This window comes from Streptomyces sp. NPDC001787, assembly GCF_040297465.1.
Taxonomy (GTDB): Bacteria; Actinomycetota; Actinomycetes; order Streptomycetales; family Streptomycetaceae; genus Streptomyces.
In genome coordinates this window covers 1-55,416 of record NZ_JBEOZE010000046.1, presented here as the reverse complement: position 1 = coordinate 55,416, position 55,416 = coordinate 1, and the positions used below count along the sequence as shown (strand labels likewise).

Annotated in this window: 57 protein-coding genes (1 of these 57 only partly in view); 23 read left to right on the top strand and 34 right to left on the bottom strand. The window is 71.6% G+C overall.

Annotated elements, in window-relative coordinates; all coding sequences use genetic code 11:
* On the bottom strand, positions 1–434 hold the 5' portion of the coding sequence (locus ABT170_RS37830; RefSeq protein WP_003948568.1) for a response regulator transcription factor. It extends 178 nt beyond the left edge of the window; 434 of the gene's 612 nt are visible here — the first part of the coding sequence; the start codon lies at positions 432–434; its stop codon lies beyond the left edge, outside the window.
* A 422-nt stretch (positions 435–856) separates the two neighbouring features.
* Here ABT170_RS37830 and ABT170_RS37825 point away from each other — a divergent pair, with 422 nt between their 5' ends.
* Positions 857–1,189 carry a WhiB family transcriptional regulator gene (locus ABT170_RS37825; RefSeq protein WP_329946503.1) on the top strand — a complete coding sequence of 111 codons (333 nt, stop codon included), beginning with the start codon at positions 857–859 and terminating at the stop codon, positions 1,187–1,189.
* 192 nt (positions 1,190–1,381) lie between these two features.
* Here ABT170_RS37825 and ABT170_RS37820 read toward each other — a convergent pair whose 3' ends face one another.
* A complete protein-coding gene (locus ABT170_RS37820; RefSeq protein ID WP_329946504.1) occupies positions 1,382–2,272 on the bottom strand; it encodes a LysR family transcriptional regulator in 891 nt (296 codons plus the stop codon).
* An 81-nt stretch (positions 2,273–2,353) separates the two neighbouring features.
* On the opposite strand from ABT170_RS37820, the gene ABT170_RS37815 reads away from it, so the two are divergent.
* Together ABT170_RS37815 and ABT170_RS37810 are read left to right on the top strand one after the other, a co-directional pair.
* A complete protein-coding gene (locus ABT170_RS37815; RefSeq protein WP_351875252.1) occupies positions 2,354–3,031 on the top strand; it encodes an MOSC domain-containing protein in 678 nt (225 codons plus the stop codon).
* 60 nt (positions 3,032–3,091) lie between these two features.
* Positions 3,092–3,865: an SDR family NAD(P)-dependent oxidoreductase gene (locus ABT170_RS37810; RefSeq protein WP_329946506.1), complete on the top strand. Its 774-nt coding sequence runs from the start codon at positions 3,092–3,094 to the stop codon at positions 3,863–3,865.
* A gap of 55 nt (positions 3,866–3,920) precedes the next feature.
* Here the strand turns inward: ABT170_RS37810 and ABT170_RS37805 are convergent, their stop codons facing one another.
* On the bottom strand, positions 3,921–5,459 hold the full coding sequence (locus tag ABT170_RS37805) for a right-handed parallel beta-helix repeat-containing protein (RefSeq protein ID WP_329946507.1): 1,539 nt from the start codon (positions 5,457–5,459) through the stop codon (positions 3,921–3,923).
* Between the two features lie 262 nt (positions 5,460–5,721).
* Between ABT170_RS37805 and ABT170_RS37800 the strand changes: the two genes are divergently transcribed.
* The 5 genes from ABT170_RS37800 to ABT170_RS37780 all read left to right on the top strand — a co-directional run bounded on the left by ABT170_RS37800 (position 5,722) and on the right by ABT170_RS37780 (position 11,130).
* Positions 5,722–6,837, top strand: a complete 1,116-nt coding sequence (locus ABT170_RS37800; protein WP_329946508.1) for a substrate-binding domain-containing protein — start codon at positions 5,722–5,724, stop codon at positions 6,835–6,837.
* Between the two features lie 147 nt (positions 6,838–6,984).
* Positions 6,985–8,313: an ABC transporter substrate-binding protein gene (locus tag ABT170_RS37795; protein WP_266922994.1), complete on the top strand. Its 1,329-nt coding sequence runs from the start codon at positions 6,985–6,987 to the stop codon at positions 8,311–8,313.
* Positions 8,313–9,206: a carbohydrate ABC transporter permease gene (locus ABT170_RS37790; protein ID WP_329946510.1), complete on the top strand. Its 894-nt coding sequence runs from the start codon at positions 8,313–8,315 to the stop codon at positions 9,204–9,206. The genes ABT170_RS37795 and ABT170_RS37790 overlap by 1 nt, the downstream gene beginning before the upstream one ends.
* The gene (locus tag ABT170_RS37785) at positions 9,203–10,057 is read left to right on the top strand and encodes a carbohydrate ABC transporter permease (RefSeq protein ID WP_329946511.1); all 855 of its coding nucleotides are present in this window, start codon (positions 9,203–9,205) and stop codon (positions 10,055–10,057) included. Before ABT170_RS37790 ends, ABT170_RS37785 begins: the two co-directional genes overlap by 4 nt.
* A 44-nt stretch (positions 10,058–10,101) precedes the next feature.
* Positions 10,102–11,130, top strand: a complete 1,029-nt coding sequence (locus tag ABT170_RS37780; RefSeq protein WP_351875246.1) for a hydroxyacid dehydrogenase — start codon at positions 10,102–10,104, stop codon at positions 11,128–11,130.
* Between the two features lie 114 nt (positions 11,131–11,244).
* Here the strand turns inward: ABT170_RS37780 and groL are convergent, their stop codons facing one another.
* The 4 genes from groL to ABT170_RS37760 all read right to left on the bottom strand — a co-directional run bounded on the left by groL (position 11,245) and on the right by ABT170_RS37760 (position 14,634).
* A complete protein-coding gene (gene groL, locus ABT170_RS37775; RefSeq protein WP_266922990.1) occupies positions 11,245–12,867 on the bottom strand; it encodes a chaperonin GroEL in 1,623 nt (540 codons plus the stop codon).
* 99 nt (positions 12,868–12,966) lie between these two features.
* Positions 12,967–13,275 (bottom strand): co-chaperone GroES, encoded by a 309-nt coding sequence (gene groES / locus ABT170_RS37770; RefSeq protein ID WP_185299054.1) that lies wholly within the window; start codon positions 13,273–13,275, stop codon positions 12,967–12,969.
* Between the two features lie 154 nt (positions 13,276–13,429).
* Positions 13,430–13,714: a hypothetical protein gene (locus ABT170_RS40745; protein ID WP_502970629.1), complete on the bottom strand. Its 285-nt coding sequence runs from the start codon at positions 13,712–13,714 to the stop codon at positions 13,430–13,432.
* Positions 13,711–14,634, bottom strand: a complete 924-nt coding sequence (locus tag ABT170_RS37760; RefSeq protein WP_351875241.1) for a polysaccharide deacetylase family protein — start codon at positions 14,632–14,634, stop codon at positions 13,711–13,713. The genes ABT170_RS40745 and ABT170_RS37760 overlap by 4 nt, the downstream gene beginning before the upstream one ends.
* 131 nt (positions 14,635–14,765) lie before the next feature.
* Here ABT170_RS37760 and ABT170_RS37755 point away from each other — a divergent pair, with 131 nt between their 5' ends.
* Positions 14,766–15,995 carry a THUMP-like domain-containing protein gene (locus tag ABT170_RS37755; RefSeq protein WP_351875238.1) on the top strand — a complete coding sequence of 410 codons (1,230 nt, stop codon included), beginning with the start codon at positions 14,766–14,768 and terminating at the stop codon, positions 15,993–15,995.
* A 12-nt stretch (positions 15,996–16,007) separates the two neighbouring features.
* Here ABT170_RS37755 and ABT170_RS37750 read toward each other — a convergent pair whose 3' ends face one another.
* The 3 genes from ABT170_RS37750 to ABT170_RS37740 form a co-directional block, all read right to left on the bottom strand.
* Positions 16,008–16,667, bottom strand: a complete 660-nt coding sequence (locus ABT170_RS37750) for a hypothetical protein (protein ID WP_351875235.1) — start codon at positions 16,665–16,667, stop codon at positions 16,008–16,010.
* Between the two features lie 208 nt (positions 16,668–16,875).
* Positions 16,876–17,340, bottom strand: a complete 465-nt coding sequence (locus ABT170_RS37745; RefSeq protein WP_329946517.1) for a VOC family protein — start codon at positions 17,338–17,340, stop codon at positions 16,876–16,878.
* 73 nt (positions 17,341–17,413) lie between these two features.
* Entirely contained in the window at positions 17,414–18,847 is a 1,434-nt protein-coding gene (locus ABT170_RS37740; protein ID WP_329946518.1) for an MFS transporter, read from the bottom strand.
* A 139-nt stretch (positions 18,848–18,986) separates the two neighbouring features.
* Between ABT170_RS37740 and ABT170_RS37735 the strand changes: the two genes are divergently transcribed.
* Positions 18,987–19,694: a TetR/AcrR family transcriptional regulator gene (locus ABT170_RS37735; RefSeq protein WP_329946519.1), complete on the top strand. Its 708-nt coding sequence runs from the start codon at positions 18,987–18,989 to the stop codon at positions 19,692–19,694.
* Here the strand turns inward: ABT170_RS37735 and ABT170_RS37730 are convergent.
* The 4 genes from ABT170_RS37730 to tsaB are packed head-to-tail and all read right to left on the bottom strand — an operon-like array spanning position 19,651 to position 22,224.
* Entirely contained in the window at positions 19,651–19,917 is a 267-nt protein-coding gene (locus ABT170_RS37730; RefSeq protein ID WP_329946520.1) for a hypothetical protein, read from the bottom strand. The two genes, ABT170_RS37735 and ABT170_RS37730, sit on opposite strands and share 44 nt — an antisense overlap.
* Complete coding sequence (gene tsaD, locus ABT170_RS37725) at positions 19,914–21,074, bottom strand: tRNA (adenosine(37)-N6)-threonylcarbamoyltransferase complex transferase subunit TsaD (protein ID WP_351875229.1); 1,161 nt, start codon at positions 21,072–21,074, stop codon at positions 19,914–19,916. The genes ABT170_RS37730 and tsaD overlap by 4 nt, the downstream gene beginning before the upstream one ends.
* The gene (gene rimI / locus ABT170_RS37720; protein ID WP_329946522.1) at positions 21,074–21,565 is read right to left on the bottom strand and encodes a ribosomal protein S18-alanine N-acetyltransferase; all 492 of its coding nucleotides are present in this window, start codon (positions 21,563–21,565) and stop codon (positions 21,074–21,076) included. The genes tsaD and rimI overlap by 1 nt, the downstream gene beginning before the upstream one ends.
* Positions 21,562–22,224, bottom strand: a complete 663-nt coding sequence (gene tsaB, locus ABT170_RS37715; RefSeq protein WP_266922979.1) for a tRNA (adenosine(37)-N6)-threonylcarbamoyltransferase complex dimerization subunit type 1 TsaB — start codon at positions 22,222–22,224, stop codon at positions 21,562–21,564. The genes rimI and tsaB overlap by 4 nt, the downstream gene beginning before the upstream one ends.
* A 177-nt stretch (positions 22,225–22,401) precedes the next feature.
* Here tsaB and ABT170_RS37710 point away from each other — a divergent pair, with 177 nt between their 5' ends.
* On the top strand, positions 22,402–22,944 hold the full coding sequence (locus ABT170_RS37710) for a hypothetical protein (RefSeq protein WP_351875225.1): 543 nt from the start codon (positions 22,402–22,404) through the stop codon (positions 22,942–22,944).
* A gap of 127 nt (positions 22,945–23,071) precedes the next feature.
* Here the strand turns inward: ABT170_RS37710 and ABT170_RS37705 are convergent, their stop codons facing one another.
* From ABT170_RS37705 to ABT170_RS37640, 14 genes are all read right to left on the bottom strand, one after another.
* The gene (locus ABT170_RS37705) at positions 23,072–23,266 is read right to left on the bottom strand and encodes a hypothetical protein (RefSeq protein WP_329946524.1); all 195 of its coding nucleotides are present in this window, start codon (positions 23,264–23,266) and stop codon (positions 23,072–23,074) included.
* 124 nt (positions 23,267–23,390) lie between these two features.
* Complete coding sequence (locus tag ABT170_RS37700) at positions 23,391–25,499, bottom strand: protein kinase domain-containing protein (RefSeq protein WP_351875222.1); 2,109 nt, start codon at positions 25,497–25,499, stop codon at positions 23,391–23,393.
* 102 nt (positions 25,500–25,601) lie between these two features.
* Entirely contained in the window at positions 25,602–27,815 is a 2,214-nt protein-coding gene (locus ABT170_RS37695) for a serine/threonine-protein kinase (protein ID WP_351875219.1), read from the bottom strand.
* Positions 27,816–27,821: 6 nt separating this feature from the next.
* Complete coding sequence (locus ABT170_RS37690) at positions 27,822–28,763, bottom strand: protein kinase family protein (RefSeq protein ID WP_329946527.1); 942 nt, start codon at positions 28,761–28,763, stop codon at positions 27,822–27,824.
* Positions 28,764–28,911: 148 nt separating this feature from the next.
* A complete protein-coding gene (tsaE, locus tag ABT170_RS37685) occupies positions 28,912–29,445 on the bottom strand; it encodes a tRNA (adenosine(37)-N6)-threonylcarbamoyltransferase complex ATPase subunit type 1 TsaE (protein ID WP_351875216.1) in 534 nt (177 codons plus the stop codon).
* Entirely contained in the window at positions 29,414–30,652 is a 1,239-nt protein-coding gene (locus tag ABT170_RS37680) for an alpha/beta fold hydrolase (RefSeq protein WP_329946529.1), read from the bottom strand. The genes tsaE and ABT170_RS37680 overlap by 32 nt, the downstream gene beginning before the upstream one ends.
* A gap of 12 nt (positions 30,653–30,664) precedes the next feature.
* On the bottom strand, positions 30,665–31,840 hold the full coding sequence (gene alr / locus ABT170_RS37675; RefSeq protein WP_351875212.1) for an alanine racemase: 1,176 nt from the start codon (positions 31,838–31,840) through the stop codon (positions 30,665–30,667).
* Between the two features lie 143 nt (positions 31,841–31,983).
* Positions 31,984–32,439: a DUF488 domain-containing protein gene (locus ABT170_RS37670; RefSeq protein ID WP_351875209.1), complete on the bottom strand. Its 456-nt coding sequence runs from the start codon at positions 32,437–32,439 to the stop codon at positions 31,984–31,986.
* A 79-nt stretch (positions 32,440–32,518) separates the two neighbouring features.
* Positions 32,519–33,967, bottom strand: coding sequence for an NAD(P)H-hydrate dehydratase (locus ABT170_RS37665; RefSeq protein WP_329946532.1), 1,449 nt, complete (start codon positions 33,965–33,967; stop codon positions 32,519–32,521).
* Between the two features lie 4 nt (positions 33,968–33,971).
* The gene (locus tag ABT170_RS37660; RefSeq protein WP_266922968.1) at positions 33,972–34,340 is read right to left on the bottom strand and encodes a holo-ACP synthase; all 369 of its coding nucleotides are present in this window, start codon (positions 34,338–34,340) and stop codon (positions 33,972–33,974) included.
* A 57-nt stretch (positions 34,341–34,397) separates the two neighbouring features.
* The gene (gene glmS, locus ABT170_RS37655; RefSeq protein WP_329946533.1) at positions 34,398–36,245 is read right to left on the bottom strand and encodes a glutamine--fructose-6-phosphate transaminase (isomerizing); all 1,848 of its coding nucleotides are present in this window, start codon (positions 36,243–36,245) and stop codon (positions 34,398–34,400) included.
* 135 nt (positions 36,246–36,380) lie between these two features.
* Positions 36,381–37,736, bottom strand: coding sequence for a M14 family metallopeptidase (locus tag ABT170_RS37650; RefSeq protein ID WP_329946534.1), 1,356 nt, complete (start codon positions 37,734–37,736; stop codon positions 36,381–36,383).
* A 199-nt stretch (positions 37,737–37,935) separates the two neighbouring features.
* Positions 37,936–39,249 (bottom strand): RNA polymerase sigma factor, encoded by a 1,314-nt coding sequence (locus ABT170_RS37645; protein WP_351875204.1) that lies wholly within the window; start codon positions 39,247–39,249, stop codon positions 37,936–37,938.
* A 2-nt stretch (positions 39,250–39,251) separates the two neighbouring features.
* Positions 39,252–39,602: a YciI family protein gene (locus ABT170_RS37640; protein WP_329946536.1), complete on the bottom strand. Its 351-nt coding sequence runs from the start codon at positions 39,600–39,602 to the stop codon at positions 39,252–39,254.
* A 275-nt stretch (positions 39,603–39,877) separates the two neighbouring features.
* Here ABT170_RS37640 and ABT170_RS37635 point away from each other — a divergent pair, with 275 nt between their 5' ends.
* The 3 genes from ABT170_RS37635 to ABT170_RS37625 all read left to right on the top strand — a co-directional run bounded on the left by ABT170_RS37635 (position 39,878) and on the right by ABT170_RS37625 (position 42,539).
* The gene (locus ABT170_RS37635; protein ID WP_329946537.1) at positions 39,878–41,107 is read left to right on the top strand and encodes a cytochrome P450 family protein; all 1,230 of its coding nucleotides are present in this window, start codon (positions 39,878–39,880) and stop codon (positions 41,105–41,107) included.
* Positions 41,108–41,319: 212 nt separating this feature from the next.
* On the top strand, positions 41,320–41,673 hold the full coding sequence (locus ABT170_RS37630) for a hypothetical protein (RefSeq protein ID WP_329946538.1): 354 nt from the start codon (positions 41,320–41,322) through the stop codon (positions 41,671–41,673).
* An 80-nt stretch (positions 41,674–41,753) separates the two neighbouring features.
* Positions 41,754–42,539, top strand: coding sequence for an inositol monophosphatase family protein (locus ABT170_RS37625; protein WP_502970631.1), 786 nt, complete (start codon positions 41,754–41,756; stop codon positions 42,537–42,539).
* A 93-nt stretch (positions 42,540–42,632) separates the two neighbouring features.
* Here ABT170_RS37625 and ABT170_RS37620 read toward each other — a convergent pair whose 3' ends face one another.
* Positions 42,633–43,169 carry a GNAT family N-acetyltransferase gene (locus tag ABT170_RS37620; RefSeq protein WP_329946540.1) on the bottom strand — a complete coding sequence of 179 codons (537 nt, stop codon included), beginning with the start codon at positions 43,167–43,169 and terminating at the stop codon, positions 42,633–42,635.
* Positions 43,170–43,401: 232 nt separating this feature from the next.
* On the opposite strand from ABT170_RS37620, the gene ABT170_RS37615 reads away from it, so the two are divergent.
* A complete protein-coding gene (locus tag ABT170_RS37615; protein ID WP_351875197.1) occupies positions 43,402–44,160 on the top strand; it encodes a DUF6585 family protein in 759 nt (252 codons plus the stop codon).
* 23 nt (positions 44,161–44,183) lie between these two features.
* On the opposite strand, the gene sigJ is transcribed toward ABT170_RS37615, so the two are convergent.
* Positions 44,184–45,152, bottom strand: coding sequence for an RNA polymerase sigma factor SigJ (gene sigJ / locus ABT170_RS37610; RefSeq protein WP_351875194.1), 969 nt, complete (start codon positions 45,150–45,152; stop codon positions 44,184–44,186).
* A 104-nt stretch (positions 45,153–45,256) separates the two neighbouring features.
* On the opposite strand from sigJ, the gene ABT170_RS37605 reads away from it, so the two are divergent.
* A complete protein-coding gene (locus tag ABT170_RS37605) occupies positions 45,257–45,619 on the top strand; it encodes a hypothetical protein (RefSeq protein WP_329946542.1) in 363 nt (120 codons plus the stop codon).
* 13 nt (positions 45,620–45,632) lie between these two features.
* On the opposite strand, the gene ABT170_RS37600 is transcribed toward ABT170_RS37605, so the two are convergent.
* Positions 45,633–45,977: a winged helix-turn-helix transcriptional regulator gene (locus ABT170_RS37600; RefSeq protein ID WP_351875191.1), complete on the bottom strand. Its 345-nt coding sequence runs from the start codon at positions 45,975–45,977 to the stop codon at positions 45,633–45,635.
* A 141-nt stretch (positions 45,978–46,118) separates the two neighbouring features.
* On the opposite strand from ABT170_RS37600, the gene ABT170_RS37595 reads away from it, so the two are divergent.
* The 7 genes from ABT170_RS37595 to ABT170_RS37565 all read left to right on the top strand — a co-directional run bounded on the left by ABT170_RS37595 (position 46,119) and on the right by ABT170_RS37565 (position 52,227).
* Positions 46,119–46,814, top strand: coding sequence for an SDR family NAD(P)-dependent oxidoreductase (locus ABT170_RS37595; RefSeq protein WP_351875188.1), 696 nt, complete (start codon positions 46,119–46,121; stop codon positions 46,812–46,814).
* Positions 46,815–46,955: 141 nt separating this feature from the next.
* On the top strand, positions 46,956–47,684 hold the full coding sequence (locus ABT170_RS37590; protein WP_329946545.1) for an alpha/beta fold hydrolase: 729 nt from the start codon (positions 46,956–46,958) through the stop codon (positions 47,682–47,684).
* A gap of 186 nt (positions 47,685–47,870) precedes the next feature.
* Entirely contained in the window at positions 47,871–48,449 is a 579-nt protein-coding gene (locus ABT170_RS37585) for a hypothetical protein (protein WP_351875184.1), read from the top strand.
* Between the two features lie 283 nt (positions 48,450–48,732).
* A complete protein-coding gene (locus ABT170_RS37580; RefSeq protein ID WP_351875181.1) occupies positions 48,733–49,578 on the top strand; it encodes a hypothetical protein in 846 nt (281 codons plus the stop codon).
* 24 nt (positions 49,579–49,602) lie between these two features.
* Positions 49,603–50,637, top strand: coding sequence for a hypothetical protein (locus ABT170_RS37575; RefSeq protein WP_351875178.1), 1,035 nt, complete (start codon positions 49,603–49,605; stop codon positions 50,635–50,637).
* Positions 50,634–51,698, top strand: coding sequence for a hypothetical protein (locus ABT170_RS37570; RefSeq protein WP_329946549.1), 1,065 nt, complete (start codon positions 50,634–50,636; stop codon positions 51,696–51,698). Before ABT170_RS37575 ends, ABT170_RS37570 begins: the two co-directional genes overlap by 4 nt.
* A 148-nt stretch (positions 51,699–51,846) precedes the next feature.
* Positions 51,847–52,227: an immunity protein Imm33 domain-containing protein gene (locus ABT170_RS37565; RefSeq protein WP_329946550.1), complete on the top strand. Its 381-nt coding sequence runs from the start codon at positions 51,847–51,849 to the stop codon at positions 52,225–52,227.
* Between the two features lie 56 nt (positions 52,228–52,283).
* Here the strand turns inward: ABT170_RS37565 and ABT170_RS37560 are convergent, their stop codons facing one another.
* The 3 genes from ABT170_RS37560 to ABT170_RS37550 form a co-directional block, all read right to left on the bottom strand.
* Complete coding sequence (locus ABT170_RS37560; RefSeq protein ID WP_351875173.1) at positions 52,284–53,978, bottom strand: CocE/NonD family hydrolase; 1,695 nt, start codon at positions 53,976–53,978, stop codon at positions 52,284–52,286.
* Between the two features lie 265 nt (positions 53,979–54,243).
* Positions 54,244–54,453 (bottom strand): DUF397 domain-containing protein, encoded by a 210-nt coding sequence (locus tag ABT170_RS37555; RefSeq protein ID WP_329946552.1) that lies wholly within the window; start codon positions 54,451–54,453, stop codon positions 54,244–54,246.
* Positions 54,450–55,286 (bottom strand): helix-turn-helix domain-containing protein, encoded by an 837-nt coding sequence (locus tag ABT170_RS37550; RefSeq protein WP_329946553.1) that lies wholly within the window; start codon positions 55,284–55,286, stop codon positions 54,450–54,452. The genes ABT170_RS37555 and ABT170_RS37550 overlap by 4 nt, the downstream gene beginning before the upstream one ends.
* Between the last annotated feature and the right edge of the window lie 130 nt (positions 55,287–55,416).

Below are 55,416 nucleotides of genomic sequence, written 5' to 3'. Positions count from 1 at the left end.
CGCGCGGTGAGCGTGGGGGCCGCGCCCATCTCGGCGGACCGCAGCCGGCGCGGGGCGAGCCGCCACGTCGGATCGGCCAGCGCCTGGGTCACGGTGGCCCGCAGCTCGGCGCGCGAGGCGTCCTTGTGCAGATACCCGCGGGCCCCGGCGGCGACCGCGAGCGCGACCCCGTCCAGGTCCTCGGCGACGGTCAGCATGATGATCCGGGCCCCGGGGTCCGCGGAGAGCAGCCGCCGGACCGTCTCCACACCCCCCAGACCGGGCATGCGTACGTCCATCAGAATCAGATCCGAACGATCGGCACCCCAGCGGCGGAGGACTTCCTCGCCGTTGGCCGCCGTCGTCACGCGCTCGACGCCGGGCACAGTGGCCACCGCGCGACGGAGCGCTTCTCGGGCAAGCGGGGAGTCGTCGCAGACGAGGACGGATGTCATGACCGTCCTCCGCAGCTGATGCGCGTCACCTTGAGCCTCCAGGCTGATACAAGTCGTCACCTGTGCGGTTGACCCCCTCGGACATGTGCCCGAGCTCGTTCTCCGTCAACCGCCTCCGCACTCTCAACGATGGTCACTCGAAAGAGTTACGGGTCGGACCGTCGGGTTCGGCACTCTACGTGAAGGGCCGCACACGGAGGAGAACGGCGCGGGCGATCCACCTCTCGCCCGAATCTTCACCTGAAGGTATGCCCTATTTGGCGGGTTTTCTTCCCTTTTGCTGGTGTCTGTGGCTAGATTCGCAATCAGTCATATTTACATCTACTAACACCGTAGATGTACGGTCGGAACTCCGGCCGCCGAAGATCGACGACGGTCGAGGATGCCGTTTCCGACTCAGCACGGTTTCGAGGGGACAAGCAATGGCAGATTTCTCCCGCCTTCCCGGACCCAATGCAGATCTGTGGGACTGGCAGCTCCTGGCCGCCTGCCGAGGGGTCGACAGCTCACTGTTCTTCCACCCGGAAGGTGAGCGCGGGGCGGCTCGGAGCGCACGCGAGACCTCGGCGAAGGAGGTGTGCATGCGCTGCCCGGTACGCGCCGAGTGCGCGGCACACGCGCTGGCGGTACGGGAGCCCTACGGAGTGTGGGGCGGCCTGACCGAGGACGAGCGCGAAGAGCTCATGGGCCGCGCACGCAACCGGCTGATCGCGGCGACCCCGTCGGGCGCCGCCCACGGATCCGGACGCGCCTGACACCCGAGCCCGCCCACCTGACGAAGAAACGTTTCTCCCGAACGGCGGACATGGCGCCCACCGGCAACGGACGATGCCGTACGCCGGCGCTGGAGCGCGCCGTGAGCCGGCCGCGTAGCGCGCCGTGAGCCGCGCGTACGCCCGCGGCGCCCTCCGGTGGCCGCCCGGCCGCCCGCCCGTGCGGGCTTCCGCTCAGCGGGCGGCGGCCAGGGACAGCTGGTCCAGGGTGGCCGCCACCGCCGGGACCCGTGCCAGGTCCGGCAGGGTCAGCGCCACGATCTCGCGCTCGATGGCCGGTTCCACCGTGATGGTGCGGGCCCCCTTGGGGCGTACCGACTCGATCGCCAGCGCCGGGAGCACCGCCACCCCCAGCCCCGCGCCGACCAGGCCGATCACCGCCGGGTAGTCGTCCGTGGCGAAGTCGATCCGGGGGGTGAAGCCGGACTCCTCGCAGACCTCCACGAGCTGGCGGCGGCAGCGCGGGCATCCGGCGATCCACGGCTCGTCGGCCAGTTCGCCGATGCCCACGCTCTCCGCCCCGGCCAGCCGGTGCCCGTCCGGAACCAGGCCGATCAGCCGGTCGGTGAGCAGGGGGCGTGCGACCAGGTCGTCCCATTCGCCGCCGGAGGTCCCGTACCGGAAGGCCAGCGCGATGTCGCAGTCGCCGTCGCGCAGCATCTCCACCGATCTCGGCGGCTCGGCCTCGACGAGGGAGACCCGGGTGCCGGGGTGCTCCGCGCGCAGCGCGGCGAGGGCGCCGGGGACCAGGGTGGAGCTGCCGCTGGGGAACGAGACGAGCCGCACCCGGCCCGCCCGCAGCCCGGCGATCGCGGCGACCTCCTCCTCGGCGGCGGTCAGCCCGGCCAGGATGCCGGAGGCGTGCCGCACCAGCGCCTCGCCCGCCTGGGTGAGGCGCATCTCGCGGCCCGTACGGATCAGCAGTGCGGTGCCCGCGGAGGACTCCAGCGCCTTCATCTGCTGACTGACGGCGGGCTGGGTGCAGCCCAGTTCGCGCGCGGCGGCGGAGAAGGAACCGGTGGTGGCCACGGCGCGCAGGACACGGAGATGACGGGCTTCGATCACCCCACCACCATAAGCGAATCTTGTACGAGTGGCGAATAATTGCCTAGTTACTTTGAGACATGATTCGTTAGCGTATGCGGCATGAAGCTGCTGACCGTCAATGTGGGGATCCCCCGCCCCTCCGCGCATTCCGACGCCCCCACCGGGATCGACAAACGGCCCGTCGAGGGGCCGGTACGGATCGCCGACCCGGGCGCGAAGGGGATCGGCGGCAGCGGGGTCGGCGGGGACGCGGTGTGCGATCTGCGCCACCACGGCGGCAGCGACCAGGCCGTGTACGCCTTCGCCCGCGAGGAACTGGACGGCTGGGAGCGGCTGCTGGGCGGCCGGGCGCTTCCCAACGGGGCGTTCGGCGAGAATCTGACGACCCTGGGCATCGACGTGAGCGGCGCGCGGATCGGCGAGCGCTGGCGGATCGGCTCCGGCCCGGTACTGGAGGTGACCTCGGGCCGCATTCCCTGCCGGACCTTCGCGGGCCATGTCGGCGAGAAGGGGTGGGTCAGGCGGTTCACCGAGGCAGCCGCCCCGGGCGCGTACCTCCGGGTGATCGAGCCGGGCACGGTCCACGCCGGGGACCCGGTGGAGATCGTGCACCGCCCGGACCACGACATCACGGTGGCCCTGCAGTTCCGCGCCGTGACGACCGAACGGGATCTGCTGCCCCGCCTGTTGGCCGCCGGGGACGCGCTGCACCCGGAGACGCTGCGCAAGGCGCGGGCGTACGTCGAGGAGCACGGCCGGGGGCCGTCCGGCGCATAGCGCCGTCCGCCCGGCGGGCAGGGGGTCCGGCGGGGCGCGCGGGGCACTAACGTGCCGCGTATGACGACTGCACTGATTACGGGCGCGACGGCGGGGATCGGGGCCGCCTTCGCGCGGCGGCTCGCGGGCGACGGGCACAACCTGGTGCTGGTGGCCCGTGACACCGAGCGGCTGCGGGTCCAGGCCACCGAACTGCACGACCGGCACGGCATCGAGGCCGAGGTGCTGAGCGCCGATCTGTCCCAGGACTCCGGGATCGAGGCCGTCGAGGCGCGGCTGGAGGACTCCCGGCACCCGGTCGACCTGCTGGTCAACAACGCCGGTTTCGGCAACAAGGGGCGCTATCTGGATGTGCCCGTCGCCGATGAGCTGAGGATGCTGAAGGTGCACTGCGAGGCCGTGCTGCGGCTGACCTCGGCGGCAGCAGCCGGAATGCGGGAGCGGGGCCGGGGCGGGGTCATCAACGTGGCCTCCGTCGCGGCGTTCCTGCCGCGCGGGACGTACGGGGCGTCGAAGGCGTGGGTGGTGCAGTTCACCCAGGGCACGGCGAAGGACCTGGCGGGGTCGGGGGTCAGGCTGATGGCGCTGTGCCCCGGTTTCGTCCGTACGGAGTTCCATGACCGCGCCGGGATGGGGACGGGCAACATCCCGGGCTGGATGTGGCTGGATGCCGACAAGCTGGTGGCGGCGGCGCTCTCGGATCTGGCGCGCGGCAGGTCGGTGTCGATCCCGGACCCGCGCTACAAGGCGCTGATGGGGCTGGTCAAGGTCACGCCTCGCGGCCTGCTCGGAGGGGTCTCCTCCAGGACAGGCCGCAAGTACGGACCTCAGTGACCGTGCGGGTGAGCGGTGCGCGGCGCCTGGCGCCCGGCCCGGACGCGCGGCGGGGTCATCGGACGCCGCGGCCCGCGTAGGCGCCGATGTTGGGGGCGCCGGGCTTCAGCCTGTTGCCGAAGTAGTCCTTGCCGCCGTTGTCCTCGATCTCGGCACCGGCGGCGAGGGCGGGCGAGCCCTTACCCAGCCGGAAGTCGGGGCGCAGCTTCGGGTCGGCCGTGATGCCGCCGGGGTCGGGGCGGGTCATGTCGATGCCGTGGAAGGCGTTGTGGTCGAAGGAGAGTCCGGCGGTCGGGTTCTTGAAGGCGTAGCCGCCGGTGCCCTCGCTCACGAAGAGATTGTTGCGGATGGACAGTTCGTGCTGTGTGGTGGCGGGGCTGCCGGCGTCGTCCTGGACGAGGTAACCGGGCACCGTCTCCGCGCTGTTGACGAAGGTGTTGTTGTGGATCCGGGTGTCGAGGATCGGGCCCCAGCAGTTCTGGATGAGGCGCGCGCCGTCGTTGCGGCTGACGTTGTAGCGGGCGACCGTGCCGATGGTCCTGGCTCCGCTGTACGGGCAGACCAGCAGGAAGCCGCCCTTGTTGTCGTGGCTGTAGTTGTACTGGAAGACCGTGTTGCGGGAGGCGCCGTCGGCGTCGAAGGACATGCCGTCGTGGGTGTTGCCGCCGCCGGAGACCTCGTTGTACTCGATGGTCGTGTCGTCCGTGTTGAAGGTCCAGATGCCCGCGTTGGCGGAGGGCGAGCGGAGCTGGAAGCCGTCGATCCGGTTGTGGTCGACGCGGGCGCCGCTGGTGGTGTCCAGCTTCATGCCGTCGCCCGCCAGGGACTTGAGGGTGTTGTGGTGGATGCGGACGCCGGTGCTGGGCGTCCACTCCCCCGGGTAGACGTTCGGGTCCTGCTGCTGGCCGACCAGATCGCGCTTGGAGAAGGTGGACTTGAAGTAGATGCCCTCGCGGTCGACGTTCTCGATCCGGTTGTGGCCGATGTCGAGACCGTCGTACCGGCTGGCCTTCGCCGTGCCCTCGACCGCGATGTGGATCGCGCTGGAGCCGGTCAGCGTCTTGAAGTCCCCGCCGCGCACATCGTGGATGTAGAGGCCCGAGATGCTGAAGCCGCGGGCGGTGCCGTAGTCGGTGAGCCGGAGGCGGACGCCGTTGCGCTCGCTGCCGGGGCTGCCGGCGTTGGTGATCTCCAGGTCGCGGAGGTGGACGTACCGCGTGTTGGAGAGGAGGACGACATCGTGGGCGCCCGCGCCGTCGAGCCGGGCGCGGGCAGCGCCGTGGCCGTAGTCGGCGATGGTGAACGGAGCGCGGGCGGAGCCGCCGCCCCGCGGGGCGAGGGTGCCGGTGCAGGTGGCGCCGCGCCGGAAGAGCAGCCGGTCGCCGGGGCCGTAGGTCCACGCGTTCGCCTCGGCGAGGCCGGTCCAGGGCCGTGCCCTGCTGCCGTCTGCCGCCGCCGTGCCGGGGGAGGCCGAGCAGTCGACGTAGTGGGTACGGCCGGTGGGCGCGGCCTGCGCGCTGCCGGTACCCGCGGCGGTCAGACCGGCGGCGGCGGTCAGGGCGGCGAGCGCGGCCGCGGTGACGCGATGTCTCACAATTCCTCCGTACGAACAGTCAGGGTCGGTCGGGCAGTTGGGTCGGGCAGGAGCGGTGCGGTCGGGTCGATTCACCGGCCGGCGGATCGGTCGGACCGGTCGGCGTCGCCGGAATCCTGAACGCCGATTGATCGAACGTCAATGGATTGCGTTTGAATGATCGAAACTGCCATCGTTCGATCACGCTGGACTAGGGTCGGGACAGGGCTCCGGGAACGGCCGGACCGGGGACCGCGCCACACATTGCGAGGGGACTGCTGCCGTGCGCGAAAGTGCTGCTGAACGTCATGACCGACTGCTGGACCTGGTCCGTGAACGGGGCTCGGCCCGCGTCTCGGATCTCGCCTCCCTGCTGGGGGTCTCCCCCGTCACGGCCCGCCGGGACGTGGAGGATCTGGCGGTACGGGGCCTGCTCGACCGGGTGCACGGCTCCGTGTCCTGGCCGCGGGACGCCACGCCCGCGTCCGCCGCGGCCCCCGGCCCGGGTGCCGCCGGTCCGGGGGGCGGGATGGTCCTCGGCATGCTCGCGCCCTCCGCGACGTACTACTTCGCCGAGGTGATCCGCGGAGCGCACGAGGCGGCGGCGCGGGCCGGCGCCCGGCTGATCCTGCGGATCTCCGACTACCGCCCGGAGGAGGACCACGCCCGCACCGAGGGCCTGCTCGCGGCGGGTGCCGAGGGCATGCTGGTCGCGCCCGGCTGGCGGCACCCCGGCGACCCGGCGGCGTTCGGCGACTGGATCACCTCGCTGCCCGTGCCCAGCGTGCTGCTGGAGCGGCAGCCCGCCGCCGGCTCCCCGCTCGACGCCCTGGACCGGGTCTGCTCGGACCACCGGCACGGGGTCCTGCTGGCCGTGCGCCACCTGGTGGGACTGGGCCACGGCGCGCCGCTGCTGATGGCCCGCGCGGACTCCCCGACGGCGGTCGCCGTGCGGTCCGGGTACGCGGAGGCGCTGAGCGTGCTGAAGCTGCGCGCCCCGCAGGACGTGATCGATTCCGTACCGGCCGAGCTGGCCCCGGACGGCTTCGAGGCCGCGGTGCTGGCCCTGCGCGACGCGGTCACCTCCGGGGTGGCCACGGCGGCGCTGATCCACAACGACGTGGACGCGATCCAGGTGGTGCAGCGCCTGGCCGAGCTCGGTGTACGGGTGCCGGAGGACCTGGCCCTGATCGCGTACGACGACGAGGTGGCCGCCCTCGCCGACACCCCGCTCACCGCGGTGGCGCCGCCGAAGCGCGAGGTGGGGCGGCACGCCACGGAACTGCTGGTGGAGCGGCTGGCGCGGGCCCGCGGCACGGGCGGCGCCGCACCCCGCCGCCATCTGTCGCTGCTTCCCGAACTGCGGGTCAGGTCCTCCTGCGGGGCCGCCCTGGGGTAGGCCTCGCGGGCGGTCTCCCCGACCACTTCCGTTCGTAACTTATTTGATCTTTTTTCGATCAATCAATCTTTCGCTCTTGACTTCGGTCACGGCTGGTTCAAGGATCACGGCCAACGCCAATGTCGTCGCCTGTTCAGGAGCCACGCTGTGAGCCGCAGTCGGAGCAGAACGTCCCATGTCATAGTCGGCGCCGCCACCGCCCTCGCCGTTCTCACGGCCTGCGGCGGCAGCGGTGACGACTCCGCAGCCCCCGGAAGCGACGGGAAGCCCGTCAGCATCACCTTCTGGGGCTGGGCCAAGGGATCCAAGGAGGTCGTTGACGCGTTCAACGCCTCGCACAAGAACATCAAGGTCGTCTACGAGGAGATCCCCTCCGGCAACGCGGGCGGCTACGCCAAGATCTCCAACGCGGTGAAGGCGGGCAACGCCCCCGACCTGGTCAGCATCGAGTACCCGCAGCTGCCCGAGTTCGTCAGCCAGGGCGCCCTCCAGGACATCAGCCAGTACGTCACCGACGACGTCAAGAAGAAGCTGCTGCCGCAGGCGGTGGAGCTGACCACACTGGGCGGCAAGAACTGGGCCGTCCCCTTCGACGCCTCGCCGCAGGCGTTCTACTACCGCCAGGACCTGTTCAAGAAGTACGGCGTAGAGGTCCCCACCACCTGGGACGGCTTCCGCAAGGCCGCCGAAGAGGTCAAGAAGGCCGACAAGAAGGCCCGTATCGGCACCTTCTTCCCCGACGACCCGACCACCTTCCAGGCGATGGCCTGGCAGGCCGGGGCCCAGTGGTACAAGGCCGAGGGCGACACCTGGAAGGTCTCCACCACGGACGCGGCCACCACCAAGGTCGCCGACTACTGGCAGGGACTCCTCGACGACGACCTGATCCGCGCCAACGCCTCCTTCAGCCCGGAGTGGACCAACTCCCTCAAGAACGGCGGCACCGTCGGCTACCTCGGCGCCGCCTGGGGCGCGGGCGTCCTGAAGGGCACACTGCCCGAGCAGAGCGGCAAGTGGGCGGTCGCCCCGATGCCCAGCTGGGACGGCAAGCCGGCCAGCGGCATGCTCGGCGGCTCCACGTTCGCGGTGTCGAAGAACAGCAAGAAGGCCGAGGCCGCCGTCGAGTTCGCGACCTGGATGTCCACCACCGAGGACGGCATCAAGGCCCGGATCGAGTCCGGTACGTCGAGCGCCTTCCCGGCCGCGGCGGAACTGCGCCCCGTGGCGAAGAAGGCCTTCGACGCGAGCTTCTACGGCGGCACGGACATCTACCAGGTGTTCGAGGGCGCCGCGACGTCCATCGGCCAGAACTGGGCCTGGGGCCCGACGACCGGCACCTCCAACACCGTGATCAAGGACCAGTTCGGCAAGGTCGCCAGCGGCGGTTCGACGATCTCCGAAGCGGTGAAGGCGGGCCATGACGCCACGGTCGCCGAGCTCAAGAAGCGCGGCCTGAAGGTCGAGGACGCCGGCTGATGAAGCGCGCCCGGACATCCAGAGCCGCCGCCGTCCTGCTGGGGCCCTTCTTCGTACTGTTCACCTTGGCCATGCTCGTGCCGATCGGATACGCGGTCTGGCTCAGCCTGTTCACCGAGAAGCAGTCCGGACTGGGCTTCGGCGGCACCGAGACCGTCTTCAGCGGCCTCGACAACTACGCGGCGGCCCTGGGCGACCGGGCCTTCCGCGAGGGCTTCGTCGTTCTGCTCGGATACTGCCTCTTCTACATTCCGCTGCTGCTCATCGGGGCCCTCGCCCTCGCCCTGCTGCTGGACTCCACGCTGGCCCGCGCCCGCCGGTTCTTCCAGCTCGCGCTCTTCCTGCCGCACGCCGTGCCCGGCATCATCGCCGCGCTGATCTGGGTGTACCTCTACACGCCCCAGCTCAGCCCGGTCGTCAGTGCCATGGAGTCGGGCGGGATCGGCTTCGACTTCTTCTCCCCCGAAGGCGCTCTCCCCTCCATCGTCAACATCGCGCTGTGGGAATGGCTCGGCTACAACATGGTGATCTTCTACGCCGCGCTCCAGGCCATCGACCGCTCCGTACTCGAAGCGGCCACGGTCGACGGCGCCGGCGCCTGGCGGATCGCCCTGTCCATCAAGATCCCGCTGATCCGCGCCTCCGTGGCGATGGTCGCGCTGTTCACGATCATCGGCTCGCTCCAGCTGTTCACCGAACCGCTGATCCTCAACAAGGGAACGGGCTCGGCCGTCTCCTCCACCTGGACACCGAACATGTACGCGTACACCGCGGCCTTCGAGCGCAACGACTACGGGCTCGCCGCGGCCGCCTCCATCCTGCTGGCCCTCACCGCCGCGCTGCTCTCCTTCGTCGTCACCCGCTTCACCGGCCGGAAGGGCAAGAAGGCATGAACTCATCGACCCGCCCCAGCCGCTGGATGTCCAAAACCGCGGTCAACGGCTTCCTGCTCCTCGCGGTCGTCTACATGCTCTTCCCCCTCGTCTGGCTGGTCACCGCCGCCACGAAGGACACCGGGGACCTGCTCGCGGGCAGCGCGTTCTCCTTCGACGGCTTCAACCTCGGCGAGAACCTGTCGAACCTCGCCTCCTACGGCGACGGCATCTACTTCCGCTGGTACCTCAACAGCCTCCTGTACGCCGGTGGCGGCGCCATCGTCTGCTCGCTGATCTGTGTGGCCGCGGGCTACGCCTTCGACAAGTACGAATTCCGGGGCAAGGAGAAGCTGTTCGGCCTGGTCCTGATGGGCGTGCTGGTGCCCACCACCGCGCTGGCCCTGCCGATGTATCTCCTGGCCTCCGAGATCGGCCTGGTCAACACCTACTGGTCGGTGCTGATCCCGGTACTGGTCAACCCGTTCGGCGTATATCTCGCACGGGTGTTCTGCACCGGCTATATCCCGAACGAGGCGCTGGAGGCCGCCCGGATCGACGGGGCGGGCGAGCTGCGCACCTTCTGGTCGATCGGTCTGCCCATGGTCATGCCGGGCTTCGTGACGGTCTTCCTCTTCCAGTTCACCGCGATCTGGAACAACTTCTTCCTCCCCCTGGTGATGCTGTCGGACCGCAAGCTCTTCCCGCTGAGCCTGGGTCTGTACTCCTGGAACACCAACACGCACGGCGAGCCGAGCTTCTACCCGCTCGTCGTCACCGGCTCCCTCCTCGCCGTCATCCCCCTGATCGTCGCCTTCGTCTCGCTGCAACGGCACTGGAAGGCGGGTCTGACCGCCGGAAGCGTCAAGTGACCGCCGGACCGCCCGCGCGAGCCCTGAGGAGTACGAGTCCCACCATGCCCCACGCCACTGACAACCGGCCGAAAGCCCTGCTGGCGATGGCCCCCGGCATCGCCGAACGCCTCCTCGCCGAACGCCACCACACCCGGCTGGCCACCCTCACCCGCACGGACACCCGGCTCGTCGGCCACGACCTGGCCGCTCCGACACCCGAGGTGGCCGCCGCACTCGCCGAGGCCGAGGTGCTGTTCACCTGCTGGGGAGCGACCCCGCTCACCGCCGAGGTACTGGCCGCCGCCCCGCGGCTGCGCGCCGTCGTGCACGCCGCCGGATCGGTGAAGCACCACATCACCGACGCGTGCTGGGAGCGCGGGATCGCCGTCACCTCCGCCGCGGCGGCGAACGCGCTGCCGGTCGCCGAGTACACGGTGGCCGCGATCCTGTTCGCCAACAAGCGCGTCCTGCACGCCGCCCAGCGCTACCGCACCCTGCGCGCCGACCACGACTGGCGCGACGAACTGGACGGCACCGGCAACTACCGCCGGACCGTCGGCATCGTCGGAGCCTCCCGCATCGGCCGCCGGGTGATCGAGCTGCTGCGCCCGTTCGATCTGGACGTGGTGCTCTACGACCCGTACGTCTCCGAGGCGGAGGCCGCCGCGCTGGGGGTCGGGTCCGCGTCGCTGGCGCAGGTGTGCGCGCGCAGCTCGGTCCTCTCCGTCCACGCGCCGCAGCTCCCGGCCACCCACCACCTCATCGGCGCGGAGCAGCTGGCGCTGCTGCCGGACGGGGCGACGCTGATCAACACGGCGCGGGGTTCGCTGGTGGACGAGGAGGCGCTGCTGCCGGAGCTGGTGAGCGGGCGGCTGCACGCGGTGCTGGACGTCACCGAGCCCGAACTCCCGCCGTCGCACTCCCCGTTGTACGACCTGCCGAACGTCCTGCTGACCCCGCACATCGCGGGCTCGCTCGGCAATGAGCTGTACCGGATGGCCGACCGGTCCCTGGACGAGCTCGAACGCTTCGCCCGGGGGCTGCCGTTCGCGGATCCGGTGACGCCGGGGGTGCTGCCCCACTCGGCGTGAGCCTCCGGGCACGACGCACCGAGGCCCGGTGCCCCCGCGACGGGGGTACCGGGCCTCGGTGGTTCTCGTTCCGGTACGGCGCGCTGCCGTACCGGAACGGCGTACTACGGCGTACTAGTGGGAGTGACCGTGGCCGTGACCGGCCTCGGCCTCTTCCTCGGCCGGCTTCTCGACGACCAGGGTCTCGGTCGTGAGCAGCAGCGACGCGATGGACGCGGCGTTCTCCAGGGCGGAGCGGGTGACCTTGACCGGGTCGATGACGCCGGCCTTCACCAGGTCGCCGTACTCGCCGGTGGCGGCGTTGAAGCCCTGGCCCTTGTCGAGCTCGGAGACCTTCGAGGTGATGACGTAGCCCTCAAGGCCGGCGTTCTCGGCGATCCAGCGCAGCGGCTCGACGGCGGCACGGTGCACGACCGCGACACCCGTGGCCTCGTCGCCGGTCTTGCCGAGGTTGCCCTCCAGGACCTTGACGGCGTGGACCAGAGCGGAGCCACCACCGGAGACGATGCCCTCCTCGACCGCGGCGCGGGTCGCGGAGATGGCGTCCTCCAGACGGTGCTTCTTCTCCTTGAGCTCCACCTCGGTGGCGGCACCGACGCGGATCACGCAGACGCCGCCGGCCAGCTTCGCGAGGCGCTCCTGGAGCTTCTCGCGGTCCCAGTCGGAGTCCGTGGACTCGATCTCGGCCTTGATCTGGTTGACGCGGCCCTTGACGTCGGCCGTGTCGCCGCCGCCGTCGACGATGGTCGTGTCGTCCTTGGAGACGGTCACGCGGCGGGCGGTGCCCAGCACGTCCAGACCGGCCTGGTCGAGCTTGAGGCCGACCTCCTCGGCGATGACGGTCGCACCCGTGAGGGTGGCGATGTCACCGAGCATGGCCTTGCGGCGGTCGCCGAAGCCCGGGGCCTTCACCGCGACGGCGTTGAAGGTGCCGCGGATCTTGTTGACGACGAGGGTGGAGAGCGCCTCGCCCTCGACGTCCTCGGCGATGATCAGGAGCGGCTTGGAGCCACCGGCCTGGATGACCTTCTCCAGCAGCGGGAGCAGCTCCTGGATGGAACCGATCTTGCCCTGGTGGATCAGGATGTACGGGTCGTCGAGGACGGCCTCCATACGCTCCTGGTCGGTCACCATGTACGGGGACAGGTAGCCCTTGTCGAAGGCCATGCCCTCGGTGAACTCAAGGTCCAGGCCGAAGGTGTTGGACTCCTCGACGGTGATGACACCGTCCTTGCCGACCTTGTCCATCGCGTCCGCGATGAGCTCGCCGACCTGGGTGTCCTGCGCGGAGAGCGCGGCCACGGCGGCGATGTCGGACTTGTCGTCGATCGGACGGGCGGTCGCGAGGAGCTCCTCGGACACGGCCTTGACCGCGGCGTCGATGCCCTTCTTCAGGGCGGCCGGGGAGGCGCCCGCGGCGACGTTGCGCAGACCCTCGCGGACGAGCGCCTGGGCCAGCACGGTGGCGGTGGTGGTGCCGTCACCCGCTACGTCGTTGGTCTTGGTCGCCACCTCCTTCACGAGCTGGGCACCGAGGTTCTCGTACGGGTCGTCGAGCTCGACCTCACGCGCGATGGTGACACCGTCGTTGGTGATGGTGGGAGCGCCGAACTTCTTGTCGATGACGACGTTGCGGCCCTTGGGGCCGATCGTCACCTTGACCGTGTCGGCAAGCTTGTTGACGCCGCGCTCAAGGGCGCGACGGGCGTCCTCGTCGAACTTCAGAATCTTCGCCATGGGCTGTTCTTCCCTCTCAAAACGAACTGCGCCCCTCACCACCCGGCTAGTTATTTCGCAGGGGGCCAGGGGCGCAGAACAGAAGCAAACGTGGGTGAATTACTTCTCGACGATCGCGAGCACGTCGCGGGCCGAGAGGACGAGGTACTCCTCGCCGTTGTACTTCACCTCGGTGCCGCCGTACTTGCTGTACAGAACGACATCGCCGGTCTTGACGTCGAGCGGAAGGCGCTCGCCGTTCTCGAAGCGGCCCGGGCCCACGGCCAGGACGACGCCCTCCTGGGGCTTCTCCTTGGCGGTGTCCGGAATGACCAGGCCAGAAGCCGTGGTCTGCTCGGCGTCGAGCGGCTGGACCACAATGCGGTCCTCAAGCGGCTTGATCGCAACCTTGGTGCTGGTGGTCGACACGATCCGGTCTCCCCCTTCGGAGATCTCACGGGGTTTAACAGTCTTTGGGTGGCGACCAGGTCGATCCGTCGTCGCGGGTGCCGGACCTGCCCTGCCGCACAGTGGTGCTGGCACTCTCCAGGGGGGAGTGCCAGACCTGAGACTATGACCGCGATTAGCACTCGGTCAAGCGGAGTGCCAATTCACCACCCTCGCGTCGCGCGGAGGGCCGCGCCGCGTGGGGCGCGGAGGACCGCGCGGCGAGCGGTCGCTGACCGCACGCGCCGCGGCCCCCCTTGAGCACCGCGGACTTCGGTGACGGCGACCGGCCGCCCATCTGCTGGGCCGCCTTGCGTCCCAGCCGTTCGATCGGGTCCACCGACTGCGCGCACCCGGCGGTGACGGTGAGGAGCGCACCGGCCGTCAGCAGCCCGGCCAGCAGCCGGTGCGCGCGCGTCATACGTAGTCCTCCAGCCTGGCCACCGCGTACCCCTTGTCGGTGATCGTCTTCATGACCCGTCGGATCATGTCCGGCATGGAGCCCTTCCAGTCCTCGCGCCCCCGGAAATGGGTGAGGATGATGTCGCCCGGGTGCAGGTCCCGGTCCCACTCGCGCCATTCCATGTGGTCGGGGAACGCCTCGGCGGACCACAGGGGCACGGCCGTCACCCCGCAGGACTTCGCGACGGCCAGGGTGTCGCGGTTGTAGTTGCCGTACGGCGGCCGGAAGAGCGTGGGCCGCTTCCCGTAGCGCTTCTCGATCTTGGCCTGCTGGTCGCAGATCTCCTTCTTCTGCTCGCCGTACGAGAGGCCGGGCAGATAGCGGTGGTTCAGCGTGTGGTTGTTGAGGGTGACGCCGCGCTTCTGCATCTGCGCGAAGTAGCCGTAGTCGTCGTTGATGACGTAGTCGCTGAGGAACGCGCTGTACGGGATGTCGAGTTCCGTCATCATCCGCAGCAGCTCGGGGTCCTTCTCCGCGCCGTCGTCCATGGTGAGGAAGACGATCCGCTCCTTGGTGGGAACGGTGGTGAAGACGGGCGGCAGCGCGTCGCCGTCCGTGACCTCGAAGCCCTCACGGGTGGTGATGCGCGGCTTCACGGCCGGCGGCGCCGGGGCGGCCAGCGGGACCCCGGCCAGCCCCCACTTCTTCGCCGCGACGGCACGGGCGGCCTGTTTCCGCTCGGCCTCCTGGGCGTACGTGTCCGGAGCGCGGGCGGGTCCGGCCTGCTGGGCCGGTCCGCCCGGCTGTCCGGAGGCGGCCCCGCCCCGCTTGTCCGGGGCGCCCGCGTCGCCGCCCTCCGGGCCGGCGGCGCATCCGGAGCCGATCACGGCGACCAGCAGCGCCACCAGAACCGAGGAGACCGGTCTGCGCCTCTTCATGGCCAATTCTTCCTTTTGTCTTACTGGCTGCATGGCGCCGCATCCTGCCAGCCCGTCACCGGGCCCCCGCCCCGACACCGCCACCGCAATCGCCCGGTCCCCCGGCTGGCTCACACGGAACCTGGCTCACAATGGACCGGGTGAACGCACCTACCCCCACCGGTCCCGCCGGCCCCACGGACCCGCTCGCCGCCTTCGCCGCCCTGCGCACGCCGGAGGGCACCGGGCTCCTGGCCGCGCTGCGGGACCACGACCCCGCGCAGGAGCTGGCCACCGCCACCCGGCTGCGCCGTACGCACCCGGCGGACCTGGTGTCGGCGGCGCTGGGGCAGGCGCGGCTGCGGCAGCGCGCGGTGGCGAAGTTCGGCGCCGAGGACGCGTACCGGATGTTCTTCACGCCCAACGGTGTGGAGCAGGCCACCCGCACATCGGTCGCCGCCCACCGCGCCGGGCGGTTCGCCTCGCTCGGCGTACGGAGCGTGGCGGACCTGTGCTGCGGGATCGGCGGGGACGCCATCGCCCTGGCGCGCGCCGGGATCCGGGTGCTCGCCGTGGACCGCGACCCGCTGACCGCCGAGGTCGCCCGCGCCAATGCCGAGGCGCTCGGGCTGGCGGACCTGATCGAGGTGCGGTGCGCCGATGTCACGGAGATCGGCACGTCCCCGTACGACGCGGTCTTCGTCGACCCCGCCCGGCGGGGCGGGCGGGGCCGGATCTTCGACCCGGAGGCGTACTCACCACCGCTGTCGTGGGCGACCGCGACCGCGCTGAAGGCCCCCAGGGCGGCGCTGAAGATCGCCCCCGGCGTCCCGCACGAGGCGATCGGACCGCAGGCCGAGGCGGAGTGGATCTCGGACGGCGGCGATGTGAAGGAGGCGGTGCTCTGGTTCGGCGAGGGCTTCACGCCGGGCTCGTACCGGGCCACGCTCCTGCCCTCGGCGGCGACCCTCACCGCGGCGGCCCCGCTGCCCGCCCCGCCGGTCGGCCCGGTCGGCCGCTATCTGTACGAGCCGGACGGCGCGGTCATCCGCGCCCATCTGGTCGCCGACATCGTGGAGCGGTGCGGCGGGCGGCTGATCGACGAGACGATCGCGTACATCACGAGCGACACGGCGTACACCTCGCCGTACACGACGGCGTACGAGATCACCGACCGGCTCCCGTTCGGCATGAAGAAGCTGAAGGCCCTGCTGCGGGAGCGGGAGGTCGGCGTCCTGACCGTCAAGAAGCGCGGTTCGGCCATCGAACCGGAGGAGCTGCGGCGGCGCATGAAGCTCCGGGGGCCGCATTCGGCCACCGTGTTCCTGACCCGGGTGGCCGGTGCCCCGACGATGCTGATCGGCCACCCCGTCGGCGGGTGAGCCGGTGCCCCGTCAGCGGGGCGCCCCGCCGGCCGCCGGCACCGGTGGCCGGGAAGCGGCTCCCATCAGGACCCGTACCACCCAACGGCGGTGCGTGAGCGCCTTGGTGATGCCGATCAGACCGATCACCCAGGCGATCAGTCCGACCCCCATCACCAGAACCAGCAGCCCGTACGGGTCCTCGGCCGCGGCACCCGCCGGCGCGGCCGTGCACGCGAACAGGCCGACCGCGCACAGCGCGAAGGACATCAGCAGCCAGGCGAGGCTGGTCCCGGGAAGCCGCAGCCGCCGGTCGCGGGCCGGATCGCGGTCCAGCGCGCCCCATTCCAGGAGCAGTTGACGGACCTTCCGGTCCCGGCCCAGGCCCAGCGACACGAAGATGCCGGACGGCACCAGGAGCGCGAAGCCGAGGACGAGGGCGACGAGCGCGCCGATCGCGCTGAACACGTCGTACGTCTCCTCGAACATGATGAGCGCGGTCCCCACGAAGGACCAGCCGAGCGCGGCGAGCGCCCCCCACATCCACAGCAGCCCGAGCCGGCCCCGCCCCACATGCATCCTGACCAGCTCGCCGAGGACCACGTCACGGTCGGCGAGCAGCGTCTCGCGGTCGGGCCAGGAGCGGATCTCCGCAGGCGGCGGGGGCGGCGGCAACGGCGAGCGGCATGACATGCCCCAGACACTACCGGCGGGCGGAAGGGCTCCGGCGCGGCACTCGCCCGCGCACGAACCCGTACGCGAGAGCGCGGGCGTCTTCGAGCGGTCGCCCGACCAGGCCCATGAGGCGCCGGTCGCGAGTCATCCGCGCCGCGCCACCCGCACGGGCCCGAGGGCCGTCCCGTCGTCCCGGGCGAGGAACGCCGAGGTCCCGGCGGCCGGGTCACGCGTCGCGCAGCGCCTGGACGTCGAGCTTCCGCATGCCCAGCATGGCCGTCATGACCCGCTCGGCCCTGGCCCTGTCCGGGCCGCCGAGCAGTTCTCCCAGCGCACGCGGGACGATCTGCCAGGACAGCCCGTACTTGTCCTTGAGCCAGCCGCACATGCTCTCCTCGCCGCCCTCGGAGAGCGCGTCCCACAGGTGGTCCACCTCGGCCTGGTCGGCACAGTCGACGGAGAGCGAGACCGCCTCGGTGAACGAGAACTCCGGGCCGCCGTTGAGCGCGATGTACTCCTGGCCCGCGAGGACGAACTCCACGGTCATCACCGAGCCGGTCGCACCGGGGGACGCCTCGGTGTAGTGGGCGATGTCCACGATCCGGGAGTCGCCCCCGAAGACGGACACATAGTGGCCGGCCGCCTCCTCCGCCTGGTTGTCGAACCACAGACATGGCTTGATCTTCTGCATGGCCGTCTCCTCCTCGGACCGGCCGGCGGGGCGCCGGATGCTGTGGAAGGTAGACCTCCGGCGCCCCCCGGACTCATCGGGACACGCCCGTCGCCCCCTCCGCCCCGGCCGCGGCCGAGGCCCGCTCACCCGCGGGGAGCAGCACCAGCGCCGCCAGCGCGGCCAGCGCCAGGAGCCCTGAGCAGACCCAGAAGGCCGCCACATAGCCGGAGGCCAGTTCGGAGCGCCCGGAGCCGCCGCCGGTCACCTGGGCGGCGACGGTGACCAGGACCGCGAGGCCCAGCGAGCCGCCGACCTGGCGGGCGCTGTTGAGCAGCCCGGACGCCATGCCCGTCTCACCGGGCACGACCCCTGTCGTGGCGGCCGTGCCGAGCGGCACGAAGCACAGGCCGACGCCGAAGCTCGTCACCAGGGACGGGCCGAGGACCGAATGAAGGAAGCCGCCGTCCGCCGTGGCCGTCGCCGCGAACCCGGCCATGCCGAGCGCGGCGATCGCCCCGCCGGTGGCCAGCAGCCGCCGGGTGCCGAGCGCCGCGACCGTACGGGTGGCGAGGATCGAGCCCGCCACGACGCCCACGCAGAACGGCAGGAACGCGGCACCGGCCGCCGTCGGCCCGTAGCCCAGCACCAGCTGGAGGTAGAGCGAGACGAAGTAGAACGCGGCGAACTGGCCCGAGGACAGCAGCAGGCAGAACAGGTTCGCCGTCAGCACCGGCCGCCCCTTCAGCAGGCCCGGCCGCAGCAGCGGCGACTCGGTCCGCAGTTCGACGGCGATGAAGGCCGCCAGCAGCAGCACCGCGGCGCCGAGCGTGCCCAGGGTGGTGGCGGAGCCCCAGGGGTGGTCCGCGGTCCGTACGAGCCCGAGGACCAGCAGCGTCGTACCGGCGGTGGCCAGCAGCGCCCCCGCCACATCGAGCCGGGCGCCGGTCCGGACGGGCCGGGCGGTGAGGCCCGTACGCACCGACGCGGCCAGTGCGAAGGCCACGATCGGCACGTTCACCAGCATCACGGACCGCCAGCCCGCCGCGTCCGTGAGCAGCCCGCCCGCGAGCACGCCGACCGCGCCGCCCGCCGCACCGGACATGCCCCACAGCCCCAGGGCGCGCGAGCGGGCGGGCCCGGCCGGGAAGGCGAGGGTGATCAGGGCGAAGGCCACCGGGGCGAGCGCCGCCGCGCCGACCCCCTGCACCGCCCGCGCCGCGACCAGCGCGCCCGGCGACTGCGCCAGACCGCCCGCCAGGCTCGCCACCCCGAACAGCACCAGGCCCGCGGTCAGGACCCGGCGGCTGCCGATCAGGTCGGCGAGGCGCCCACCGAGCATGAGCAGCCCGCCGAAGGCCAGGGCGTAGGCGTTCACGACCCACAGCAGGCCGTCCCGGCCGAAGCCGAGATCGCTGCGGATGTCGGGCAGCGCCACGTTCACCACGGACATGTCCAACGACACCAGGAACTGCACGGTGAGCGCCACGACAAGCAGCCAACGCACGTGCTTCGCGTCACTGTTCACGACTTCCCCTTCTCTCACATCTCTCGGCCCGAAAATTACTATACGCGTATAAAAATTGATCGCGGACGCACTGGAGGAAGACATGAACCACAACGGCCCCGTGGGGAGAGATGTGACGGGCGCGGGAGACAATGCCCCGGTGTCAGGGACAGAGAAGGAACAACCGGCGAGGAAGCGATCCGTGGGACGGCCCCGCAGGCTGGACCCGGACGCGATGGTCGCCACCGCGCGCCGGATCATCGAGGAAGAGGGCGTCGGAGCCCTGAGCATGCGGCGGGTGGCGAAGGAGCTCGGCAGCACGCCGATGGCGCTCTACCACTACGTGAAGGACAAGGACGAGCTGCTGATGCTCACCCTGTCCGGCACGGCGGCGGCCTTCCCGCGGCCGGAGCTGCCCACCGACCCGCGCGCGCGGCTGCTCGCCGTGTCCGTGCACATGCACGACATCCTCGGCCGGATGCCGTGGGTGCTGGACATCCTGGCGCTGGGCGAGCTGACCGACAGGAACGCGCTGTGGATGGTGGAGGAGATCATCGGCTCCGCGCTCGCCTGCGGCCTCTCCCCCGCCCGCTCGGTGCGCGCCTACCGGACGATCTGGAGCTACGTCTACGGCGACCTGGTCTTCCGCAGGGCGGCGGCCCGCAGGGCCGAGAACCCGCCGAGCACGCGGTACTTCCCCGAGATGGTCACCGCCGAGGACGCGGACACACTGCCGCACCTCACGGCGGTCAAGGACCGGTGGCGCGAGTACGCCGCCGACTACGAGGTCGCCGACGAACTCGACGCGATCATCGAGGGGCTGATCAGCCGAGGGACTCGAAGCGCCAGCGGTGCACCGCCCGGGTGATCAGGCCGGCCTCCGGCTCGGGGAGTTCGGGCAGCTCGTCCCCGTACTCCCCCTCCCACCAGGTGATCACCAGGACCCGGTCCTGGGGGGCGCGCAGCAGTTCGCTGCGGAGCGGCTCGCGGGCCAGCTCGCCCGTCCGGGCCCGTGCCCACTCCAGCAGTTCGGCGCCCCGCCCCTCGGTGGCGCGGGCCTCCCACATCAGCGCGACGGTCGAATCGCTCATGAGTACAGGTTGTCCTTGCTGATCTCGTGCACATGGTCGTGATCGTGCGTGTGGCCGTGAGCGTGTCCATGGCCGTGACCGTGACCATCGCCGTGACCGTGACCGTGGCCGGGCTCGCCGGGCACATGGGTCTCGGTCACCGGGAGCGAGGAGTCCGCCGACAGCCCCAGGTCCGAGACGGGCCGGTTGCGGGCCACCATCTCCGCGCCCAGTGCCGCGACCATCGCCCCGTTGTCCGTGCAGAGCCCCGGCCGGGGCACCCGCAGCCGGATACCGGCCCGCTCGCAGCGCTCCTCGGCCAGCGCCCGCAGCCGCGAGTTGGCCGCGACCCCGCCACCGATCATCAGATGGTCGACGCCCTCGTCCTTGCACGCCCGGACGGCCTTGCGGGTGAGCACATCCACCACGGCCTCCTGGAACGACGCCGCCACGTCCCGTACCGGCACCTCCTCGCCCGCCGCCCGCTTCGCCTCGATCCAGCGGGCGACCGAGGTCTTGAGGCCGGAGAAGGAGAAGTCGTACGCCGGGTCGCGCGACCCGCTCAGCCCGCGCGGGAACGCGATCGCCCCCGGGTCGCCCTCCTTGGCCAGCCGGTCGATGACCGGGCCGCCGGGGAAGCCGAGGTTCAGCACCCGGGCGATCTTGTCGAAGGCCTCCCCCGCCGCGTCGTCGATGGTCGCGCCCAGCGGCCGTACGTCGTTCGTGATGTCCGGGGCCAGCAGCAGCGAGGAGTGCCCGCCGCTGACCAGCAGCGCCATGGTCGGCTCGGGCAGCGGGCCGTGTTCCAGCTGGTCGACGCAGATGTGCGAGGCGAGGTGGTTGACCCCGTAGAGCGGCTTGTTCAGGGCGTACGCGTACGCCTTGGCCGCCGAGACGCCGACCAGCAGCGCCCCGGCGAGCCCGGGACCGGCCGTGACCGCGATGCCGTCCAGGTCACGGGCGCTGATCCCGGCTTCCTTCAGGGCGCGCTCGATGGTGGGGACCATCGCCTCCAGATGGGCGCGGGAGGCGATCTCCGGGACCACCCCGCCGAAGCGGGCGTGCGTGTCGACGCTGGACGCCACGGCGTCCGCGAGCAGCGTCGTCCCTCGCACGATGCCCACGCCGGTCTCGTCGCAGGAGGTCTCGATACCGAGTACGAGCGGTTCGTCAGCCATCAGTCAGTCTCAGTTTCTTGTACGTGGAGGCGCATGACGAGCGCGTCGATGTTGCCCGGCTGGTAGTAGCCGCGCCGGAAGCCGATCGGCTCGAATCCGAAGCGTTCGTACAGCTTCTGCGCCCGGGTGTTGTCGACGCGGACTTCGAGGAGCACCGTGGCGCACTCGAAGGCCGTGGCGTGCTTCAGCAGATCGGTGAGGAGTTCGGAGCCCAGACCACCGCCCCAGTACTCACGGATCACCCCGATCGTCTGGACGTCGGCGAGGTCTCCGAGGGCCGCGAGTCCCGCGTAGCCGACGATCCGCCCGGTGGCCGGGTCCTCGGCGACGACATAGCGGCGGGTGGCCCCCGGCCCGCGGGAGTGCGCCAGCTCGGACCAGAACATGCCGGGCGACCAGGCGTCGTCCGGAAACAGCTCGTGCTCCAGCTCCAGCACCGGTGCGATGTCCCACCAGCGCATCTCGCGCAGCACAGCGGCCGTGGTCCTCACTTGGGGGTGACCACCTTGTAGTTCTTCGGCACCTGCGCGTCGGGCCTGCGCAGATAGAGCGGCTGCGGAGGCAGCAGCTCGGCTCCGGCGGCCAGCCGCTCGGCGGCGAGCGCGGCCAGCGCCCCGGCCGAGACGTGCTCGGGTCCGCGGGCGTCGCCGAACGCCTCGGGATACAGCACCGCGCCCGCCCCGACCACGGGGAGACCCGCCAGCTGCCCGGCGATGTCGGCCGGCCGGTCGACGGCGGGTTCACCGGTACGGGTACGGGAGTCCTCGTACCGCGCCCAGTAGACCTCCTTGCGGCGCGCGTCCGTCGCCACGGCGAACGGGCCCTCCAGCCCGGCGAGCCCGGCGGCGTACGCGAGGCCGTCCAGCGTGCACAGCCCGTACACCGGTACGGAGAGGGCGGAGCCGAAGGTGGCGGCGGTGACCAGGCCGACCCGGAGCCCGGTGTACGGTCCGGGGCCCACGCCGACGACCAGACCGGTCACGGCGTCGAGTTTCACCCCGGCCTCGGCGAGGACCCGGTCGACGGCGGGCAGCAGCAGTTCCCCGTGCCGGCGGGCGTCGACCTGACCGGACTCCGCGATGACGGATCTCCCGTCGTGAAGGGCGACGGTGACGGCGGGGGTGGCGGTATCCACAGCGAGCAAGAGCACGCAAACAGCCTACGGCTCCGCCGACAAAGGCACGGCGCCCGTCCGTCGTACCGATCTGCCCCGCCCCGGCTGCTACCGTCACCGTGGATACGCGTATACGACGTAAACGCTTGTATGACATGCCCTGGGTGGCGTGCGAAAGGGGAGCTCACGGTGGCAAGAGGAAGCTCGGGAATCGTGGCCGGGCTCACTGCGGCGGCCGTCGCCGTGGTCAGCTTCCTCGCCTACCAGGCATCGGCGAACGCGCCGGAGTCGGTGGCCTCCGTCACCCCGAAGGCGTCCGCCTCGGTCTCCGCCTCGCCCCACCCCTCCACGAAGCCCGAGAAGCCGGTGCGCCCGCTCGCCGTCCCGGCCGATTCCGGCACCGGGGCGCGCGTCGTCTACGCGCTCGCGGACCGCCGGGTGTGGCTGGTGAACGCGAAGGAGAAGGCGGAGCACACGTTCACCGTGATGCCGAGCGCCGTCAGCCCGCTGCCCGGGACGTACGGGGTGACCTCGCGCTCCGGCAGCCTCCAGGGATCGGACGGCGTGCTGGTCGAGCACGTGGTGCGGTTCGCGAACGTCGGCGATGTGGTCGTGGGCTTCAGCGCGGCGCAGGACGGCTCGATGGAGAGCCCGGACCCGACATCGAAGACCGGCGGCGTGCGGATGAAGCGGGCGGACGGGGACGCGGTGTGGACGTTCGCGACCGTCGGCGTCAAGGTCGTCGTCGTCCCGTAGCGGACCGGGCGCCCCCTCCCGCAACTGAGGGACCGGGCGCCGTCACCCCGCAACAGAGGTCCGGGCGCCGGAGTCCGAGCCCCCACCGGCCTCCGGGCCGCCCTGCCGGGATGATCCGGGCGAGGTCCTACGCCGCGTCGCGCCGCACGCCGGTCACCGCTCCGCCGTCCGGTTCGCCCTCCGCGCACGCGGGCGGTGTCGACACCGCCGTGGCCGCCGCGCAGGAGGCCAGCAGATCCTTCATCGACAGGGCGGACGGCTTCGGCCGAGGCGTCGGGGACTGCGACGGCTGCGGCTGCGCTTCATGCTCGGACGTCGGCATGGATGCCTCCCGGGCTCCACTGGAGGGCGTGGTTAGGCAGACCTAACCAGATCTCCACTCCATGTGACCACGCCCACCGCGCCCCGCGCAACAATTTACCGACGGCTTGTCGGAAAGAGTGCGCTCAGAAGACCGGCAGCGCGGTGAGCGACGCCCCGTCGAGCAGGAAGACCCGCCCGCCGTCGGCCGTGATCCAGTAGCGGTCGACGTTCTTGATCAGGGGGAACACCCATGGCTCCCGCTCAAGGTCCAGGTCCAGAACGTTGATGCCGCTGGCCTTCGCGTTGACGGCCACCGACCAGAAGCCGTGGCCCTGGACGAGGAGCGGGCTGGGCGGGTCGCACTGGACCAGCCCCTCGTAGGTCCAGTCGGTGGGCTTTCCGTCGGCGATTGCCAGACGCCGGGGGAATCCGGTGACGGCCGCGTACACATGCGTGCCGTGAAGGGTCGGCGGACCGGAGGAGACCGGCACCCCCCGCACCTTCCCGAAGGTGTCCACGGCCCAGCGCTCCTTGCCGTCACCGGCGTCCAGCGCCGCCAGACGGTTGCCGCTCACGACGACGGTGTCCCCCGAGACGGCGAGCCCGGGGCGGCCCGTGGACTGCCCGCGCCGGACCCATGCCCTGCGCCCGTCGCCGGTGGCGAACGCCGCCACGCCGCCGCCCCCGACGACGATCAGCCGCCCCGGCGCGGTGGCACCGCGCGCCCCGGACTCCGCGGTGAGGGAGATCCCGGCCTCGGCGGTCCAGCGCACCTTCGCGTCGGACCGGCCGACGGCACGCACCCGGCCGTCCCCGGTGACCACGTACACCGCGTCGTCGTCGGCGGCCAGGACGGAAGCCACCTCCGCCTCCGCCGTCCACTTCGGCTCGCCCGTCGAGGCGACGAACGTGCGGAGCACGCCCTTCCGGTCGGCCGCGGCCACCAGCCTTCCGGAGAGCGCCGCATAGCGGCTGCCCGCCGTGACATCGGGTGCCTTCCACTTCTCCGAACCGTCGACGACGCTCCGCGCCACGAGACCGCCGCCCTTCGCCCCGGCGACGATCACATCGCGCACCGGAAGGGGCGCCGGGGTATTCGTGCCGACCGCCGAGGCCACGGTCCACAGCGGCTTCGGGGTCTGCCCGTTCACATAGTCGCCCCGCTCCGTGGACAGGGCGCGGAGCTTCGGCGTCGGCACGGCGGGCGGTATGTCGAACGGGCCCCCGCCGCTCTCCCGTCCGCTCCACCACACCGCGCCGCCCCCGGCCGCCGCCACCGCCCCGCCGACCGCCAGCGCGGTCAGCAGACGGCGGCGCGTCACCGGGCCCCCGGTGACGGCGGCGGCGCCCGCGCCCCGGCCCGGCACGGTGGTGGTCAGCTCGTGGAGGCTGCGCTCGCGCGCCGAGACGTCCTGCGCGAGCGGGCCCTGCCGCCAGACGCGGTCGGCGCCGCGCGGCGGGTCGAAGGCCCCGGCCAGCTGCTCCGGCACGGGCCGGTGCGCGGGGTCCTTGGCCAGACACGGCGCGATCAGGGGCCGCAGCACGGGAGGGACCCGGTCCAGCCGCGGCTCCCCGTGGACCACCTCGTACTGCACCGCCGCGACGTGCGCCCCCTCGTACGCGCGCTGCCCGCTCGCCGCGTACACGAGCACGGCGCCGAGCGAGAAGACGTCCGCCGCCGGACCCACGCGCCGGCCGAGCGCCTGCTCGGGGGCGCCGTATCCCGGTGTGACCGGGACCTGCCCGGTCACCGTCAGGGTGAACCCGTGCTCGGGGCGGGCGATGCCGAAGTCGATGATCCGGGGACCCGCCGAGGTGAGGACGATGTTGGCGGGTTTCAGGTCGCGGTGGACGAGACCGGCGGCATGGATGTCCTGGAGCGCGCGGGCCAGCGCCACCGCCAGGACCCGCACCCCGGACTCGTCGAGCGGACCGTACGCGCGCACCGCCTCTTCCAGGTCCGGGCCGACGAGGAACTCGGTGGCGATCCAGGGGCGCCCGCCCTCGGTCCGGGTGTCCAGCACCCGGGCCACTCCCTCACCGGTGACGGCCTGCGCCATCCGGGCCTCGCGGACGAAGCGCTGCGCCAGATTCCGGTCGTGCGCGAGGTGGGAGTGCAGGACCTTCACGGCGGCGGCACGCCCCTGCCCGTCCTGTCCCACGTACACCTTGCCCATGCCGCCCTCCCCCAGCACACCGCGCAGGTGGTACGGGCCGAGTCGGATCGGGTCGCCGGTTTCCAGGGGCTTCATGTTTCAGCGGTGCTTTCCGTGAGTGCGGTGACGGGGGTGGCGCGGTACGGGGGTACGGGTACGGGGCCGCTCCGCGCCTGAGGGCGCGAGGGTCCGGTGCGTTCAGCCCAGGGGGTACGCCGCGGCGTACGCGTCGCCGAGCGCGATGAGCGTGCCCGAGCCCTCGTGCGGGAAGTACCGGCCGACCGCGGCCCTGTAGGGGCGGGACGAGACGCTGGTACGCGCGTCCGTGACGGTCAGCCCCGACGCGGACGCGCTGTACACCCGGCCGCCGCTCACGGCGGGTGCCACGTCCAGAACGGTCCCGGTGTCGGCGCGGCCCTTCTCCGTCCAGCGCGGTTTCCCGTCACCGGCCCCGACCGCGACGACGCCCCGGTCCTGCTCCACGGCATACACCACGCCGCCCTCGACGGCCGGCGGGCCGTACGCGGCCCCGGCGCTCCCCCTCGCGTACCGCCACGCCTGCGCGCCGTCGGCCAGCCGGAGCGCGAGGAGTGCGCCGGAGCCCGTGTAGACATGCCGGTCGTCGACCGCGAAGCGGGCCCGGGTGAAGGCGGGCCCGTCCCCGTCGAGCGGCCGGCTCCAGAGCCGGCGCCCGGTGCGGGTGTCGCGGACGGCCAGGCTGATCCCGCCCTTCGCGGACTGCTGGACGAGAACGAGATACCGGCCCCGGACCTGAGCCGTCAGGAAGTGCAGCGGTTCGGACCCGTCCGGCCGCGCGGGAAGCGGCTGGGACCAGCGGGTCGCTCCCGTACGGCTGTCGAGCGCCAGCAGCGACCAGGTCTGGGCCTTGAGGAATCCGTCCGTCGAGTAGGGTCCCCGGCCGCCGACCGCGTACAGGGTGCCGTCCGCGACACAGAGCAGCTGGTTCTCGAAGAACCGTCCCCGCAGGTCGGGAAGCCGGGCGAAGGGTGTGGTGAGCTTCCCGTCGCCGAGCCCCACCGTGCCGATGGTCAGCGGGTCGGTCTCCTCGAAGGGGAACTCGATGGCGTAGATCTGTTCGCCGTCGCTGGTGACCTGGTGGAAGCGGTAGGTGTCGAGGTCCGTCCACCGGGCCTTGCCGGTCCTCGGGTCCAGCGCCTGGAGCGTGCTGGCACTGTCGGCGACCACCACGAGCTCTTCCAGGAGCAGCGGAGCCGGTGGTACACGGGGGCTGATCCCGTAGTCGGCCCGCACCTGCCAGAGCTGGTCCGAGGCGGGGCCCTTGGAGGGGTTCTGGCCGGCGGCGCCCTTCTCCGGACCGTCGTCGTCGGCCCCCGTCAGATACCGGGCCCCCGCCGCCACCCCGGCCGCGCCGAGCAGTCCCGCGCCTCCCAGGGCGAGCACACGGCGGCGGGACATGCCGGGCCCGGCCCCGTCCACGGCCGTCCCGGCGAGCGCGGGACCGTGGCCGTGCTCGTGCTCATGGCCGGCGGGCGGCGGCAGGCGGTGGGGGGTGACGGCCCAGACCGCCGCCGCGCGACGGGCCATCTCCATGAGCAGGGGTTCGGGCAGCTGGTCGGCGAACTCACCTGCGGGCGGGGCGAGTTCGTCGGCGAGCGCGGTGGTGGTGGGCCGGCCGGCCGGGTCCTTGCTCAGGCAGCGGGCCAGCACGGGGACCAGGGCCGCGGGCACACCGGTGAGGTCGGGGGTGGTGTAACGGACCCGGTAGAGCAGGTCCGCGGGCAGCCCGGAGCCGAAGGGACCGTGTCCGCTCGCGGCCCAGGTGAGCACCCCCGCGAGGGCGAACACATCACCGGCCGAGGTGTGTTCCTGGCCGGTGGCCTGTTCCGGGGACATGTACGCGGGCGTACCGGCGGCCGCTCCGGTGCGGGTCAGCCGCTCGTCCCCGAGGGCGCGGGCGATGCCGAAGTCGATGACCTTGGGGCCGTCCGCCGTGAGCATGATGTTGGACGGCTTGAGGTCGCGGTGGACGACGCCCGACAGGTGCAGCTGGGTCAGGGCCGCGCAGAGCAGGGCGCCCAGGGCCCGTACCGCCGTCTCGGGCAGCGGCCCGGCGAGCCGCACCGCCTCGTCGAGCGGCGGCCCGAGGACGTACTCCGTTGCCAGCCAGGGGGTTTCGGCGGCGGGATCGGCCTCGAAGACCCTGGCGCCGTGGACGGGGCCGATGACGCGGGCGGCCTCGGTTTCGAGCCGGAAGCGGGTACGGAAGGCGGGGTCGGACGCGATGCGGGCGTGCATCGTCTTCAGGGCCACGGTGCGCCCGCCGCCGGAGCGGGCCAGATAGACGGTGCCCATGCCGCCGCTGCCGAGCCGGGCGAGGGGGCGGTGGCCGCCGAGGGAGTGCGGGTCGTCGTGGGTGAGCGGAGAGAACATCGGCCGTCAGCCCCGGGCGGTAGGAACGGTGGTGGACAGTGGGAGCTCGGCCGCGAGGGCCGCGGCGGACTGCCGGACGAGTCCGGCGACGACCCGCGCGGGCAGCGGTACGGGGAAGGCGGCGTCGAGCACGGTGGCCCCGGGCGCACCCGTCCCCGGCCCGTCACCCGTCCCCGCACCCGGCCCCGGGAAGCCCGCGGCCCCCGCTCCGGGTCCGGCGGCGAGGCGTGCCGCGTCCGGGCGGGCGGCCGGGTCGCGGGCCAGGCAGGCGGTGATCAACGGGCGCAGGGAGGCGGGCAGTTCCGCGCTCTCGGGCACGACATGTCCGGTGCTCGCGTACGAGAGCACCGCTCCCAGCCCGTACACATCACCGAGGGGGCGCGGGCGTCCGCCCGTGAGCTGCTCCGGGGCGAGTCCGCCGGGCTCCGGGCCCACGCGCGCCGTGCCGTCGGGTCCCGCCGCGCGCACCGCGCCGAATCCGGCCAGCCACGGCCCGTCCGCCGTGAGCAGGACGGCCGACGGGGACACCCCGGCATGGGTCACGCCCTGGGCGTGGGCCGCCGCGAGCGCGTTGGCCAGGGCCGCCCCGAGGGCACGGACGAACCGTTCCGGCAGCGGTCCCCCGTGGGCCGCCAGCGCTGCGGGGAGGGGCAGTACGGGTGTGTAGGGCGCCGCGTACCAGGGGAATCCGGCCGGGTCGTACGCCGCCTCCGTCACCGGGAGGAAGCCCGGGACGGACAGCCGGAGCGCCTGCTGCGCCTCCTCGGCCCACCGCGCCGGATCGGCGTCGGCGCGCGGGACACAGACGAGGACGGTGCGCTCGCCGTCGGCCGCGCGGGCGAGATAGCGGCGGTCGGGGACGGGGCGGCCACCGTCCCGCGCGTCCAGCGCGGCCAGCGGGACGTACGGCCCGATCCGGGCAGGGTCGTCCTGGCGTAGGTGTTCCATGCGATGTCCCCCGAGATCAGTGCCGAACGGGGTTCAGACTACTGAGCGGGCCCGCGGCACCGGTCGGGGCACTCCCCGCGCTCCGGCCCCGCACGGACCTCGCCCGGCCCGCCGCGGCCCCGTCCCGTACGCGCCCCGGCGCCCCGCTCTACGCCAGCTCCGCCCGCAGCCCCGCCCAGCGCGCCCCGATGCCCACCAGCGTCACCTCGCGCCGCTCGTCGTCCGTGTCGCCGACCGCCCGGTCGATGAACACCTGGAGCCGGTCCTCCGACAGGTCCTCGACCTTGCCGTCGCCCCACTCCACGACCACCACCGAATCCGGCAGCGACACATCGAGGTCCAGGTCCTCCATCTCGTCGAGCCCGCCGCCCAGGCGGTACGCGTCGACGTGGACCAGCGCCGGACCCGTCCCCAGGGGCGGGTGGACCCGGGCGATCACGAAGGTGGGGGAGGTGACGGCGCCGCGCACCCCGAGGCCCTCACCGAGCCCCCGGGTCAGCGTCGTCTTCCCGGCACCCAGTTCGCCGGTGAGCATGACCAGGTCGCCGGGGGCCACGACGCGGGCGAGGCGGCGGCCCAGCTCCCCCATCTGTTCGGGGGACTCGACGGCGATCCGTACCGTGACGGGGACCTCTGCGCCCGGGGACGTCTCAGCGGCCGGGCTGTTGTGCGGTGCTTCCATGCTCGCCAACGTTAGCCGCAGGCACCGCCCCGATCCGTACCAGCAGGTCGGCGAGACGGTCGGTGACGGTCTCCGGGTGCTCCAGCATCACCAGGTGCCCCGCGTCCGGCACGATCACCAGCTCGGCGTCCGGCAGCACGTCCGCGATGGCCTCGCTGTGCGAACTGGGCGTGACCAGGTCCTTGTCGCCCGCCAGGATCAGCACCGGGAGGTCGCGGAAGGCGGGCAGCGCCCCGCTCTTGTCGTGTTCGGTGAAGGCGGGATAGAACTCGGCGACCACATCGATCGGGGTGGACTCGATCAGCCGCTCGGCGAACCGCGACACCGCCGGGTCCACGTCGCGCGATCCGAACGAGTACCGCTTGATCAGCCCCGCGAAGAGGTCGGCCGTCGCCCGCCGCCCCCGCTCCACCAGCTCCGCCTGCGAGCCGAGCGCCTTGAGCACCCCGGGCAGCACCCGGCGCACCGCGTTCACACCCGCCACCGGCAGCCCGAAGCTCACCTCGCCGAGCTTCCCGCTCGATGTGCCGACGAACGCGACGGCGGCCACCCGGTCCCGGATCAGCGCCGGGTACTGGTCGGCGAGCGCCATCATCGTCATGCCGCCCATCGAATGCCCGACCAGGACGAGCCGGCCCTCGGGCGCCGCCGCGTCGATGACCGCCTTCAGATCGCGGCCGAGCTGGTCGATGCCGACCGGTACGCCGTCGGCCTGGGCCCGGCCGCGCTCCGACCGGCCGTGGCTGCGCTGGTCCCAGTGGACCGTGCGCACCAGACCGCGCAGGGCCGCCCGCTGGAAGTGCCAGGAGTCCTGGCTGAGGCAGTAGCCGTGGCTGAAGACGACGGTGACCGGTGCGGGGGCCTTCCGCCCGAACAGCCGTCGCCGCCGCGAGCCGGCGCCGCCCTCGCCCGCCTCCGCCGGGGCGGGGGGCTCGGTCTCGTCGACCTCGTAGTACAGCTCGGTCCCGTCGTCCGCGACCGCCCGCCCCGGCATGCCGCGCAGCGAGCCGTAGGGGCCGGTGGCGTCCAGCGCGAGGCGGGCCTTCTTCCGCATGCCCCGGCCCACGGTGAGCCGCTCGACCGCGACCCCGGCCGCCGCGCCCGCCGCGATGACTCCTATCGCGGCGCCCGCGATGCCCGCACGGCGCCAGCCTGCCGCCGCTGCGGCCGTCGCCGCCGCCACGTCCCCCGCGCTGCTCTCGCTCACCGTGCCGCGCTCCTAGTCGTTGTCGGTCGGGATCTCGTGCGGCTCGTCCTGCTCGTTCGTGTACACCCGGGGCACCCGGGCCCCGATCCGGGTGACGATCTCGTACGCGATGGTGCCGGCGGCCACCGCCCAGTCCTCGGCGGTCGGCTCGCCCCGGTCGCCGGGTCCGAACAGCACGGCGTCCGCGCCGGGCTCCGGCCGGTCGCCCGTGAGGTCGACGACGAACTGGTCCATGGCCACGCGGCCCGCGATCGTGCGCACGCGGCCGTCGACGAGGACGGGGCCGCGCCCCGAGGCATGACGCGGGATGCCGTCCGCGTAGCCGAGGGGGATCAGGCCGAGGGTCGTTCCGGCGGAGGTCGTGTAGTGGTGCCCGTAGCTGATGCCGTGCCCGGCCGGGACCTCCTTGACCAGGGCGAGGGACGCGGCGAGCGTCATCACGGGGCGCAGTCCGAAGTCGGCGGGCGTGCCCACCTCCGGGCCGGGCGAGATGCCGTACATCGCGATCCCGGTCCGGACGAGGTCGAAGTGCGCCTCGGGGAGGGTCAGCGTCGCCGGGGAGTTGGCCATGTGCCGCACCTCGGGCTCGACGCCCTCCTTCTCCGCGTACGCCACCATGTCGCGGAACACGCCGAGCTGGGCGGCGATCGAGGGGTGGCCCGGTTCGTCGGCGCAGGCGAAGTGGGACCAGAGACCGGTGATCCGGACCCGGCCGGCCTTCTCGGCGGCGCGGGCCTCGGCGACCAGGTGCGACCAGTCGGCGGGCTGGCAGCCGTTGCGGCCGAGACCGGTGTCGGCCTTGAGGTGGATACGGGCCGGCCGGCCGGCCGCCTCCGCCGCGGCGGAGGCCTCGCGCAGCGCCCACATCCCGCTGACCGACACGTCGATGCCGGCCTCGATCGCCTCGCGCCAGGGGCCGCCGGGTGTCCACAGCCAGCACATGAGCGGGCCGTCGAGCCCGGCCGCGCGCAGGGCCAGCGCCTCGTGCGGGGTGGCGGTGCCGAGCCAGGTCGCGCCCGCCTCCAGCGCCGCCCTGGCGCAGGGCACCGCGCCGTGCCCGTAGGCGTCGGCCTTCACCACGGCCATGAGCCGAGCTCCGCCCGTCCGCGCGCGCAGGACGCGCACGTTCGCGCGCAGGGCGGCGAGGTCGATCTCGGCACGGGCTCTCAGGGGCGCTGTCTCGTTCATCGCGCCCAGTCTCTCAGAGGCGTGGGGCGGCATCCCGTCACTGTCCGCACCCCCACCCGGCCAACCGTCTCCCGGTCATCCGTTCGACCACCCGTCCCGCAGCCGCTCGTGAAAGCCCGCGAAAGTCCCTGCCGCGGGGACCGTCAGGGGCCTGCCGGGGGGCTTCCGCGGTGTCGGCGGTGCTTCAGCTCGTGCTCCAGATGGTCGACCAGGACCGGGACATGGCTGACGGAGACGTCCTTCACGGCCGTGATCAGTGTCACCGGTCCGCCCCCGCGCACCAGGGCGGCCAGCCGGTCGACGGCCTCGGTGTGGGCAGGGTCTCCCAGCTCGCTGCGGTAGCGGTCGACGAAGCCGTCGTACCGGGCGCCGGAGCGGTCCTGGTGGTACCAGGAGCGGAGTTCGTCGGACGGGGTGATGTCCTTCAGCCACACGTCGATCGCGGCCCGCTCCTTGGACACGCCCCGGGGCCAGAGCCGGTCCACGAGCACCCGGGTGCCGTCACCGTCCTCCGGGGGGTCGTAGACCCTGCGTACACGTACGGAACCCGTGCCCGGACCGCTCACCGCACCGACCGCCTCTCGCCCGCTCCCGCTCATGCCCCGCTCTCCACCCTGGACCGGCCTCCCCCGTCCCGCAGCCCGGGGCACGGGGCGGGCCCGGGACGCGGGGCCGCCCTCACCCGGCCCGTACGTCGCGCCAGGCGGCCGGGACGCGGTCGGCGACGTCCTGCGCGGCGACCGGTGCGCCGTCCGAGCCGTGCCGGGCCGCGAGGCCGTGCAGATAGGCGCCCACCGACGCGGCGTCGCGCGGGGCGAGTCCGGCGGCCAGCAGGGACCCGGTCAGCCCGGACAGCACGTCCCCGCTGCCCGCGGTGGCGAGCCAGGACGTACCGGTCGGGTTGACCCGTACGGGTGTGTCGCGGGCCTCGGCGACCAGGGTCGTCGACCCCTTGAGCAGGACCGTGGCGCGGTAGCGGGCGGCCAGCTCCCGTACGGCGGCGAGCCGGCCGGCCTCGACCTCCTCGCGCGGCACGCCGAGCAGCGCGGCGGCCTCCCCGGCGTGCGGGGTGAGCACGGTGGCGGCGCCGCGCGTACGGACGGCGTCGGCGTCCATCAGCCGCAGCCCGTCCGCGTCGACGAGCACCGGCACGTCCGAGGCCAGCACATCGGCGACCGCCGCCCCGGCCGCCGTACCGTCGCCGAGTCCCGGCCCCACCACCCAGGCCTGCACCCGCCCGGCCCTCGACGGCGGACCGGCGTGCACCAGCGCCTCCGGATAGCGGGCGATCACCGCGTCCCCGCCGGGGCCGACGTACCGCACCGCCCCGGCACCGCCCCGCAGCGCGCCCGCGACCGCGAGCACCGCCGCGCCCGGGTAGCGCTCCGAGCCGGCGACGACGCCGACGACCCCGCGCCGGTACTTGTCGCTCGCCCCGCCCGGGACCGGCAGCAGGGCCGCCACGTCCGCGTACTGCAAGGCCTCCAGGTCCGGCGGCTCGGGCAGCTCGGGCCCCAGGCCGATGTCGACGAGCCGCAGGGCGCCCGCCCGTTCGGCGGCCGGGTCGATGAGCAGCCCCGGTTTGTACGTGCCGAAGGTGACCGTCGCGTCCGCCCGCACGGCCGTCCCGTGGATCTCCCCGCTGTCGGCCTCCACTCCGCTGGGCAGGTCCACCGCGAGGACCGGGGCCCGTGACCCGGCCAGCGCCCGCAGCAGCGCGGCGGCCTCCGGGCGCAGCCCGCCGCGTCCGCCGATCCCGGTGATGCCGTCCACGATCAGATCGACGGCGCCGAGCCCGTCCGGGCTGTCGAGCACCTGTCCGCCGGCCGCCTCCAGCGCGGTGAGCCCGGCGGCGTGGACCTTGTCGGGCGAGGTCAGCAGGGCTCGTACCCCCGCGCCCCGCCGGGCCAGCCGGGCCCCCGCGTACAGCGCGTCGCCGCCGTTGTCGCCGCTGCCGACGAGGAGCAGGACCCGGGAGCCGTACACCCGTCCGTTGCGCCGCAGCAGATCGCCGCAGGCCACGGCGAGCCCGGCGGCGGCCCGCTGCATCAGGGCGCCCTCCGGCAGCCGTGAGATGAGTGCCGCCTCGGCGGCCCGTACGGTCTCCACGCTGTACGCACGTCGCATACGGTCAACCCTCCGCGATCACCACGGCCGACGCCACCCCCGCGTCATGGCTGAGGGAGACGTGCCAGCTCCGTACGCCGAGCGCGGCGGCGCGCGCCGCGACCGAACCGCTCACCCGCAGCCGGGGCTGCCCGCTGTCCTCGACCCAGACCTCCGCGTCGGTCCAGAGCAGCCCGGCGGGCGCGCCGAGCGCCTTCGCCAGGGCCTCCTTCGCCGCGAACCTGGCGGCCAGCGACGCGACACCGCGCCGCTCCCCGCTGGGCAGTGTCAACTCCCGTTCCACGAACAGCCGCTGGGCCATCTGGGGCGTACGCTCCAGCGCGGCGCCGAAGCGCTCGATCTCGGCCACGTCGATCCCCACCCCGATGATCACAAGCTCACCCTCGCCACTCCCCTGGTCATGCTTCTCGCCACTCCCGTCCCACTCGGCTCACTCCACGGTGACGGACTTCGCCAGATTGCGCGGCTGGTCCACCTCGTTGCCGCGGGCCGTCGCGAGTTCGCAGGCGAAGACCTGCAAGGGCACGGTGGAGACCAGCGGCTGAAGCAGCGTAGGCGTAACGGGGATGGTGATGAGGTGGTCGGCGTACGGGGCGACGGCCTCGTCGCCCTCCTCGGCGATGACGATGGTGCGGGCGCCGCGGGCCCTGATCTCCTGGATGTTCGACACGATCTTGTCGTGGAGCAGGGAACGGCCGCGCGGTGAGGGCACGATCACCACGACCGGCAGGTCCTTCTCGATGAGCGCGATCGGCCCGTGCTTGAGCTCACCGGCGGCGAAGCCCTCGGCGTGCATGTACGCGAGTTCCTTGAGCTTCAGCGCGCCTTCGAGGGCGACCGGGTAGCCGACGTGGCGCCCGAGGAACAGCACGGTGTTCTTGTCGGCGACGGACCGGGCCAGTTCGCGCACGGGCTCCATGGTCGCGAGGACCTGCTCGACCTGTCCGGAGACCGCGGAGAGCTGGCGTACGACGGTCCGGATCTCGTCGCCCCACTTCGTCCCGCGCACCTGCCCGAGGTAGAGGGCGACGAGGTAGCAGGCGACCAGCTGGGTGAGGAAGGCCTTGGTGGAGGCGACGGCGACCTCGGGCCCGGCGTGCGTGTAGAGGACGGCGTCGGACTCCCGGGGGATGGTCGAGCCGTTCGTGTTGCAGATGGCGAGGACCTTCGCGCCCTGTTCGCGGGCGTGGCGCACGGCCATGAGCGTGTCCATGGTCTCGCCGGACTGCGAGATGGCGATGACGAGGGTGCGGTGGTCGAGGATCGGGTCGCGGTAGCGGAACTCGCTGGCGAGTTCGGTCTCGCAGGGCAGCCGGGTCCAGTGCTCGATGGCGTACTTCGCGATCATCCCGGCGTGGAAGGCGGTCCCGCAGGCCACGACGACGACCTTGTCGGTCTCCCGGAGCACGCCGGGTGCGATGCGCACCTCGTCCAGCAGCAGGGAGCCCTCGCGGTCGGTCCGGCCGAGCAGGGTGTCCGCGACCGCCTTGGGCTGCTCGGCGATCTCCTTGAGCATGAAGTAGTCGTAGCCGCCCTTCTCGGCGGCGGAGGCGTCCCAGTCCACGTGGTACTCGCGCACCTCGGCGGTCCGCCCGTCGAACCCGGTGACGGCGACGCCCGCCCGGCTCAGCTCGACGACCTGGTCCTGCCCCAGTTCGATCGCCGCCCGGGTGTGCGCGATGAAGGCGGCGACATCGGAGGCGAGGAACCACTCGTCCTCCCCCACGCCCACGACGAGCGGTGAGTTCCGCCGGGCGCCGACCACCACGTCGGGCTGATCGGCGTGCACGGCGACGAGGGTGAAGGCCCCCTCCAGCCGCCGGCACACCTGGCGCATGGCCTCCGCCAGTTCCCCGCAGCCGGAGAACGCCTCGGCCAGCAGATGGGCGACCACCTCGGTGTCGGTCTCCGAGCCCAGCGCGTGCCCGCGCCCGGCGAGCTCGCGCCGGAGCGCGGCGAAGTTCTCGATGATCCCGTTGTGCACGACGGCGACCCGGCCCGCGTTGTCCAGATGCGGGTGCGCGTTGACGTCGTTGGGCGCCCCGTGCGTGGCCCACCGGGTGTGCCCGATGCCGGTGTTCCCGGCCGGAAGGGGCCGGTCCTTCAGCTCCTTCTCCAGATTGACGAGCTTGCCCGCCCGCTTCGCGGCGGCCAGCCCGCCGTCCGCGAGAACGGCGACACCCGCCGAGTCGTAGCCCCGGTATTCGAGGCGCTTGAGACCTGCGACGACGACATCCTGCGCCGACTGCCTACCGACGTAACCCACGATTCCGCACATATCGGCACCCTAAGCCGCAGCCTCGTCGTGGGCGGGGGAGCGCGCGGGACGTATCGGCCACCTTCGGACGCACCGGTTGGGTACCTCTCCGATGCGCCCTCGGTGCCCCGCACGCCCCGCGCGCGCCCGCGGCCGTCAGGCGCAGTACTGCGCCTCCTTGCCGATCGACCGGTACATGCAGTCGGCGTTCTCGATCAGCTGGAGCACCGCGTCCCGGTTGCGCGAGGTCTCCCGCTCGATCACCTCGTCGGGCGGGTAGAAACCGCCGCCCGCGGCGGATCCGGGATACATCTCGAAGGTGTACCCGAAGATCTTCTGCGAGCCCCACAGCCAGTCGTCGATCGACCCGTCGGTGATGTAGAGGTCACTGGACTGCTCGGCGGTGTAGCCGTTGCTCGCGCCCATCTTCTGGCCGACGGCGGCGAACGCGTTGCGGTCGTCGGCGCTCATGCCGGTGGCGGTGTCGCTGTACGTGTAGCCGAACGGCCACAGCACCAGCTGGCTGTACGTGTGGAAGTCGATGCCCGCCGTGATCTGCTGCTTCCCGCCGACCACCCGGCCGCGGACGAAGTCGGCGACGACCTTCGTCTCGGGCGCGGACTCGGCCGCGGCACCGCGGTAGGTCTCCGAGGAGGTGCTGGAGGAGGATCCGCCGCAGCAGCCCCACTTGAAGGCCCAGTTGCGGTTGAGGTCGGTCCCCACGGAGGTGGAGCCGGAGTTGGGCTGCCGGTTCTTGCGCCAGCTGCGGTACGAGCCCGACGCGATGTCGTACTCCCCGCCGTCGGGGTTCACGTCCGGCACGATCCACAGCTCGCGGCCGTTGACCGCCTGGGTGATGCGGGAGTCGGTGCCGTAGTCCTCACCGAGCTCACGGAGCAGGTAGAGCGCCATCTCGACGGTCAGGTGCTCGCGGGCGTGCTGATGCGCGGTGAAGAGGACCTCGGGCTCGGCCTCGTCCGTGCCGACGTTGTCGCTGACCTTGACCGCGACGATGTCCCGGCCCTGGTAGGTCTTGCCGATCACCCGCTTGCTCATGATCGAGGGGTACGCGGCGATGCGCGCGTCGATCTCCGCGCTCATCTCGGCGTAGTTGTGGTAACCGGAGTCGGACGGCGGGAAGTCGAGCACACCGGCGCCGCCCGCCGTGACGGGTTCGGCCTCCGGCGCGGGAAGAGCCTCCAGAACATGGCCGCGCGCCCGGAGCTTCCTGGCCTGGGCGGCGTCCGCGGTGATCACGATGCCGTGGTCGTGCACCTCGTCGACCGAGACCCCGGCGCGGGCGATCTCGGTGCGGGCGGCGGCGGTGGTGCGCCCCGTGATCTCGTACTGCGAGGTCTGCTCGTCCGCCGCGACCACCGCGCCCCGCGCCGAGGTGTCGGCACTGGCGACGGCGGAGACGGGAGCGGCGAGGCCCAGGGCGAGCAGGACGGCGATGGTGGCGTTCCGTCTGGTTTTCGGCGGTCGGGTGTTCCGTGCGCTGACGAGTCGCATGCTGGCAGTCTCCTGAGTCCGTGAGTGGGGGATGGACCTGTGCGACGCGCATATGGTCGTGTCATGACATGCCCGGGTCAAGACGATGTTTCCGGCCAAGGCCGGTCCCGCATACCCGCGCGCCCCCCGGCACTCCCCCGCCGGCCGGGCTGCGGGCCGGGCGCACGCGGCCGAGGACCGTCCCGCGATCCCTGGTGGATCAGCGCGCGCCGGGCGCTCCCCCGCCGCGCTCCGCCTCCGCGAGCCGCCGGCGCAGCGCGGCCTTCTCCGGTGCGGTGCCCGGGAGTTCGAGCGCCTCCCGGTACGCGGCCGCCGCCTCGCCGAAGCGCTCCAGGCGGCGCAGCAGGTCGCCCCGCGCGGCCGGGTAGGGCGGGTACGCGCGCAGCCTCGGCTCCCCGGCGAGCGCGTCGAGCAGCGCGAGACCCGCCTCCGGTCCGTCCCGCATCGCCACCGCCACGGCCCGGTTCAGGGCGACCACGGGGGACGGGGCGAGGACGAGCAGCACGTCGTACAGCGCGACGATCTGCGGCCAGTCCGTGCGCGCGACGTCCGGCGCCTCGTCGTGCAGCGCGGCCACGGCGGCCTGCACCCCGTACGGCCCGGCCGGTCCGCCGGTCAGCGCGTCGACCACCAGCCCCCGCCCCTCCTCGATCATGGCCCGGTCCCAGCGCCCCCGGTCCTGCTCGTCGAGGAGTACCGGCTCGCCGTCGGGCCCGCTGCGGGCGTCGCGCCGGGCGTGGACGAGCAGCATCAGCGCGAGGAGCCCGGCGGTCTCCCGTTCGGCGGGCAGCAGCCGGCGCAGGATCCGGGCCAGCCGGATCGCCTCGTCGGCCAGATCCGGCCGCTGGAGACTCGGTCCGGAGCTGGCGGCGTACCCCTCGGTGAAGATCGAGTAGAGGGCCTGGAGCACTCCGGGCAGCCGTTCGGGCAGTTCGTCGGCGCCGGGCACCCGGAACGGGATACGGGCCTCGCGGATCTTCTTCTTCGCCCGCACGATCCGCTGGGCCATGGTGGCGGTCGGCACCAGGAAGGCCCGCGCCACCTCCGGGGTCGTAAGTCCGGCCAGACAGCGCAGGACGAGCGCGGTCCTGTCCTCGGCGGCGAGTGCCGGGTGCGCGCAGGTGAAGAAGAGCTGGAGCCGTTCGTCCGGCAGCGCGCCCGTGGCACCGGCGGGCGGTGCGGCGTACGCGCGCTCCGTCTCCGCCCGCTCCGCGTCGGCGCGCAGGACGGCGAGCCTGGCCGCGTACGTCCGGTCCCGGCGCAGCCGGTCCACGGCCTTGCGCCGGGCCGTCGTCAGCAGCCAGGCCCCGGGGCGGGCCGGGACCCCCTCGGCCGGCCAGTGCAGCAGCGCCGCCTCGATGGCCTCCGAGGTCACCTCCTCGGCCAGGTCCAGGTCCCCGAACCGGCGGACGAGGGAGGCCAGCAGCAGACCGCGTTCCTCCCGGAACACCGCCTCGGCCGAAGCCCGCGCCCCGGCCTCCCCCGCCCCGGCCCCGGCTCCCCCGCCCGTCACCGTCAGGCCCCGAAGTCGGCCACGGGCCGCACGACGACGGCACCGCTGCCGCGCGCCCCGGGGCAGCGGGCCGCCCAGTCGAGCGCGGTGTCGAGGTCGGGCACATCGATGACGAGGAACCCGCCCAGCACCTCACGTGTCTCGGCGAACGGCCCGTCCGTCACGGTCCGCTCCCCCGCCGGCCCGACCCGGACGGTCGTGGCGGTGACCAGGTCGGCCAGCGACTCCCCGGAGACGAGGATGCCCGCGTCGCGCACGGACCGGTCGTAGTCCATCCAGTCCTCGACGGTGCAGTCGGCCGCGCCGCCGTTCTCGTCGATCGCCCCGCTGTGGATCAGCAGCATGTACTTCATGGTCCTGGCTCCTGTCGTGTCCTGCCATATACCGTCGCACCCCGCTGTGGGGTGCCTTTCACCATGACGACGAACGGGACCGGGCCCGATCGACACGCCGCGGGAACTTTTCGCCGCCCGGGTCCCGGTGATCGTCCCCGGTCCGGGCGGTGGAGGCCCGGAGCGGGCTGCGCGGGGCCGGCGGCCGGGCGCCGGCGATCTCCGCACGGGAGGAGATGAGCGGGCCGCGGCACGCTCCCTAGTGTTCGAAGCCTCTACTCCCAGGAGGCATTCCGATGGCGACCGCTTGCCCCTTCGCACTCGACCGCAACGGCACGGACCTGCACGCCGAGAACGCGCGCCTACGATCGCAAGGGCCTGTGGCCGCGGTGGAGCTCCCCGGCGGGGTCACCGGCTGGAGCGTGGTGGACCACGCCCTGGCGAAGCAGGTGCTCAACGACGCGCGATTCGTGAAGAATCCGCAGCGCTGGCCGGCCTTCGCCTCCGGTGAGATCCCAGCGAACTGGCCGCTGATCAGCTGGGTCGTGATGGACAACATGACGACCCACGACGGTGCCGACCACAACCGTCTGCGCAAGCTGATCTCACAGGCGTTCACCCCGCGCCGGGTCGACGAGACCCGGCCGCTCGTCGAGAAGATCACCACGGAGCTCATCGAGGGCCTGGCGGACGTGCCGCCCGGGGAGGTCATCGATCTGAAGGGCCGCTTCGCCTACGCCCTGCCCGCCGCCGTGATCTGCGACCTGTTCGGTGTTCCGGCCGAGTCCCGCGCCGAGGTACTGCGCGGGGGCGAGGTGACCACCAGCACGTCGCTCACGGAGGAGGAGGCGGCGGCCAACGTGGCGCACTGGCACCAGGCGCTGGGGGACCTCGTCGACGCGAAGCGCGGGGCGCCGGGGGACGACCTGACCAGCGTGCTGATAGACGCGGCGTACGAAGGGCAGCGGCTGACCCACGAGGAGCTGGTCGGCACCCTGTTCCTGATGCTCGGCGCGGGTTCCGAGACGGTGATGAACCTGCTGTGCCACGCGGTCCGCAATCTGCTGGCCCACCCCGACCAGCTGGCGATGGCGATGAGCGGCGAGGTCTCCTGGGACCAGGTCACCGAGGAGGCCCTGCGGGTGCAGTCGCCGATCAACCAGCTGCCGTTCCGGTTCGCGACCGAGGACATCGAGATCGGCGGGGTGACGATCCGCGAGGGCGACCCGGTCCTCATGGGCTTCGCCGCGGCGGGCCGCGATCCGCAGCTGCACGGTGAGGACGCGGACCTCTTCGACGTCACCCGTCCCAACAAGGCGCACCTCTCGTTCGGCCACGGAGCGCACTTCTGCATCGGTGCGCCGCTGGCCCGGATGGAGGTCGCGATCGCGCTGCCCGCGCTGTTCGAACGGTTCCCCGATCTGGAGATCGCGGTGCCGGACGACGAGCTGGTGCCGCTGGCGTCCTTCATCATGAACGGCCCCCACACGCTCCCCGTACGTCTGACGCGGCAGCAGAGCGCCTGACGACGGGCTACGGGCTCTTCGGCAGCGGGCTCCACGGCTCCCGAGCCGCCCGGTGGTACGCCGTTGCCGGACATCGGCCCAGCCTGGAGGCTGTGGTGGGGCCCGGCAGCCGCCGGAGTACGGAAACCGCGTGGTCGCCCGGGTCGTGGTGCCGGTATCGTCCGGCCCCACGACCCGCCGCACCGGCGGCACACGCACGGAGAGCGATTCGGATGACCGGCCGGCAAGCAGTGACGACCCTGTGGCGACCCACCGGCCCCGAGGAGCTGGACCTGGTCCGCGCGCTCGACTGGCGTGCCTGGCCGCCCAGGCTGCCCGAACAGCCGATCTTCTACCCGGTCCTCAACGAGGACTACGCGATCAGGATCGCGCGGGACTGGAACGTGAAGCACGACGGCGCCGGGTTCGTCACCCGTTTCGACGTCGAGTCGGAGTTCCTGAGCCGGTACCCCGTCCAGCAGGCCGGGGGACGCACGATCCTCGAACTCTGGGTACCCGCCGAGGAGCTGGAGGAGTTCAACGCCCACATCGTCGGCGGGATCCGGGTCGTCCACGAGTTCCGCTGAGGCGGGCCGCCCGCCGACGGCCCGACGCGGCGGTTCGGCGACGTCGCCTCGATACCCTGTGCGGCGTGATCAACTCCCTGATGCATGCCGAGGATTCCGAGGTCGCGACAGCGGGCGCGCGTGCCGGTGCGGACGTGGTGCGCAGCCTGTACGGTCAGCGGCTCACCCGCATCGACAAGGGCGCCGGAGACTTCGCGACCGCCGCCGATGTGGAGGCGGAGAGGGCGATCCTCGACGTCATCCGCGCCGCGCGGCCCGAGGACGCGGTGCTCGGCGAGGAGGGCGGGCGGCAGGGCGCCGCCGACGCCGGACGCCGGTGGTTGGTGGACCCCCTGTGCGGCACGTTGAACTACGCGGCCGGCACCATGCTGGTGGCCGTCAACGTGGCGCTGGGCGACGGGGCGGCCGCGGTGGCCGACCCGTTCGGCGGCGAGGTCTTCGCGACGGACGGCAGGACCGCCTGGGTGCGGAAGGACGGGGTGGACACACGGCTGGTGCCCACGTCCGCCACCCGGCTGGTGGACGTCAATCTCGATCCGCCGTTCCCGAGCGCACCCGGGTTCCGGGCGGTGGACCTGCTGGCCGATCCGGCCTTCGTCGAGCGGTTCCGGCCGAGGGTCGGGTCCACGACGCTGGCGCTGGCCTGGGTCGCGGCGGGCAAGCGCGCCGCGTATGTCACCGATGGCGGTGACCTCTCCAAGAGCGTGCACTTCGCCGCCGGGATCGCCCTGTGCAGGGCCGCGGGCTGTGTGGTCACCGGTATCGACGGCGCCCCGGTCGGGCCGGCGGGACGCGGACTCGTGGCGGCGGCCGACTCCGGGACCCACGGGCTGCTGATGGAGATGATCCGTACGGCGGCCGGGTGACCGGGCCGGGACGTGTCCGCCGGCCGTCGGGGTGCCCGTGCGGTACGGATCCCACCCCGTACGACGAGGACGCGGACGAGGACGCGTCGGCCATCACACCGTGGCGGCTCGTGGCGCGTCGTCGTCGACGAAGCCGAGCCGTCGGTTCATGCCGATGGCCGCCGCGTTGGCAGGGTGGTGGAAGGTCCGCAGCACACGCGCGCCGTGGGCACGCGCGAAGCCGATGGCCAGGAGCTTCATGGCAAGCGACACACCCCGCCCCCGGTAGCCGGCCAGCAGCCCGGTCATCTCGCTGAAGGCGTGCCCCTCGGGCTGGATCGACGTGGTGGCCATGCCGACCCAGGACCCGCCGTCCAGGGCGAGAACGACGCCTCGGGGATCGTAGGCCGGAATCTCGATGCGCTGGGCGAGGTACTCGTCGTACGTGTAGAACTCCCCGCGCTCCGGTATGTCGGCGGAGCACGTCCTGTTCAATGCGTAGAGGGCACGCCGGTGTTCGGCCGTGTCGCCGAGGTCCGCCATCGTCGTGAACTCGATTCCGGCCTCTCGGCAGCTCTGGAGGCGGGACGCGAACCGGGCATCGTCGAACGCGTCCAGATCGAGCTTGAGCCGAACCCACTCGACGGCCATCAGGGCACCTCCAGGGTCACCGGCCTGAACACACGTTCCCGGAGCCTATCGGCCAGGCGCACGCCGGATCACGGCGCGGCACGGGCGGCCGGACGGCGCGAAGCACCGACCCCGGTCACGCAGAAGGCTTTCCGCTCTTCTCGTACCGGCCGCGCTCCCCTAGGGTGGCCCTCTGCTGCCTGGCCTTGGGGGGCTTGTGTCGGATCGTGATTCCACTCCTGTTCCACCCACCATGCGCCTGGTCGCACGGGAACTCGAACTCGGTCCGCGCCAGGGACTGGTGTGCACGAATCCCAAGAGCTTTCCGTGGATCGTGGTGCTGCTGCCCGCGCTGGTCGGACTGCTGGTGCTCTGGCTGGGGATCTCGGCCATGGCGGAGAACCAGCGGAACGGCGACGCCTGGTACTACGCGCTGCCGCTGCTCCTCCTGGCGGTCGCCGTCCTCGGAGCGGCCGGGTACTTCCTCTTCCTCGCGCTCACGAGACGGCAGCCACAGGTCTGGGTGGGCCACTACCGGCACGGCATCGTGCGGGAAGTCGCCGGACGGGAGCCGGAGGCGTACACCTGGGACGAGATCGCCGGCATCCGGCGGCGCAGTACCCGAGTGACGAACGGAATCACCGGCGTCACCACACACCAGCTCTGGATACGTCCCCACGAGGGCGGCGAGATCGTGGTGGACGACGCGTACGAGGGAGTCGCACGGTTCACCGACCAACTGGACACGGCGTTCACGCGCGTGCGGCTGCCCCAGGACGGCGAACGGCTCAAGGCCGGCGAGCGGATCGACTTCTTCGGCGCCCACATCGATCCCGCCGGTCCGGGCCACCCCGGCCACCGGCTCGACTGGAGCGAGGTCGGCCGGATCACGGTCGAGAAGGGCTGGGTGGAGATACACCGGCGCGGCGAAGGGAAGCCGTGGGCCAGGCTCCCCGTGGAGATGATCGAGAACCTGTCGGTCTTCCTGGCCCTCGCCACGACGCCGCGCTGAGGGCCGTCCCGGAGCACCCCTGATCACAGCGGCGCCGCGGACACACCACCGGCCTCCCCGCCCGCGCCGTCCCCCGTCCCGTCCTGCCCCCACGGCCGCAGCTTCTCCGGATTGCGGACCACCCAGATCCGGGTGACGCGGCCCTCGGCGACCTCGAACGACGCCACGGTCACGACGGCACCCGCACGCCGGGCCACCAGCCCCGGCACACCGTTGACCGACCGCTCCAGGAGTTCGAGCCCCGGAGCCCGGTCGGCGATGGCGACCATGTACCGGGCGATGCGCGCACCGCCCTCGACCGGACGCAGAACGGTGCCGGCCAGGCCGCCGCCGTCGGCGGTCATCACGGCCGCCGGGTCGAGGAGTCCGACGAGGGCCGCGATGTTCCTGGTCTGCCATGCCTCTTTGACCTGCCGCACGGCGTCGGCCTGCCCGGCCGCCGTCACCGGAGCCCGCGCCCCGCGCACCCGCCGCCGGGCGGAGGCCGCGAGTTGCTTGCAGGCCGCGGGCGTCCGGCCGAGGATGCCCGCGATCTCGGCGAAGGGGTAGCGGAAGACGTCGTGCAGGACGAACGCCACCCGCTCGGCGGGGGTCATCGACTCCAGGACCACGAGGAAGGCCATGGTCACCGATTCGTCCAGGACCAACTGGTCGGCGGGGTCGGCGAGGGCGCCGGGGCCGGTGCCGCGGCCGGTGTCCCACTCCGCGCGGTCGGGCAGCGGATCGGGCAACCACGCTCCGACATAGCGTTCGCGCCGGGCGCGAGCCGAACCGAGCACGTCCAGGCAGATGCGGCCGGTCACCGTCGTCAGCCAGGCACCGGGCGACACGATCTCGTCCCGCCGGTTTCGCGGCAGCGCGTACCAGCGGGCGTAGGCCTCCTGCACGGCGTCCTCGGATTCGGCCAGTGAACCGAGCAACCGGTACGCCACGTTCATCAGCCGGCGCCGCTCCCCGGCTGCCCCGCCCGCGTCCGCCCCAGCCGTCCCCATGCGCCCGGTCGTCCCCCTCGCCTTACCTTTCGCGGGCCCGCTTCGTCGGACCGGTGAGACCTTATCGATCCACCGCCCCCAGGGCGGGAAAAGGGGACTGCGGCATGACGACCCGGGCGACGGCACAGCACCGAATCTCGTTTCTGCGGATGGCGATCGGCCTCCAGACCCTGACCATCTTCCTCCAGGCGGTCTCCGCCGGCCTGCTGCTGTCCTCGGCCTACGGAGAGACGCTGCACAGCGCCGGGGCCCGCGTGATGTACGGGGCGTCGATGCTGTACGTGCTCGCGGCCGTGCTGGCCTGGAAGCCGGGCGGCGGATCGCCCCGGCCCGTCGGGTACGCGTGCGGCTTCCTCGCCCTCGCCTCGGTCCAGGTCCTGGTCGGCATCGCGCACGTACCGTCCGTCCATCTCCCCCTGGGTGTCCTGATGTTCGGCCTGAGCGTGCTGGCACTGGCGCGGCGCTGAACGAGCCGTCGGCTCAGCGCTCGTCGTAGTGGCGACGGGCGGTGTCGATCTCGTCGTGGTGGTCGGTGGCCCATTGGGCGAGGGCGTAGACCGTTCCGCGCAGGCTCTCTCCGAGTGGGGTGAGCCGGTATTCGACGCGTGGGGGCACCTCGGCGTAGGCGGTACGGGTCAGAAGACCGTCGCGTTCGAGGTGGCGCAGGGTCAGGGTGAGCATGCGCTGGGAGATGCCCGGGATCCGCCGGTTCAGGGTGCTGAAGCGCAGGGGTCCGGTACTGAGCATGCCGATGACGAGGACCGACCACTTGTCGCCGATCCGGTCGAGGGTCTCCCTGGCTCCGCGGCCGTTGTCGGGCCACATCTCGCAGGGATGCGGGGGGATTTCCGCAGCGCCGTCAGGTTCATGGGTGTGCTCTTCGAACATCGATGTGCCTTTTGTAGGGTGCCTGATACATCTCTACGGTGGGGCTGCGCACAAATCGTAACCAAGCGAGGTAGCCGCATGTCTTCCACGATCGCAGTCGTAGGCGCCGGTCCGGGCCTGGGCAAGTCCCTCGCCCGCCGCTTCGGCACCGCCGGGCACCCCGTCGCCCTGATCTCCCGCAACGGCGAGAGGCTGAGGGGCCTGGCCGACTCCCTGGCGGCCGAGGGCGTGAACGCCCGCGCCTACCCGGCCGACGTCACCGACGGGGAGGCCCTGACCGGCGCACTGCGCACGGCCGCCGAAGAGCTCGGGCGGATCGGGGTGCTCGCCTACAGCCCGTCCCCCGCCTTCCCCGACGTGGCCGGCGAGGTGGCCGACCTGAAGGCTCTGGGTTTCACCTCCGCGGCCGAGACCACCGTGGAATCCGCCCAGGCCATGTTCGACCTGGTCGTCAGCGGCGCTCTCACCGCGACGGCCGCGGTCCTTCCGGGCATGCGGGCGGCCGGCGACGGCGCTCTGCTGTTCACGGGCGGCACGATCGCCGTCAACCCCATCCCGGGGATGGCCAATGGCGGCATCGCCATGGCCGGGCTGCGGTCCTGGGCGCGCAGCCTGCACGACGACCTGGCCGAGGAGGGCGTCTACGTCGGCCACTTGTCCATCGGCGTACCGATCGTGCCCGGTACGGGCGCGGGCGACCCGGACGCCCTCGCCGAGCGCTGGTACCAGCTCTTCCGGGCGCGCGACGTCTTCGGGGCCACCGTCGGCTTCTGAACCCGCCCGACGCGGCCCGTCCCACGACCTTCCCGGGCGCTCAGGCCCCTCGGTGGCCCCGGAGAGCCCGAGGCACGGGACCGGCCCGCTTCGCACCGCTGTCACCCGCGATCCGCAGTCCGGACAACGGAGGTACCGCACATGCACGCCGACACCGGCCGGCCGGCCTTCCTGCTCGTCCACGGAGCCTGGCACGGTGCCTGGTGCTGGGACTCCGTACGCGCCGAGCTGGACGCCGACGGCCGGCGGTCCCACGCCGTCGACCTGCCCAGCGCCAACCCACCGGGCGGCCGGCACGACCGCGCCCGCCCGGTGGGCATGCTGGACGACGCGGACGCCATCCGGGACAGCCTCCGGCGCATCGACGGCCCGGTGGTGGTGATCGCCCACTCCTACGGCGGCGTCCCCACCACGCAGGCCATCGGGGACGCCGCGAACGTGGTGGGCGCGGTGTATCTCGCCGCGTTCCAACTGGACGTGGGCGAGAGCATGTTCACGTTCCTGGGGGCACCCGTGCCGGACGACGGAACGGGCCAGGCCCCGCCGTACGAGGACTCCCGGCGCGTACTCTTCGGCGACATGTCCCGGGCCGACGCCGACCGTGCCGCGGCCCGTCTGCGCCCGCAGAGCGTGCGGTCCTTCACGGAGCCGGTGACCACGGCGGGATGGCGCACCGTACCGTCCAGCTACGTCGTCTGCGACCACGACCGGGCGCTCGAACCGTCCCGGCAACGCGAGCTCGCCACGCGCGCCGGTTCCGTCCACCGGCTGCCGAGCAGCCACTCGCCGTTCCTCTCCATGCCCCGGCGACTCGCCACTCTCCTGGGCCGGATAGCCGGCCCGGCGATGACTCGCCCCGGCCGGGGCTGACCACCGTCCTTCGGCGTCCTCCGGCGTCTTCTTGCGTCTTCTTGCGCGGCATCGGGAACCTCCGCGTCGCGGGACTACGTCGACCGCGCCGGCCGTGGCGTTCGGGCCCGGCATACCGGCTCGGAAGGGCCTGCCGACGGAACGCGGGGCTTCAGGGGTCCAGTCGGTGCCTCATATGCTCGGCCGATGAGAGAACCTCATCCGGTCGAGCTGCCCAAGACGTTCGTCACCCGGCGCGACGGTCATTGGTACGGGCGGTTCCGGTTGCGTTTCACCCCGGTGTCGCCGTGGCCCGGCCTGCCCACGACGTTCATTCGAGTACGTCCGGGATGGCGGTCCCTGGTCGAGGAAACGCTGGCACTGGTGACTGCCGAGATGCCCAGGCAGAACTGGCCGGTCCAACTGCTCAACCAGAGGATTCATGGGCGCACTTGGGAATTCGACCTGGGCCCGCCGGAAGCCGACTACCTCTGCTTGGACCTGCTGTCGGACATCTGCTACATCGACATGCGCAACCTTCACCGGCTCATCGACCTCCTGGCACCGGCCATGGAGGACGCGCACTTCTTCGTCCACTCGATGGGTGACGGCATCGACCGGTGGGTCGACGAGGTACGTGTCCACGACGGGCGGTGCAGCGTCGCGCGGTGGCCCCTCGCGGACGAGGCGTGGATCGAGTTCCCCGCGCTGTGCGCGGAGCTCGCGGACAGTCGCGCCGGGGACGAGGCCTTCGGCCGGTTCGTCGGGCTGCTGAGTGACCGGTGAGCCGGTTGCGGTACCTGACGGGATTTCATCACTCCGTGGTGTGCCACGCGGTGCCGCACAGCCGTTTTCTTCTTCAATTACCCTGGATTTTTCACCGCGTCACGCTTCCGCAGTTGCGGCGTAATCCGTATGCGGATTAATCTGATGAAGAGCTGGGATTTGCCGCCGGCCAGAGCGTATCGCCCCGGGTGGAGACTTCCCTCGCATCTGCCTCCCTGAGAGCTCATTTTCTCCGAGCCCTCGGGCAGCCCCGGCCGCGCCCTGATGACGGAGGTAAGTCCGTATGCAGATGAACGACACCTATCAGCAGGCTCTCGACGGCACACTGGTTTCCGAGGACGGCCCCACAGGAAATCCCGCAACCTTCACCAATCAAACCTGCATCCCACTGTCTCTCTATCTGCTGAGCAGCGACGGTGAGCACTACTCCTCGTTGACGACACCCGATCAATACCTGCCGGAAGCTACGAGCATGCTGTCTGCCGGCGGGGGGAACTTTACGCGGCAGGACCCGGGCGTGAACTGGTACTGGCTTTTCAGCAACGCGTACACGGGAGCGTTTGCCGCCGCGTTTCAGACTCCTTCGAGCGGCAGCGTGACCGTGACGAGTTTCGATCTGCTGGACCCGAACGACATCGGCGTTCCGCCGCAGCCCGGCGACGATGTACTCATCCCCCCGGACTCCGCGCCGGTCATGGTCGGCTGTGGAATCCTGCCGAACGGAAATGCCGTGATCCGGCAGCAGTACTGGCAACGCCTGCCCGACTCCTACAGCATCGGCCCACTGGAAACGAAGACGGTGGAGAGTACGGTGACGTCCGGCATGCAGCAGACCTCGTCGAACCTGACCACCGTCGAGGGCTCGGTCACGGGAAGCGCCTCGGCCGGCTGGGGCCCGGTCTCCGCATCGGTCTCGGCCTCGCTGAGTGCGTCGGCGACGTCATTTCAGCAATTCACCGCCACGACACAGACGACGTCCTATGTGTCGGACCACTACGAGAACCACTCGGAGACCGCTTCCGAAATGCATCTGCACTGGCAGCTGACGGATTCGATCACTGTTTACGATGCGGACGGTACGGCATTGAGCTCAATCATCACCGGCACGCAACCCGTGATCATAGGGTGACCTCCGAGCGCGAGGGATGCGACCATGAAAATGAATTCGGTGTACCAGGATGCCATAAACGAAACCCTTCAGTCGACCAACACGGGCCACACCCTGCTCGATCTGACACTTTCCAACCAACTCACCTTTCCTGTTGCGGTCTATCTGATCTCGGATTCCGGCTGGTGGATCGGAGGGCTGGACAACATATTCTCGGAACCGCCCGGATACCCCGGTCTGGTGATACCCGCATGGGGAAGGCTGGACTTTGCCACTGAATTCGACCTGGGCTGGTACGTGCTGTTCCTGAACGCCTATTCCGGGGCGTTCGTCACGGTGATGCAGGTCCAGTCCGCGACGTACAGTCCGGAAAGCGGCCGTAACTGGCTCATAGCGAACCCGTCGTACCTGGTGGATCCCAGCGACATCGGGCCGGTCCCGGAACCCAATGCGTCCGTCGTCATCCCTCCGGACTCGCCGCGGGTCGTCGTCGGCTCCGGCCCGCTCAACGAAACCGGTAACACAGTGGTGCGGGAGCAGTACTGGCAGCGTCTCCCCGACTCCTACAGCATCGCCGCCGGCGCACGCAGGACCATCAGCTACTCCACCACCTCCGGAATGGAGAGCACCACCTCCGAGCAGACCACGCTGGCGGCCTCGGTCACGGGGAGCACCACGGCCGGGTGGGGGCCCGTCTCCGCCACCCTCACGGCCAGCCTGAGCGACAACTCGACCAACTTCCAGCAGACCAGCACCACGGTCGAGAGAACGGCCTTCGTGTCCCAGACGTACGACAACACGGACAACCTGGCGTCGAGAATCGTCTTCTACTGGCAGCTCACGAACGTGCTCACCGTGTTCGACCCGGACGGCAACGCTCTCGCGTCACTCATCTACGGGACGGAGAGTCCCGCGGTGATCGACGCGCACACGCTCGGAGCCCTTCCTCCCCGCCCCTTGGAGAAGAGGCTCCCCATGTCCGCGGACATGAAGGCACGGCTGCCCGCCGCGCCCCCGACCGCCGGGGACGGACACCGGCCGGCGCCCTCCGCCGGTACCCACGAAGGCGGAGAGCGGTGAATCACGCGCCCGTGGAGCCCGACGAGGCGCATGTCGCCGTCGAGGAGTGGTTGTCCTACCCCGGCATCGTCATGCTCGACACCGGCGCGAAGGTCCGGGGCGGCCACGAGCTCCCGCAGCGGGCGATCATCGTCGGCGTGGTGAAGAAGAGGCCCGGAACCGCCCTCACACCACTGGACTTCCCGGTCCCGCCTTCCGTGGAGGTCGAGATCCGTCAGCCGGACGGCACGGTCGCCACCAGGACCATCCCCACGGACGTGGTGGAGACCGGCGAGATCCGCCCGATGTCGCTGTCCTGGCAGGAGCGCCCGTGTCCCGGCGGGTTCCGCATCGAGGCGCAGCCGCGGAAGCTGCTGCTCGGCATGGTGTACGTGCAGTCCAAGGGGACGCTCGGAGTCACCACCGACTTCCGTAACCAGCAGTGCCTGCTGACGAACTGCCATGTGATCGGGGACCGGGCCATGGCTCCGGGAAACGCCCTCTACCAGCCCGCCTGGTCCACGTGGAGGCAACGCAGGGAGGACAACGCCATCGGCGTCTGCGACGGTACGGTCAGCATCCTGACCTACGGGACGCCGACCGTGGAGAAGCCCGTCCTCAATCAGTACGACTTCGCCTGGTCCGTGATGAATGACGCCAACCTGATGTCACATCGGATACAGGACATTTACGACGGGCAGGCGGCACTTCCCATCCGGAGGGATCCTCTGAGGGGGAATGCGGTGACATGGATCGGCGCCACCACCGGCATGACACAACAGTCGACGATCGCGTCGGCGAATGTCATGGCCAAGTGGCCTCGCGGTGATATGTGGGCATTCTGGAAGAGGCTCATCCGCATCACCGTCGACCCCGGCGCCCCCGTCGTCATGCAGCACGGCGACTCCGGTGCGGCCCTGCTCCGCCGGCGTGTGGACGCCCACGGTGTCGAAACCTTCAGCGTCGTGGGACTCCTCAGCGCGGCTTCGGACGACGGCACGCACATCTTCGCGACGCGGATACCGGACGAGAACCTCGCCGACGAGCCGCAGAAGATGCGCATCCGGCCACCCGGCCCATGACCGACCGGAGCGGCGATGCCTCGGCGGACACCTGAGCCTCCGCAGGTGGTGGCATTGCGCCGAAGGGCGCGGGCCGGGTGCCGGGCCCGCCCGTACAGCGGTCGGGGCGAGCGTGGAACACTCGCCCCGACCGCTGTAGGAGGAACACATGCCCCGTCCGTACCCCGAGTTCATCCCGGGCGCTGGAGCGAGCCTGGTGACGCGGAGCGTTCTCGCGGGCGAGAGCCGGATTCGCTGGGTGCACCGCAAGCCGTCCCGGCAGTCGGCCGACAATGGCTGGCGCGTCCTGGGCGACACCGACACGGGTGACTACCTGTCGAACGCGAAGAACTGGGTGCCTGTCGACTTCAACGAGCTCTGCGCCATCGAACCGGCCCTCATCGGCATCTACGACTTTCCGGTCGGGGCGGACCTCCAGATCGTGCATGAGGGCCGGGGGGTGGTGGTCATCGACGTCGAGTCGGGCCGCGAGGTCCCCCGGAGCGCGTTCTACGTGCCGCCGCAGCACCGGGCGGACCAGGAGGAGTGATCGGCCCACCGGACACGTTCCGGACGGCCCGCGCCGATGGCCCCGGGGGGGCGGGGTCAGTCGACGGGGTGGAGCGGGATGTCGAGGTAGGACTCGGTGCCCTCCGGCGAGGTGATGTCGAGGGTGAACACCGGGGTGGTGGTGTTGGGCGTGGTGAAGAAGGGGTCGTGGGTGTCGATGACCAGCTGGAGCTGGTGGCCCTTGGCCAGGACGTAGTCGGCGGGCTGGAGGGGGAACGTCGCGGTGGTGGCCCGGCCCGCCTGCTCGGCGGTGAAGGTGTAGGGGGCGTGGGTGACGATGTGCGCCCTGCCGGTGGTCGGGTTGTGGTCGAGCAGGTAGGCGACGATCGTGGCGTCCGACTGCTGCGGCGTCACCGTCACCCGCAGTTCCAGATCGCCCCGTACGCGCGTGGCCTGGTCCAGCGGCGCGGTGGCGAACACCGCCGCGAGGCTCCGGTCGACGTCGGCCGTCTTGTAGACGTGGGGCAGGCCCAGGCGTTCGGCCAGGCCGGTCCGGATGAGCTGGGGGGCGACGACGATGTCGGTACCCGTGCCGGTGGCCTTCACCGAACGGGTCCAGCCCGCCGCCGCGGTGCCCTCGACCAGCTGTCCGTCGCTCGTCCCGGAGGCCGCGTCGGCGAGGTGGAACCGCTTCTTCGGCAGGGCGTAGTCGTCCCAGGAGAGGTGGCGGACGTCGGAGAGGGGGTTGAACATGTACTCCGAGCGGACGTCGAACCGTGGAGCCGCCCCGTCGCCGGCGCTCCCGCCGAGGTGGTGGTCCATCCACCGGTAGGCCATGTCCGTGGGCTTGGCGGAAAGGCCGAACAGGCCCGGGAGCTCGGCGTTTCCGTGGTCGCCGACCTGGACGAGAAGGGCCTTGGGTCCGGTCAGACGGCTGTGGAAGTCGATGACGGCGGGCACCGAGAAGATGGTCTCGTGCCAGGTGGTGGTCATGAGGATGGGCGTCGCGGCGTCGTTGTACGCGTTGAGGTGGTTCTTGGGCGACCGTGCCTCGGCGAACTCCCTGACCTCGTCGTCGATGGTGTTGGCGCGGATCTTCTGGATGATCTCGCGGAACTCCTTCGAGCACCGGTCCTCGCCGAAGAGCGACACGAGTGCCTCGAACGCCTTGAGGTGACGGGTGCCGTTCTCGTACAGGGAGGCGAACAGGTCGGTCCAGGCACTGGCGCCCGCGACAGCCTTGATCCGCCGATCCTGCGCGGCGGCCAGCAGGCTCGTGCCGGCACCGTAGGAGGCGCCGAAGAAGCCGATCCGCTCCGCGTCGACCCCGTCCTGCTCGATCAGCCAGTTGATCACCTCGGTGGCGTCGGCGACGTCCTGCGGGCCGGCGACGTGGATCTCCCCCGTGGACTTGGCCAGACCTCGCTGGCTGTAGGCCAGGACGACGTAACCGCCCCTGGTCCAACGGGAGATCATGCCGAGGTAGGCCTGGTGCCCGACGCTGATCAGCGGGGCGGGCAGGACGACGGCGGGGCAGACCTGCCCGGGGGCGAGGTCCTTCGGGACGCTCAGCGAAGCGTCCAGGACCGTCCCGTCCGCCATGGTGAGGGAGACCTCCGCGTACCGGGCGATCTCCGCGTACACCTCGTACTCGTCTGCCAGGCCCCACTGGTCCAGACGGCCGATGCGGCGCGGCGAGGGGTCCAGCAGCGCCTCACGGATCGCGTCCAGTTTTGCGCGGTCGTCGGCGCCGAGCTCGAACGGCGCCTGGGGGGTTCCGTCAACAGACATGGCTTTAACCACCTTCTGTGAAAGGGATGATGACGAGGTGTCGGACACATGCTCACCCCGCCGAAATCTCCCCGGGGAAGCGTTCGACGCTGCTCACCCGAACGGATGAATGGCACCGGGTAAACCCTCAGGAGGGCAACGCGCCAGACCTTGACCGAGAACGGCCGGGCGCGGCATACACCATGTGCCGGGCCGCCGTAACAGCACGAAGCCCCACCATGCGAACGCACGATGGGGCTGTCCCGCTCGACGAAGAACCGGGGGTTCAGACCGTGCCGAACTCTCCGGCCTTCACGCCCGCCACGAACGACGCGAACGAGCCGGCGGGGAAGTCCAGGACGGGGCCGCACAGATCCTTGGAGTCACGGACGGGGACCACGCCACGTGACGCGGCGAGGTTGGCAGCGACCTCGATGCACTGGCCGCCGTTGTTGCTGTAGGAGGACTTGAACCAGCGGGGGGATTCGGTCGTCACGGGGAACCCTTTCGTAACTGCTCGATCATGGCCACTGATGCCGCTTGTGAGGGCGATTCGGCCTGTAGTTGATGGTAGGCCGTCAGCATGGGCAACACCGAGGTACTTTCCCGCTCAAGATGCCCCCGCTGCGACGACTCCGCATACGACATCAGCGAGCGGTCCGGCATCGTCAGCACGGTTATCGGCAGGTCAAACGGCCTGTGCGCCAAGTCAAACGGGGCAACCTGAAGCATGGTGTTCGGCTGACGAGCGAACTCGACCAGCCGTGTCAACTGCCCATCCATGGCAGCAGTATTGCCAATGGACCGGCGGACACAACTCTCGTCCAGCACCGCGATCACCAAGGGCATGGGCATGCGCGCAAGTGCAGCTTGTCTGTCCGCGACCAGCGCCACCCGCTCGTCTGCCTGCTCGGGCGTGATCGCCCCCCGCGCCACCGCGCTCGCGGCCAAGGTCGCCGCGTACTCCGGGGTTTGAAGCAGACCAGGCACGATCCCGACTTCGAACAGCCTGACCTCTGCGGCTCGCCCCTCGTGGGCCACATACTCCGGGAAGCCCTCCAACAGACTGCCGTGCCGTAGCTCCCCCCATAGGCGCTCGAATGCCTCGGCCGTTCCGACGAGCCCGAGGACCACGTCCAGGCTCCGCGAGAAACGCAGAGTTGGAGGTTTGCGGCCAGTTTCGATCGCTGAAATGTGCCTGCCCGAGTATCCGACCCGCACGGCAAGCTCGTCTTGTGTCCATCCGCGAGCCTCACGCGCACTGCGGACACGCGCCCCGAAGGCCGCTTGCGGACTTGCTTCGGGGTTCAACTCCTTGCGGTTAACCAATGTGCCCTCCGGTTCGGAAACGTTGAAGGAAGCCAGACTCTAGGTCACGCTGGGTCGCCTTGGTAGTGGAACAGCTACGGAGAGGCACGACCGTGTGTGCAGAAAACGGTTCCCCGAACGGGCATGCCCA

Coding starts and splice junctions, on each gene's coding strand:
- tsaD (WP_351875229.1), bottom strand. CDS start 21,074: ATGGCTGACGAACCGCTCGTACTCGGTATCGAGACCTCCTGCGACGAG.
- tsaE (WP_351875216.1), bottom strand. CDS start 29,445: ATGGAAGCACCGCACAACAGCCCGGCCGCTGAGACGTCCCCGGGCGCA.
- ABT170_RS37575 (WP_351875178.1), top strand. CDS start 49,603: ATGAAAATGAATTCGGTGTACCAGGATGCCATAAACGAAACCCTTCAG.
- ABT170_RS37760 (WP_351875241.1), bottom strand. CDS start 14,634: ATGAAGAGGCGCAGACCGGTCTCCTCGGTTCTGGTGGCGCTGCTGGTC.
- ABT170_RS37640 (WP_329946536.1), bottom strand. CDS start 39,602: ATGAAGTACATGCTGCTGATCCACAGCGGGGCGATCGACGAGAACGGC.
- ABT170_RS37635 (WP_329946537.1), top strand. CDS start 39,878: ATGGCGACCGCTTGCCCCTTCGCACTCGACCGCAACGGCACGGACCTG.
- ABT170_RS37750 (WP_351875235.1), bottom strand. CDS start 16,667: ATGTCATGCCGCTCGCCGTTGCCGCCGCCCCCGCCGCCTGCGGAGATC.
- ABT170_RS37565 (WP_329946550.1), top strand. CDS start 51,847: ATGCCCCGTCCGTACCCCGAGTTCATCCCGGGCGCTGGAGCGAGCCTG.
- ABT170_RS37620 (WP_329946540.1), bottom strand. CDS start 43,169: ATGGCCGTCGAGTGGGTTCGGCTCAAGCTCGATCTGGACGCGTTCGAC.
- ABT170_RS37790 (WP_329946510.1), top strand. CDS start 8,313: ATGAAGCGCGCCCGGACATCCAGAGCCGCCGCCGTCCTGCTGGGGCCC.
- ABT170_RS37585 (WP_351875184.1), top strand. CDS start 47,871: ATGAGAGAACCTCATCCGGTCGAGCTGCCCAAGACGTTCGTCACCCGG.
- ABT170_RS37590 (WP_329946545.1), top strand. CDS start 46,956: ATGCACGCCGACACCGGCCGGCCGGCCTTCCTGCTCGTCCACGGAGCC.
- ABT170_RS37665 (WP_329946532.1), bottom strand. CDS start 33,967: ATGCGACGTGCGTACAGCGTGGAGACCGTACGGGCCGCCGAGGCGGCA.
- ABT170_RS37695 (WP_351875219.1), bottom strand. CDS start 27,815: ATGTTCTCTCCGCTCACCCACGACGACCCGCACTCCCTCGGCGGCCAC.
- ABT170_RS37560 (WP_351875173.1), bottom strand. CDS start 53,978: ATGTCTGTTGACGGAACCCCCCAGGCGCCGTTCGAGCTCGGCGCCGAC.
- ABT170_RS37745 (WP_329946517.1), bottom strand. CDS start 17,340: ATGCAGAAGATCAAGCCATGTCTGTGGTTCGACAACCAGGCGGAGGAG.
- ABT170_RS37605 (WP_329946542.1), top strand. CDS start 45,257: ATGACGACCCGGGCGACGGCACAGCACCGAATCTCGTTTCTGCGGATG.
- ABT170_RS37580 (WP_351875181.1), top strand. CDS start 48,733: ATGCAGATGAACGACACCTATCAGCAGGCTCTCGACGGCACACTGGTT.
- ABT170_RS37650 (WP_329946534.1), bottom strand. CDS start 37,736: ATGCGACTCGTCAGCGCACGGAACACCCGACCGCCGAAAACCAGACGG.
- ABT170_RS40745 (WP_502970629.1), bottom strand. CDS start 13,714: ATGACGCGCGCGCACCGGCTGCTGGCCGGGCTGCTGACGGCCGGTGCG.
- groL (WP_266922990.1), bottom strand. CDS start 12,867: ATGGCGAAGATTCTGAAGTTCGACGAGGACGCCCGTCGCGCCCTTGAG.
- ABT170_RS37615 (WP_351875197.1), top strand. CDS start 43,402: ATGCGCCTGGTCGCACGGGAACTCGAACTCGGTCCGCGCCAGGGACTG.
- ABT170_RS37700 (WP_351875222.1), bottom strand. CDS start 25,499: ATGAAGCCCCTGGAAACCGGCGACCCGATCCGACTCGGCCCGTACCAC.
- sigJ (WP_351875194.1), bottom strand. CDS start 45,152: ATGGGGACGGCTGGGGCGGACGCGGGCGGGGCAGCCGGGGAGCGGCGC.
- alr (WP_351875212.1), bottom strand. CDS start 31,840: ATGAACGAGACAGCGCCCCTGAGAGCCCGTGCCGAGATCGACCTCGCC.
- ABT170_RS37690 (WP_329946527.1), bottom strand. CDS start 28,763: ATGGAACACCTACGCCAGGACGACCCTGCCCGGATCGGGCCGTACGTC.
- ABT170_RS37780 (WP_351875246.1), top strand. CDS start 10,102: ATGCCCCACGCCACTGACAACCGGCCGAAAGCCCTGCTGGCGATGGCC.
- ABT170_RS37755 (WP_351875238.1), top strand. CDS start 14,766: ATGGACCGGGTGAACGCACCTACCCCCACCGGTCCCGCCGGCCCCACG.
- ABT170_RS37630 (WP_329946538.1), top strand. CDS start 41,320: ATGACCGGCCGGCAAGCAGTGACGACCCTGTGGCGACCCACCGGCCCC.
- ABT170_RS37595 (WP_351875188.1), top strand. CDS start 46,119: ATGTCTTCCACGATCGCAGTCGTAGGCGCCGGTCCGGGCCTGGGCAAG.
- ABT170_RS37625 (WP_502970631.1), top strand. CDS start 41,754: ATGCATGCCGAGGATTCCGAGGTCGCGACAGCGGGCGCGCGTGCCGGT.
- ABT170_RS37600 (WP_351875191.1), bottom strand. CDS start 45,977: ATGTGGCCCGACAACGGCCGCGGAGCCAGGGAGACCCTCGACCGGATC.
- ABT170_RS37825 (WP_329946503.1), top strand. CDS start 857: ATGGCAGATTTCTCCCGCCTTCCCGGACCCAATGCAGATCTGTGGGAC.
- ABT170_RS37730 (WP_329946520.1), bottom strand. CDS start 19,917: ATGAGCGATTCGACCGTCGCGCTGATGTGGGAGGCCCGCGCCACCGAG.
- ABT170_RS37670 (WP_351875209.1), bottom strand. CDS start 32,439: ATGAGCGGGAGCGGGCGAGAGGCGGTCGGTGCGGTGAGCGGTCCGGGC.
- glmS (WP_329946533.1), bottom strand. CDS start 36,245: ATGTGCGGAATCGTGGGTTACGTCGGTAGGCAGTCGGCGCAGGATGTC.
- ABT170_RS37705 (WP_329946524.1), bottom strand. CDS start 23,266: ATGCCGACGTCCGAGCATGAAGCGCAGCCGCAGCCGTCGCAGTCCCCG.
- ABT170_RS37810 (WP_329946506.1), top strand. CDS start 3,092: ATGACGACTGCACTGATTACGGGCGCGACGGCGGGGATCGGGGCCGCC.
- ABT170_RS37785 (WP_329946511.1), top strand. CDS start 9,203: ATGAACTCATCGACCCGCCCCAGCCGCTGGATGTCCAAAACCGCGGTC.
- ABT170_RS37815 (WP_351875252.1), top strand. CDS start 2,354: ATGAAGCTGCTGACCGTCAATGTGGGGATCCCCCGCCCCTCCGCGCAT.